A 51750-nucleotide genomic window follows, 5' to 3' on the forward strand; every position below is an offset into this window, starting at 1 on the left:
AAACGCACGTTGCCACGGTTCGAATAAAACTGTGATCGAGGTCCCAGCATCTTCGCCGCCACTACAACGCGGGCAGCAAACCGCGCGACGTGCAGGAAACGGGTTGTGCAGACCTTCCCTAAATGTTCTTTGACTTATCGCGGGCGCCGATCACATTCACGTGAACGGGCTCGACAACAAGTTCTACGAATCGAATGAATCGGTGGCGCGCTCCGCGCAGGCCTGCGTTGCCCCAGTCTTTGCCGACGGTGCCCGGCGCGGCCCGTCGTACCGGTGTTTTCGTCAAAGCAGACTGTCTGGTAGGCCCTCGATACTTACAGCGTCATGAAGTCGACGGATCTGATCTACGCCTGCGGCGGCGGCATCCTCGGCCACCCGGACGCATCGCGGCAGGAGTGGAGAGCATTAGGGCGGCGTGGACGGCGGCGATCGAAGGCGTGTCCCTGGACGAATACGCTCGTGCACGGCCATCGCTGGCACGTGCACTCGGCGCGTTCGCGGCCTGAGCGTCATGCAGGTAACCTCATCCCGGGAACGACTGGACGGCGCCCCATTCGCTTTCTACGGCGACGACTTCACCGGCGCAGCAGCCAACCTTCTCGAATTTCATCGCAAAGGGATGCTCGGGATGTTGTTCGTGCAGACGCCGAGCGCGGAACGTTGGGCGAAGGCAATCAAAAATCTCTATGTGGCGGGAGTTGCCGGCATCGCCCGTTCGCTGCCGCCGGCGATGGTGGCCGAGATCAGACTGGCTTTCGAATTGTTCAAGGCGGCGGGCGCCCGCATCGTGCAATACAAGATTTGCGCGACCTTCGATTCATCGCCGGCGCAAGGCAGTTTCGACGCCGTGCTGGAACTCGCGCAGCAATGCTTCGGGTCGCAAAACGTGCCTATCGTTGCGGCGCATCCGAATTTCGGCCGCTACACCGCTTTCGGTAATCACTCAGCAGCGTATCGCGGCGACATATACCGGCTCGACCGGCATCCGAGCATGGCCAGCCATCCTGCAACGCCAATGCCCGAGGCCGACCTGCGAACGCATGTCGCGCGGCAGACCACTTTGCCTGTCGCACTGTGTGACTTCACGGCGTTGCGCAGTAAGTCGATCGACGAACTTGCCGCGCGGCTTGCCGAGCACGGCGCGATGACGGCCACGCTATTCGATGCTCTGGAAGATGCCGACCTGCGCAAGATCGCTCACGCCATCTGGGACGCGTACGCACATCGGCCGATGTTCACGCTGGCGTCGCATGGACTGGCGGCTGGGCTTGCCGCGCATCTTGGCGAAGAGCCGGCCGCAGGCGCGGAGGGTACGCCGCCACGCCCGGTTGACAGCATCGTGGTGTTGTCCGGCAGCTGTACGCCTCATACGGCTGCGCAGATCGTTATGCCAAGGCACAAGGCTGGCGCACGGTGCGACTGTCGCTGAAAGAACTCGCCGCGCGCGCCGAAGATGAATTTGCCGACATGCTCGCGCTGGACGTATGCGAATCGCTGGCCCGCCGCTCGACTGGTCGGATGAGGTGGCGCCGCTGTTCTTCCTGTGGCTCGCCATGCTGGGCGCTGTGATCGCGTTCTGATGTCACGACTCCGGCGCTGGAACTGTCCTCGTTGTGGCGCGCGGCCGCCATGCCGGCGGGCGCCGCGTTGATGACGCTGTCGGCGCTGCTGCAACTGATGCGCGGCGAACTGGCGCACGGTGCTGTCCGCCGTGTTACTGGTGGCGGCCATCGGTACGGTCCTCGAGCTGGCGCAGCCGTTGCTCTTGCATCTCGGGAACTACAACCTTGTGGTCTTCTTTGTCGGCATTGTGACGCTGACCGTGCTGGCGGGCGTGCCGATCGCATTCGGGTTCGGCCTGGCAACGTTCAGCTATCTTGCGCTGCCGACGTCCGTACCGCTCACCGTGGTGGTGGGGCGGATGGACGAGAGCATGTCGCACTTGATGTTGCTTGCGGTCCCGCTCTTCGTGTTCGTGGGACAGTTGATGGAGATGACCGGCATCGCGCGCGCAATGGTTGCGTTCCTCGCCAACTTGCTCGGGCACGTGCGCGGTGGCTTGTCGTATGTAGTGATCGGCGCGATGCATTTGTTGTCGGGCATTTCGGGATCGAAGGCCGCGGACATGGCCGCGGTCGCGCCCGTCCTGTTTCCAGAAATGCAAAAGCGCGGCTCCGACCCAGGCGATCTCACCGCGCTGCTCGCCGCCACCGGCGCTCAGACAGAGACGGTGCCGCCAGGCATCGTGCTGATCACCATCGGCTCGGTGACGGGGGTGTCGATCACGTCGCTCTTCTTTGGCGGCCCGCTGCCGGCGGTGACGCTCGGACTGGCACTATGCGGGGTGGTTTGGCTGCGCAGTCGCAAGGAGGCGAAGGTGCACGGAGCGCGGGCAGCATGGCGGGTGATCGGCCGCAGCTTCGTCGCAGCACTGCCGGCGCTCCTGTTGCCGCTCTTGATTCGCACGGCGGTGGTGGAGGGGGTGGCAACGGCAACCGAAGTGTCGACCATCGGTGTGGTGCATGCAGCGCTGGTCGGGCTCCTGATATATCGCCAGTTCGACTGGCGCAGGTTCAAACCCATGCTCGTCGACAGGGCCGCGCTCTCAGGCTCGATTCTGCTTTTCATCGGTACTGCGACCGGCATGGCGTGGGCGCTCACGCAGTCCGGTTTCTCGCAGGACCTTGCTTACGCGATGTCGCATCTGCCGGGTGGAGCGCCGGCCTTCATGCTGGTTTCCGTGATCGCGTTCATTGTGCTGGGCAGCGTCCTGGAAGGCATTCCCGCCATTGTGCTGTTCGGGCCGCTGCTCTTTCCTGTTGCGCGAATGCTGGGTGTCAATGAGGTCCAGTACGCGATGGTGGTAGTCCTCGTGATGGGAGTGGGTTTGTTCGCGCCACCTTTCGGAGTGGGATACTACATGGCATGCGCAATCGGGCCGTGTCGCCCCATCGCTCGCGATGCGACGCATCTGGGGCTACCTTAGAGCGCTGATCGTCGGCCTTGCCGTCGTGGCAGCGGTGCCGTGGGTATCAACGGTGTTCCTGTAATGCTTGCCAACCATTAAGATGCCTAAATCCATGACCTCTGCTAATGGAGCCGTCGCCGTGATACGCGAGCGCCTGCCCGAACTGAATCCCGCGCTGCGGCGGATCGGCGCGTACATCGTGCGCTCGCCCGCGCAGGCCAAATCGATGACCACTCGCGAGATGGCGGAGAAGTGCGGCGTGTCTGAGGCTGCGGTCACGCGTTTTGTCAAAGAGTTCAGTCTCGATAGCTTCCAGCAGATGAAAATCTCGTTGGCCGAGGAGCTATAGCGCTGGCGCGAACAGCCGCCGGCGAGCGAGACGCGCGAGATCTACGACCATATCAAGCCGGGAGACTCCCTCGACATCGTCATGCGCAAGGTGCACGGCGCGTTACGCGAGACGCTCGACCAAACCATGGCAAAGCTGCGGCCGGAGGTGGTGGCGCAAGTCGTGGAGGCACTGAGCGCATGGGAATATGTCGTTTTCTTCGCGACCGGTACCTCTGCACTGGCAGCGGAAAACGGTGTGGTGCGCTTCTTCCGGGTCGGCAAAAAGTGTATCTTTTATCGCGATCAAAGCATACAGCAGTTTGCGTCGATCAATCTCGATTCGAAATGCGTGGTGTTCGGCATCACCAATTCGGGACGTACCAATACGACTGTGCGCGCGTTGCAGGTCGCGCGCGAACAGGGCGCTCATACTATCTGCATCACGTCGTTTCCATCGTCGTCCATCACGCGCTACGCCGATATTTTGCTCACCACTGCGGAGCAGGCGGACGCTATCGACCGGCCGGAAGCGCCTGAATCCACAACCGCCAAGATCGGCCAAATAGCCGTTTTGGATGTGCTGTATTCGGCATACGCCGTTCACCACCATCGCGATGCGCTACATGTGCTCGCTGAAACCGACCGTTTCGTCGAGGAAGGGAAAGTTTAGCGGTCGAAATCTCGCTCGCAAAATGCATAGAGACTTTGATTCGCGGCTGTCACGGCAACGCCGACGGGCACGACGCAGCCAGGAGCGGGACATTCCTTTCTCCGAAGAACTCCCTAACCCCGCGGATTGCGCCGAGCCAGTCTGCCGGTTTTCGCATTTGCTTCGGGGTCCAGGCCGGCGGTAAGCGTAGCGCTAAGCCACCAGATACCCACCGTCGACCGGGACGATCGCGCCTGTCATGAACGCCGCCGCCCGCGAGCACAGGAAAGCGACGACTTGCGCGACATCGTCAGGCTGGCCCCAGCGTTTCATCGGCGTGCGATCGAGGATAGCTTGCGAACGATGGTCGTCGGCCTGTAGCGCTTGCGTCAAGGGCGTCGCGATCCAGCCGGGAGCCACCGCATTCACGCGGATGCCGTCGGCCGCATAGGCGATCGCAAGCGACTTCGTCAATTGCACAATGCCGCCCTTGCTCGCGCTGTACGCCGGTACAAGTCCACCGCCGAAAAAGCTCAGCATCGATGCCGTGTTCACGATCGTCCCGCCGCTCGCCTTGAGCCGCTCGCGAGCCGCGGCGCACACGCGCATCGTGCCGCTAAGGTTCACGGCGATCACGCGCTCGAACACATCGATTTCAAGTTCGTCGCCGCGCCGGATCATTCCCGCGCAATTGATGAGCATATCGATCGACCCTGCTCTCTCGACGAGGGCCGCGACGCTCGCATCGTCGCTGACGTCGAGTTCGACGGCATCGATGCCCGGTCCGAGCGCCTCGCGCTGGGCATCGGTTGCCGCGATACCGCCCGCGACCACACGTGCACCAAGACGAGCGAAGCGCTGCGCGATGCCGGCACCGATGCCCTGAGTCCCGCCCGTCACGACGGCGGTCTTGCCCTTGAAAAGATCAGTCTGAAAAGTCATGTTGGTCAGGAAGAAAAATCCGAAACAGCGGCAGGGGAGACAGGAGTTTCACTGTCGTCTATTTTCGTTCTAACGATGAACATGTAAACCAGGGCAGCCGCAAATGCGACCGCCGCGCTGATCAGGAACGCGTTCACGAAGGAGTGCGTCCGGTCCACGACGATGCCGGTGACAAACGGTGCAAACGATCCGCCGAAATAGCCGCCGAAATTCTGGATGCTGGCAAGCGATGCCACCATGTGACGGGGTGCCGCGACCGTCGCGAGCGCCCAGCACGCGCCGCTCGCCAGATTAACGAAGTACATCGCGGCGCAGAGGTACGCCATCGCGAGCGTCAGGTTGGGCGTGAAAGCAGCCGGCACGGTAAAGAGCGCTGCGCCGACGAGGCCGACGCAGATCGGCCACTTGCGGCTTCTCATGGGCGCCATGCCACGTGCCATCAGACCGTCGGCCACGAAGCCGCTCGACAGCATGCCGAGGGTGCCGAACAGATAAGGGATGGAAACGAGCCACCCGGTGCTGGCGATGGAAAGGTGACGCTCGTGCTCGAGATACGCGGGCAACCAGGTGAGATAGAGCCACACCATGTAGATCACGCCCATGTTGCCGAAGATCATGCCCCACGTGGTCGACTTGCTGAAAAGGCCGTGCCACTCGCGCATCGTCATGCGGCGTTCGGCACGCTGTTCTGGTTCGCCGTCAGTCAGATAGGCGATCTCGTCGCGCTCGAGTGGGACCTTGCGGCGGTCGCGATAGACGAGATACCAGCCGATCGATACGGCAATGCCGAGCACACCCATGACGATGAACATCGTGCGCCAGCCGAAGACCAGCAGGAGCGCGGTGAGCACCGGCGGAGCAAGAGCGGGGCCGATGGTCGACGACGTGATGAAGATGCCCGTTGGCCGGCCACGTTCATGCACGCCGAACCACTCGCTGACGACTTTGGCGCCAGCGGGAAAATTAGGCGCTTCGCCAAGCCCGAGCGCCACGCGCGCGACGAGGAATTGCGGCAGGCTCGACACCAGGCCGCCGCAGAGCTGCGCGCTCGACCAGACGAACATGCCAAGGCCGAGCATCACGCGCGCGCCGAAGCGATCGAGCATCATACCGACGGGCAATTGCGAGAACGCATAGGCGAACGAGAATGCTGACAGCAGCAGGCCCATCTGCGCCGCCGACAGTCCCAGTTCCTGGCTCACGGAATGGTTGGCTATCGAGAGGGTGCTTCTATCGAGGTAATTGACGATGCCGGCAAGCGTCAGGAACGCGATGGCAACGACCTGAATGTGCTTCAGGCGCGGGGATTTCAGAAGCATGGTGTCTCCTCCGATGCTTTTCTTAACTTTGAGGACGTCTGGTTTATCGACGGGCAGGGCGAGGGTTATCGGATGAACTGGTCGACGAAGTCTTCACCGAGTCCGACCGATGCAAAGTGTTTGCGACACATGTCGACCTTCGTGAAAACGTCTTCGTAGCCGGTGTAATTGCCGTACGGGTCGCAATAGAACATCACGCCATTGACCTGGAAGTAGGTGATCATTTCTTCGACGTCTTCAGGCACATAAAGCGTATGGGTTTCACCAGGCGGCTCGAATACATAGCTGCCCTCGGTCGCTTCCCAATCGTGTTCGAGATAACGCCAACGGCCCTTGAGGACCATGCCATGCACGGCTTGTGGGTGCCGGTGACGGCTGAGCACGCCCGATTTGCGCACGCGCAGGAGGTTCATCCAGTATCCCGTCGATACGTTCAGACAAAGCGGACGGAACCATACGTTTTCGGCTTGCGGAACCCAGAGGCGTTCGTCGGTAGGAATCGCCGATTCAACGACGATCTCCTTCGCCGCTTCCTTGGGGAACGGCAATTGGTACGGCGTCATTGCATCCGCCGAAGGTTTGGCTACAGCCATGCGTTGCCTCCTGGTTAGTGTTACCAATAGCAAATGTCAATCGCGGCCCGTGCGGGAGGAGCCGGTTTTAACGGATCGAAGGGAAATCAAAGCGGCGCACGATATCTCACCGCGCCGACGACGCGACACGACCCCAAACGCATTGCGCCCTGAGTCGCGTCGTGGCTGTTACTTCGTTGCCCGCTTGTTGCCAATCACTGCTCGTGAATAGGGTCCGAGGACAGGACCGTCGCCTGCGACCGTAGTCCGGCGAAACACCCGGCGATACTTGCTCATATCGTAGGCTTCCGCTTTATGCAGCATCGTCCGGTTGTCCCAGACGACGAGGTCGCCCTTTTCCCACTCGTGGAAGTAGGTGAACTCCGGCTGCGAGATGTGCTCGACGAGTTTCCTGTGAAGCGCCTGACCTTCCTCGAGCGACAAGCCGCTGACTTCATTTCCCGCATTTGCCGTGAAATACAGCGAACGCTCGTTATCGCGGTCCGGGTGCACGCGCACCAGCGGCTGGCTTACCGGGGGCACGCTTTCCTTCTCATGCTTTGAAACTGGCGGCAGTTCAGGGAACAGTCGGCGGCCGAATTCGTAGGTGTGAACCATGTGCAGCGGCTCGATTTCGTCTTTGAGCGCCTCGGGCAGGGCGGCGTACGCCTTGATCATGTTCGAGAAACCGGTGCGTCCGCCCGGTGCGCCTTTGGGCATGACCTCGATTCCGTAGAGCAACGAGACGAATGCCGGGACATATCGATAGGAACTGTCGGTATGCCAGCGTGCATTGACTTTCTGGAAGATCACACGGAAATCCGTTTCGGGCAAACTCTGTCCGTCGGCTGAGACGTTCGCCACGTGATACACCGTGGCCGCAGCCACTGTCTTGTCTTCTTCCGGGAAATCTTCGAGCGGACCCCATTGTTTCGAGAACTCGATCTGCTGCTCCTCGCTCAACGCCTGTTTGCGAAAGCACAGCACGCCGTATCGCCCGATCGCTTTTTTCATTTCGTCGATGGTCTCGCCGCTCAACGGGTGCGTGAGATCCAGCCCCGTTACCTCAGCGCCGAGCGCGTCGCCCAATGGGGAAATTACATAGTCCTTGACTGCTGCCGTTTGCTCCATCGTCTTCTCCAAAAGTGCCCCGTTTAATCTGGCATGTCACTGGCATGCCACCAATGAAGGCGATAATAAAACGTCATCGCGAGTGAGGGCAACGGCGAGTTAACCCCTAGCGATGTAGCATGACGGCGGGAATCAGGGATGTATCAGGGACGATTGGCTTATCCAGGGCTGTGGTGGTGCGGCAGCGTGGCTTGCGCGAATTCGACCAGATAATCGATCAGTTGATTCGACGCAGCGCCTGCAAGCGCTGGATCGCCCGAAGCAATCGATTCGACGAGATGGCAGTGAATGGGACCGATTTCGGCCAGAGCCATATGTTCGTCGTGGTGATAGAACCAGAAACGGCGCGACACCGTATGCAGCATGGAGGCTAGCGCTGCCGCCGTACCATTTCTCGCCGCTTTCGAGAGCAACTGGTTCAGCTCGGCATCGAGGCGCAGGAACTCGCGCACGTCGCTGTCGGCGACTGCTTTTTGGGTGAGCGCTAGGTTGTCGGTGAACGACGTGCGTTCCGACACGCTCGAGCGCTTCGCGGCGGCAGCGCTCAGCAGGCGGTCGAGTTCACGCCGGGTTTCGAGCACTTCGAACTGGCGGCGGACATCGATAGTCGTCACGACGACGCCGCGCCGCGGAATGATCTCCACGAGATATTCCCGCGCAAGCCGCTGCAGAGCTTCGCGGATTGGCGTGGTGCCAATGCCCAGTTGGCGGCTGAGTATCGACTCGGAAACGAGCGAGCCGGGCGCCAGGTCCAGCGTAACGATCATTTCCTCCAGCCGCCGATACGCCTCCTGATTGAGCGTGGTGCCCAGTCGCGGCACCGGTTCGGCGACAGAGGCGGCTTCATTCGTGTCCGTGAGGTGCTGCACAGCACAACTCTCCCCATAGAAGCGGTAATCTGGTTTGGTGTTTCGCAAGATGCGTCAACCCATAGCTTACCTGAGCAGGAATTTGGACAGGCGTTGCCCTTAGTGTGCGGCGACCGCCAGCGCCGTCGCGCATGTACGCGTCAGGGCAACGCATGCGATGCACATCATCACGGCAGCGCAGGTCTCTTCTTCAACCGATGCCGAAAAGCAAACCCGGATTGAACGAACCGCTAAAACAATGACAGTGCTATCTCGCTCCGGCGTCGACTATCGCTTTCATCAGCATGCGCGCTCCAGGCGACAAAGGAGCGTCGCGCCGTGTCACCAGTTCATAGGGTTCGCTATGTGACGACAACTGCAGCGGCAGGGCGCAGGCAATGCCGTGCCCGATACAAAAGTCCGCGACGTCCGTCGATACCAGCGCGACGAGAGAGACATTTTTCTGCAGCAGAGAGACAGTTGCGAACGCCGAAGTCGTTTCTAGCAGATGGGCGGGGAATCGAAGTCCAGCGTCGTGGAATTCCCGTTCGAGCAGCAGCCGCATCGGCATGTTCGCCCGATATACCACCCACCGGTAATCCGCGAGATTTTCGAGTGCGACCCGGCGTTTGCGCGCGAGCGGATGCAACGCGTTGGCAATGACCGCAAGCGTTTCTTCACGTACGAACACACTGTCATAGAGGTACGGCGTTTGGCTCACGCTCGTGCGGCAAATGGCGAGATCGAGGCGGCCTGCGTCAATCAGGCTGAGCAAGGTAGCGCTCGTATCCTCGACGATTTCGACCGACATTTCGGGTTGCTCCGCGCTCACCGAGATGAGCGCGTCCGTGAGAAGCGGAACTGCGCCCATGATCACGCCCACCGACACGCGCCCTCCATAACCCCGCATGATGCCGACGATCTCCTCGCGCAGATGGGCCAGGTCGGTCTGGATCAGCCGCGCGTAACGGATCACGCAATGGCCGACTGCGTTGGGTTCCAATCCGCGATTGGTGCGCACGAAGAGCCGCGCGCCGAAGGTGGTTTCGATCTCGTGCAGGGATTTGCTGGCGCCCGCCTGCGTCAACGCCAGCTGTTTCGCCGCGCCAAGCAGAGACCCGTGTTCCCCGAGCGCGATCAAAAGACGCAACTGCTTTACGTGCAGACGGGAAATAATCGAGTTGAGCGAGGGGGTCATCGGACTTGAGTAAAAGTTATAGTGGTATCAAATGTTGTCAATATCGCGACGGCGCGTTGGTCCATATACTGCGAAATTCCGGGTTTTTATTGGGTCCGGCAAGCGAATACCGAGCAACAGCATAGCTCCCCATAACTCTTCCTCAACTGTCATGTCCCTCATCAACTATATAACCCAGATCCAGTTTGAATATGGCGCGGTTCGGCTGCTGGCCGGTGAATGCGAGCGCATCGGCATACGCCAGCCCTTGATCGTGACGGATGCAGGCATCCGGGAAGCGGGCATTGTGGACACCGTGCTGGCGGCGCTCGCCAACACAATAGATTTGCCGGTGTTCGATCGCACCCCGCCGAACCCCAACGAGGGCGTCGTGCGGGACGCCGTTGCGATGTACCGGACGCATGGATGCGACGGTGTGATCGCAGTGGGCGGCGGCTCGGCGATCGATTTGGCTAAGGGTGTGGCTGTTTGCGCCACGCATAACGGTCCGCTGCAAAGCTTCGCGGTGATAGAAGGAGGCGCTGCGCGCATCACGGAGGCGACGGCGCCTGTTATTGCGATTCCGACCACTGCGGGAACTGGCAGCGAAGTCGGTCGCGGCGCGATCCTGATTCTCGACGACGGCCGCAAGGTCGGGGTGATTTCGCCTTACGTCGTGCCAAGGGTCGCGATCTGCGATCCAGAGCTCACGCTCGGCCTGCCGCCGATGCTCACGGCCGCCACCGGCATGGACGCCATCGCGCATTGTCTCGAAACATTCATGGCGCCCGCGTTTAATCCGCCCGCCGACGGCATCGCGCTAGACGGCCTGTGGCGTGCCTGGCGCCACATCGAACGCGCGACTCGCGATCCCGCCGACCGCACCGCACGTCTGAACATGATGAGCGCGTCGATGCAGGGCGCGCTCGCCTTCCAGAAAGGTCTCGGATGCGTACACAGCCTCAGCCATTCTCTCGGGGGCATCAACCCGCGCCTTCACCACGGCACGCTCAACGCGATCTTCTTGCCAGCCGTCATCGCCTTCAATCGCGCGGCGCCTTCGATGCAGGACGAAACCAAGCTCGAACGCATTGCACAGGCGATGGGCCTTGCATCGGCTGACGAGGTCGGCCCGGCGATCCGTGCGATGACGGCAGCGCTCGGCCTTCCGCTCGGTCTCGCGGAACTCGGCGTGACGCGCGAGATGTTCGCGCGCATTGTCGCGGGTGCCCTGAAGGACCACAGCCATAAGACCAATCCACGCGAAGCGTCGAGCGATGACTACCTCACGATGCTCGAAGCATCGATGTAATGCCGCTCTTGCAGGCTTCGTCCACGCGCATGCGACCCAAAACGGTTGGGGACGCGTCGGGCGACAATAAAAACTTGGAGACGACAATGCAAAAGAGCCCACGGCTGCGGCGCACCCAGCGCGTCGCCATTTTCATGCTCACACTTGCAGGCTGTATCAACTACCTCCACCGCAGCGCGTTATCGGTCGCCAACAACATGATCCGCGGCGAGATGGGACTGAGCGCATCGGAGATGGGCGTGCTGCTCTCCGCGTTTTCGATGGCCTATGGGGGTATGAACAAGGTGCGCGTTTATGCACTGCAGTGCATTTCATCTACACGAAAACCGACTTGTCGCAGTTGCGTACCTTTGTGGGCCAGACGTTCAGCGACTGTTGATCGAGATGGAATGGCCACAGGCTCGGGTACCTGTGATGGCTTTATCTTCCATGATTTGAAGTTCAAACAGTACCTCGCGTGCGCGCGTAATCGCACTGATCCTGGCACCGATTTCCTGAGCGTCGGTTTTAGGACACTGGGTCTGCAAGACTTCCAATGCCTGCTGCGCGCGATCAAAGTCCATCCGGAGCACTCCTTTTGCGTTAGCTGACGAGAGCAGTTCCCAAGGCTGCAGGATCATCGCGGCAGGAATATTTAGTCTGTTCGGTGAGCCGCACTCGGCGCCAGATGGCTCTCATTTCCGTCCCTACAGAGGGACCTATCTTGCAAGGCGTGACTTCCTTTTAGGGGTCCCTTGTATCGAGCAGGAATCGGAAATCCGTTTCCGAATCGTACGCCGCTTGTACCTCGCGCCGGGCATCCGTGAACCATGCGCGCAGCTCGTCACGAGCCTGCGCACTCGTGTGAGAAGTGCCTTTGAGGACTGGCATCACATCACGCCTGACGCCCACGCAGGTATCGCTCGCACTGAACTGTTCGCTCGCGTTGCTCGTTGACAGCCTCGTGCGCCCCTCACAATAGACATGAACTACCGCGCGCCACTGCATGCGTCGTAGCGATAATATGAAGAACTGGGCCAGCCCAATGACATTAATGCGGCACCGATCGCATCGCCAGGTCACGCTACGATTGTAGCCATGGTAAAGGTCAACCACGAGACTGTCTCAGGTGCGCTTGCCTTTCTCCAACTTGCGGTCTCATCGCCAAAGATGGTCGGCGCGTTCGCGTTCCGGGCGGCAACGTATTGAGGATTCCTGGCAACAGGTAGATTTGGCGCACGCATTCCGCAGCCGGACTTAATGCAAGTCACAATCAATCCGTGGCGCGCAGAAAGGGCGTCGACTCGCAGAGTCGACGCTTAAAAGATTCTGGAAAGCTCCGAGGCCAACTCCAGAATTGAGAGAGGATCATTCTAATATGCTTTGATGCGAGATTTCTGTGATCTGGATCACGAAATTTCTCGCCTCGTTTCTCGAGATCGCTTTGTAAGGAGAGGGTCGAATACGCCTTGGACAGCTTGCTGTTTGAGTGCGCACTCGCACTTCCTTCGACGCGCCTTGTACAAACGCACTGTTCGCCGTCAAATCAAATGAAGTTCTTCCAAATGCGCGAGAGCAGAGCCGGTGTTCTCGTGGACAATTCTGGGCTTCAAACTTCACCAAGCGCCGCCTGTTGTTGCGCGCGTGCAGTGACTATCTTAGCCGTCCGCGTCAGCGCTGCAGTCGCGCCCATAGTGATCGTCGAAACGGACGATGTCGTCTTCGCCCAGATAGCTGCCACTCTGAACCTCTATCATCTCAAGCGGCACACGTCCGACGTTTTCGAGTCGATGCTTGACGCCGAACGGCACATAGGTCGACTCGTTCTCCGCAAGCAGAAACGTCTCTCCGCCACGGGTGACGCGCGCGGTACCGTTGACGATGATCCAGTGCTCAGAACGGTGATAGTGAAGCTGCAGCGACAGCGCTGCACCCGGCATGACGACAATCCGCTTGACCTGGAAGCGTGGGCCCTGTTCAATCGATTCATAATAGCCCCATGGCCGGTGAACCTTGCGGTGATGCTTCGCCTCGCTGTAGCCACGGTCTTTAAGCTGGGTTACAACTGCCTTGACGTCTTGAGCATGGCGCTTGTCAGCGACTAGTACTGCGTCGGCTGTTTCGACAACAATCAGATCGTTCACGCCAACGCAAGCGACGAGACGGCCTTCCGAATGGACTTAAGTTCCGGAAGCGTTCTCAAGCAGCACGTCACCACGCGTGACGTTGCCAGACTCGTCCTTGGGCAATGCGCTCCATACCGCGTCCCACGAGCCAACATCAGACCAGCCCGCGTTCAGCGGTACCACTGCAGCGGACAGGCCGATCTGGTCAAGGCGCTCCATGATGGCGTAGTCGATGGAGTCCGACGGACATTTGGCAAATGCATTCATCTCGACACGCAATACCTTGCCATCGACACTTCCTTGCTCGAACGCGGCCTTGCATCCTTGCGCAATATCGGCCCGCAATGCGTCGACTGCGCATAACCATACCGATGCCCGCATCACGAATATGCCGCTGTTCCACCAATGCCGCTTACCTTCGACGAATGCAGCTGCAACGTCTCGCTCGGGCTTTTCGACGAACCGCTGCAGGGCGCAAGCTCCGCTCGCAGATTCGGTTGCGATCGGCTCACCGATCTCAATATAGCCGTAGCCGCATTCGGCACGGTCTGGCACAACGCCCAATGTCACGATCCGGCCTGCTTGGGCAAGCCGCGCGGCGACAGCTACCGCCCGTTCGAACGCTGGTACGTCTGCAATCGCATGATCAGCAGGGGGCTAACCGTTTCCTGGGCCTCATGCCCGGGCCCTCGATGGGCGGACTGCCATTGAGTCGATGAGGAACGTGGAAAACACATTCAGCGACCGGGCGAGCGCAGGGACCGCGCTCGCAATGCGTTGATTTCATCGAGCAGGTCGAGTACGAGCGCAATGCCTGGCGGGTTGATCTCGAGATCCTGCGCGAGCCGGCGGGCGGTTCGCACGCGCTTCAGCGCGGCACCACTGAAACGCCATTCGCGCGGCGTGGCGCCTTGCGGCTCGACTGCACCTTCTGCGATCCATAACGTCAGCTGTTCTTCCGACGCGCCGCTTGCCCGGCACAATTCAACGAGCGTGAACTCGACGTCTTCCTCGACAATCTGACCTTGCACAAAGACCGTCACCGATTCTTTCATGGTCGACCACCCGTAAAATGCGCGCGCGGATCGAAATGGAACGCCTGCCGCATCGCGTTGTAGGCCGCCCGTGCGCTGTCGCTGTCGACCGGCGGCAGCACGATCGTCAATATCACGTACAGGTCGCCCGGCGTCTTGCCTGGAATCCCTTTGCCCTTGAGCCGTAGTCGCCGGCCGCTGGCCGATCCCGCTGGCACGGTCAGCTCGACCGAGCCGTCAGGAGTAGGAACGGTTACCTGGGCACCGAGTGCAGCTTCCCACGGCGCCATCGGTACATCGAGCGAAACATCGCGTCCGTCGACACGAAAACGCGGATGCTCCCGGAACGCGATTTCCAGATACAGGTCACCGGCCGGTCCGTGCGCCATGCCGGCGCCGCCCTGACCGGCAAGACGCAGGTGCTGCCCACCCCGCACGCCCTTCGGAATAGTAACGTTCAGCGTGCGCGGTTCCAGGATGACATGGCCGTGTGAATCGAGGACCGGCATTTGCAGCGAAATGGAACGCTGCGCACCGTGATACGCGTCCTCCAGATCGATCACGACTCTGGCGTGATGATCCTGTCCGGGGATCGGGCGTTGCGTGCCACGATAGGCATCCTCCAGATCGTCCGCGGTTGCGGCGCTGCGATCGGGTGCCGCGCCATGCCTTTCCGTTTGCCGCGAACGCCCGCCTGTGTGCGAACCGCTGAACATTGCTTCAAAGAATTCACTGAAATCGGCATTCGCGCTTCGCTCGTTGCCAGCGCCGCTGAATTCGAAGCCCTCGTCCCAGTCGGGCGGCGGCTGGAAATCCTGGCCGTTCTGCCACTGGCGGCCCAAACGGTCGTAGGCCGCACGTTTTTCCGTGTCCTTGAGAACCTGATAGGCCTCGCCCAGTTCCTTGAAACGGTCCTCCCCGTCGGCCTGCTGGCCGACGTCCGGATGATATTTGCGCGCGAGCTTGCGATACGCGCGCCGGACCTCGTCCTGCGTCGCGGTGCGTGGCAATCCGAGAACCTCGTAGTAGTCCCGGTATTTCATACCAGCGCCCGCCTGATTCCGGATCGTGTACCCATCGCGTGTTGCCTCCGCCTTTTGCGTGTATCTGTTGTGTTTTCTTCAGTTTCCCGTACCCGCGTGCCGCCAGTCTGTCGCGGCGATCGTCCTCTCAAACTCGACTTCCGCGCGCAGTCCCTCCAGATCCCGACGCATGATGGCCACGGCCAGCTTCCTGCCAACGCGGCGATAGGTGATCGTGCAGTCCTGAGTCCCGGCATCGAGCAGTCCGTCGAGCCGGGCCTCATCCCAGTGCTCCGCGTGTCCGATATAACCGAGACCGAAATCGTACTGCACGGTCCAGAAGAACGGCACGGCGTCGAACGGCTTACGCTGGCCGAGCATGTTGCGTGCCGTGGTCTGCCCCTGGCGTTCGGCCACCACCCAGTGTTCGATGCGGATGCGCTCGCCGGTGAGCCGGTCCGGCCAGCGCGCGATGTTGCCGGCTGCGAAGATGCCCGGGATGCTCGTCTCGAGGTACGAGTTGACGACAATGCCGCGATCGATGAGGAGCCCGGCCTTCTCAGCGAACGAGATCACCGGCCGTACGCCGATGCCGATAACGACAAGATCGGCAGGAAGAGTTTCGCCACTCTTCAGCTGGACGCCTTGCGGGTCGATGGAAATCGCTGTGGTGCCGAGGTGGAACGTCACGCCGTGACGCTCATGCAGGTCGCGGATGAAGTTTCCGACGTCAGGTCCGAGGATTTTCTCCATGGGAACGGCATCCGGCGCAACCACGTGCACCTCGACATTGCGCGCGCGCAGCGATGCCGCCACTTCGAGGCCGATGAAGCTCGCGCCGATCACCACCGCCCGCTTCGCGGTGAGTGCGCCGGCGACAATTGCGCGACTGTCGGCGAGTGAGCGCAGATAGTGTACATGCGGGAGATCCGCACCCGGCACCTCGAGCCGCACCGGCACAGCGCCGGTCGCGAGCAGCAATGCGTCATAGCCAACCCGATTGCCGCCGGCGAGTTGCACGTGTCGGCTCTTTGTGTCAAGCCGCGCGACGGACGTATCGAGCTTCAGGTCGATGCGATGCGCCTGGTAGAACGCAAGCGGGCGCAGCGGATTCGACTCTTCGGACGCGGTGCCGGCGAGGAAGCCCTTCGACAGGTTGGGCCGGTCACACGGCCTTGATGGATCGGCGCTCAGCAGGGTGATGCTGCCTGAATATCCCACGAGACGGAGTGTCTCCGCAGCGGCGTGGCCTGCGGCGCCACCGCCAACGATAACGATCGATTGCGGCATGCCGGCCACCGCGGGCAACGGCTCCGGTTCGAGCGGCGTGAGCTTTTCGCGAACATACACGCTGCCGTCGTGCTGCTCGACACGCCAGCAGGTGAGCGCGTCCAGTGCTGGCGCGCGCCGCGCCGCGCCGGTACGCAGGCTGAAACTGGCATGATGCCACTGGCAGCGGACTGTGTCGTCGACCAGCAGGCCGCCGAGCAGTGGCGCGCCGTAATGCGTGCAGACGGCGCCGATCGCGAACAGTTCGTCCGCGCGCCGCACGAGCAATACCGGCTCGCCGTGGGCGTGCCCCTGCAGCATCGCACCGTCGGTAATTTCAGAAAGCGCGACGCCGGCGGCGAGGTCCGGTCCGCTGAGTTTCTTCGCAGGTTCGTTCATTCGACTCTCCTGACGTCGGCGATGCGCGGCAGGGTGTGACCCGCCACTTCCAGGGACAGCCTCGGGAGTGCCGCTATTCCCGTCCCTCGACACCGACTCCGTAAACATGCACCGTCTGGCCGCCAAGCCAGCCGGAGACAAAGAGCAGCGCGACACCGGCAATCGAACGCAGAACTGGCGTACTCAGGCCCGGACTCACACTCGCGGGGCTTCGCATGCGCATCCAGATATTGATCGCATAGAGCACGACGACCGTGAGGTTGATCGCCATGTGGGTCAGTGCAATCTTCCCGACTGGTGGGGCACCGCCCTTGTAGAAGAGCAGGTCGATAAACCCAGGTATTGCCGCGCCGAGCGCGCCGACGAGGCCGCCGACCATGCTGTAAAGCGCGACGATAGCCCACGCCTCTCCCGGCGCGCCAGCCACACGGATGACGTCGCAGACGAGGGAAAAACCCAGAGACCGATCGGAAAGACACCCAGCATCGGATGGATGGGATGCTTGCAGATACTCGCGGGAGTACGCATGGGTATCCTCCGTCAATCGCCGGAAAAAATTCGCGATGGGCGAAGCGCATTGCGGCATCTGCTGTCCTGTCGCAACCCGCGTCGATTCTGTTGCGCCCGTTCCCTGTACGCACGCGCATGCACCAGGAAAGCGAGCCGGGAGCAAACCCGGAGTGATCATGCTCGGGCAGTGCAACGCCATTTTTTCAAAGTCGTTGCCGCTTCGTCTGTACGGTAGCGGTCACGCCGTTCAGGAATGCATCTTTTTCAGCGCGCCACCTTTATGCATCGCGACATGGTCGGTCCTGTCACTCCTGATTTCGTACTGTGGATCGTCCACGCTGGCGTGATGGGTGTACCCCTTGTAATCGGTGTCTTTCGTATGCACCGTGATGATCGTGCCGCTGACATGGCCGCCCTCCGAATTCCATGTCACATGATCGCCAACCTTGAATCTCGTTGTCATGATGGATGCCCTCCGTTCGGTGCTGCGTACCGTGCACTGATGTCAGGGCGCGCGGGCACTGCCGTGCATTCAACAGCACACGTTCATGGTGCTTCGGTGTATTTCACTATAGATCATGTTGTGACATAGTTTAAATTCAATTGAATTGCCGAAGTCCATGATGCAGAAGGGAAGGGGGCGTCGTACGCTTCTGGCGACGCCGGATGGGTTCATCGCGGGGTGACAGTACGATGCAGCACGTTGTGCACGTGCATCGGCTGTCGCGGCTCATAGCGAGTGACTCGCACCGCGCCAGAACGATCGGCGCTCATGCGGGTCCCTGCGGTCGATCCAGCGTCTTCTTCACCAACTGGAGCGTGGATTCGATGAGTACAGCGATCCCGATTCCCCATGAACACCCCACACACGCACGGCCGCACGGCTGGCGTCGCTGGCTGCTCGCCACCAACCACAAGGACATCGGCACGCTGTACATGCTGTTCGCGTTCACCATGTTCCTGTCGGGTGGCGTGATGGCGCTGATGCTGCGGGCGGAACTGTTCAAACCGGGCCTGCAGATCATGCGGCCCGAATTCTTCAACCAGCTGTCTTCGCTGCACGGCCTGGTGATGATCTTCGGCGCGATCATGCCGGCGTTCGTCGGTTTTGCGAACTGGATGATCCCGTTGCAGATCGGCGCGGCCGACATGGCCTTCGCGCGGATGAACAATTTCAGCTTCTGGCTCCTGCCTCCCGCGGCGATCCTGCTGGTGGGTTCCTTCTTTGCGCCAGGTGGCGCGGAAGCGGCCGGCTGGACGATGTACGCGCCCCTGTCGATCCAGATGGGCCCAGGCATGGACATGACGATTTTCGCGGTTCACCTGATGGGGGCGTCGTCGATCATGGGCGGCATCAACATAGTCGTGACGATCCTGACCTGCGCGCCCGGCATGACGATGATGAAGCTGCCGATGTTCGTCTGGACCTGGCTTATCACCGCCTATCTGCTGATCGCGGTCATGCCGGTGCTGGCAGGCGCGATCACGATGCTGCTGTTCGACCGCCATTTCGGCACGTCATTCTTCAATGCGGGCGGCGGTGGCGACCCGGTGATGTACCAGCATATTCTCTGGTTCTTCGGACATCCCGAGGTGTACATCATGATCCTGCCGGCGTTCGGGATCATCTCGCAGGTCATCCCGGCGTTTTCGCGCAAGCCGCTGTTTGGCTATAGCTCGATGGTTTATGCCGTGGCGTCGATTGCGATCCTGTCGTTCATGGTGTGGGCGCACCATATGTTCGCCACCGGTATGCCTGTCACCAGCCAGCTGTTTTTCATGTATGCCTCGATGCTCATTTCCGTGCCGACCGGCGTGAAGGTGTTCAACTGGGTCGCAACGATGTGGCGCGGTTCGCTGACGTTCGAAACGCCGATGCTGTACGCGGTGGGATTCATCTTCGTGTTCACGATCGGAGGTTTCAGTGGCCTGATTCTTGCGACGGCACCACTTGACATCGCACTGCATGGGACGTATTACGTCGTCGCCCATTTCCACTATGTGCTGGTGGCCGGGTCGCTGTTTGCGATGTTTGCGGGCTGGTATTACTGGTCCCCGAAATGGACTGGGTACATGTACAACGAATTGCGCGGCAAGATCCATTTCTGGGGCACGACGATCACATTTAACGTCGCGTTCCTGCCAATGCATTTTCTGGGCCTGGCAGGGATGCCGCGCCGCTATGCCGACTACCCGGCGCAGTTCATCGACTGGAACCAGGTGGTCACGATCGGCGCATTCGGTTTCGGCCTGATGCAGGTCTATTTCCCGTTTTTCGTGGCATTACCGGCCTATCACGGCATTGGCCTCGCAACGGCCGCCGACAAGCCTTGGGACGGCGCCGAAGGGCTCGAATGGACGGTGCCGAGTCCGGCGCCGTTCCATACGTTCGAGACGCCGCCACTGGTTGAATAACCGCCGGTAGACCAATAACCTGAAGCCAGGGAGCAGCGCATGGAATTCGAACATTTGGAATTCGAGGTGGAGAAGATGACCGGCGATGGCGACGCACAGACGCTTGCCCGGGCCATCGGCGCGGTGGATCCCGACGCGAAGGTCGATGTCGACGTTAATGCCAGAACCGTAAAGGTTGACTCCTGGATGCTTGCCGAGGAATTCCTCGTTGCGTTCGAGGACGCTGGCTACCAGGCGAAGATCTGCAAAGGCTGATCCGGAGTCCCGAAGGGCAGTGTCGGGTGGTCGTTGGCGCGTCATCCTGCGACGGTCGGCCGCCTGCCTGCGTCGCCTGCATTTGGACACGGGGTGCGTTCGACGTCCACGGTGGGGGCGCCGTCATTGAACCAGCATTGGGAGAGAGCCATGGACAAAGCAATGTATCCACCGTCGGACCCCGGAATCGCTGCAAGGCGCAAGCAACTGGCACCCGCACCGCTCGCGGCGTTCAAGGTATTCAGCGACAGCGTTTTCGCCGATGGCGCGCTGCCCACAAAGACGAAGCAGCTGATCGCCGTGGCCGTCGCCCATGTCACCCAGTGCCCGTATTGCATACGCGGCCACACGGCGGCCGCCCTGAAAAGCGGCGCGACCGGACAGGAGATCATGGAGGCCATCTGGGTCGCGGCTGAGATGCGCGCTGGCGCGGCGTATGCGCATTCGGCGCTGGCACTCGACACAATGGCGGCGAATACGGGTATGAATCCGAACCCGAATCCGAACCCAGACGAGGCGCCCCATGCCGACGGTCATTGAGCGCCTGCAGGCCGAACATGGCAGGCTGGGACGACTCGTCCAACTGCTAAACGATGAGCGGTCGTTGCGCACCGATCCGGGCGCACCGAACATCGCGCTGCTGGTCGATGCGCTTTACTACCTGACACGCTTTCCCGATGTGGCCCATCATGCGATCGAGGATCGCATCGCGGAGAAACTGCGGGGCAAGAACGCGTTGTCCGGCGGGATTGCGCGGGAAATCGAGGCGCAACACGTCACACTGATTTCGCAGGGTCACGCACTTCTCCAGGATCTGGAAGCGGCGGCCCGTGAAGAAAACATGTCACAGGAACTGGTCGAGATCCACGTCCGTCTCTACGCCGAGCGGTTGCGGCATAACATGACTGTCGAAGAGCTGACGCTGTTTCCCGCCGCGGTACGCTACCTCGACGATGACGACTGGCATGCCATCGAACTCGTTGATGCGGGCGGACAACCGGATCCCCTGTTCGAGGGCCCGGTAGATGAGCGGTTTGCCCAGCTCCATCGGGTTATTACAGCGGAGCAGGCGGCTCCCGGGGACATTGACGATGGAAGTGAAAAGCAACCAGCTCGCCGGCTGCCTTATTGATCCGTGACAGCGGCATGCTGTCCCCCAGGAGCAGCACCACCGGCTCAGAACCCGGAACACACAGTGGAGATGCACGATGAGTGACAGCCGCGTGATCGAGATCTTCCGGTATGACCCGGACACGGATACCAGGCCGCATATGCAGGCGTTCGAGGTTGACATCGATCCGCGCGACCGGATGCTGCTGGACGTCCTCGTCAGGCTGAAGTCGGTCGACGAATCGATTTCGCTACGGCGTTCGTGCCGCGAAGGCATCTGCGGGTCCGACGCCATCAACATCAACGGCAGGAACGGTCTTGCATGCCAGATCAACATGAACGATCTGCCGTCGCGGATTGTCCTGCGGCCATTGCCCGGCTTGCCCGTGATCCGTGACCTGATCGTCGATATGACGTCGTTCTTCAACCAGTATCACTCGGTTATGCCGTATCTGATCAACGATACGCCGCCGCCGGAACGGGAGCGCCTGCAAAGTCCCGAAGAACGCGACCAGCTCGACGGCCTCTACGAGTGCATCCTGTGCGCGTGCTGTTCGACGGCCTGCCCGTCGTACTGGTGGAATCCGGACAAGTATGTCGGACCCGCCGGCTTGCTGCAGGCCTACCGGTTCATCGTCGATTCACGTGACATGGCCACGCAGGCGAGACTGGACAATCTCGAGGATCCTTACCGACTCTTTCGTTGTCGCACGATTCTGAACTGCACCGACATCTGCCCGAAGAACCTGAATCCCGCTTATGCCATCGGCCAGATCAGATCGATGCTCGCGCGCCGCGCGGTGTAATGCCGGGTCACATGTCCGTTATCGTGTGTTTTCTATCAATCGAACCCGCGGGCGACACGCGACCAGTCCTCCAGGTCTTGCTGGCCCAAACGTCATTGCCCGGGCGCGCAAGCGTCGGGCACCGGACAGACGCCAGTCAGGAGTCGGCGGCACACATGACCTTTGCGATCGAACCCGCCTGCGACGGCGCCAATCCGTCCGCGAGTCCATCGAAAACATTGGAGACCGACCATGAGACTCGTTACCCATCCATACGACCCGCGACTGACACCCGGGCCGGTCGCTGTTGTACGCCCGACTCGCACCCATCGATCGACCGGTCAGCAGCAGGACAGCCTGGAGCAGTGGGAGCCGTCTTTCCCTGCGCTGAATCCGGTCGATATGGCATCCGACCAGTCTTTTCCGGCTAGCGATCCGCCAGCGTGGATATGGCGATAGTGCGATAGGTCTTGGCGCGCCAACCGTTCCCGGCGGGCATCCCGGATCCTGTCGTCGTGGGGAGTATGCTATGGCAACATGCGTGGCAGGCAGCCTGGCGATCCCCGCCGACGTGCATAACCTGACCGGGCTGTACGTCAAGGAGAGACGAGGTGGCCATATCACATCTTTCGTCTGGTGAGGTTGCGAGCCTGTTACCGCTCGGCGACGTGCTTGAGCAGACTCCGACCACGGCGTTGTTCAAGGAGGAGCGCCTCGAAGTCATGCGCATCGTTCTTCCGGCTGGTAAAGGGATGCCTGTGCATGCGGTTGATGGGCCGGTAACGGTGCAATGCATCGAAGGTGAAGTCGATCTGGAAATGAATGAAGGCCATCAGATCCTGCATACTGGTGACCTTATCTATCTGGCAGCCGGCGTCCCGCATGCACTGACAGCCTTCCAGAACGCATCGATACTCGTAACTGTCGTACTCGTCAGTCCGGATGAGTTGCAGGGGCTCGCCGGTGAGCGCCGCAAAAATCATGACGACGATCTGGAAATGAAGTGGCCGGAAAATGAATAAATACTCGTGTTCTTCCCTCGATTCGTTACTGACTGACGTGCGTGCCTGTCGTGCATGTGTGCCGCATCTGCCACTGGGTCCTCGCCCGATCGTGCGCGCGGGAGCCGACGCGCGCATCCTGATTGTCGGACAGGCGCCGGGTGCGCGCGTGCACGCATCGGGCATTCCGTGGGATGACGCGAGCGGCGACCGTCTTCGGAACTGGCTCGGAATCGACGCGACCACATTTCACGACGAGTCGCAGTTCGCGATTATTCCGATGGGATTCTGTTATCCCGGACGCGGCAACGGCGGTGACAAACCACCGCGTCGCGAGTGCGCTCAACTGTGGCTGGACAGCCTGCTGGAAAAGCTACCGAAGATTCAATTGACCTTGCTGATCGGCCAGTATGCACAGCAGCATTTTCTCGGCAGCCGACGCAAGCCGTCGCTCACTGAAACAGTCAGGGCGTGGAGGGAATACGCGCCGGCCTTCGTTCCGTTGCCGCACCCGTCTCCGCGCAACCAGCCGTGGTTCCAACGGCACCCGTGGTTCGAAAGCGAAGTCCTTCCCATGCTGCGCGAGAGAATTGAACCGCTCGTCGCGCAAGACCTGTCACGAGCCGGGTAACGCGTATCGGGACACCCGTCTGAACGGAGCAGGAAATGCCGCACGCGAACACGAAGAAGTCGAAGATTTTTGTCAAGCGGGCATACGAGGATGCGACACCGGAAGACGGTTATCGCGTCCTTGTTGATCGCCTCTGGCCTCGCGGACGAAGCAAGGAGGTACTGGCGCTCGGTCAGTGGGCGCGCGACGTCGCGCCAAGCGCTGCCTTGCGCAAATGGTTCGGACACAAGCCGATTCGATGGGAAGCTTTCCAGCAACGTTACCGGCACGAACTCGATGCTGAAGAACAGCAGCAGCGCATGCGGAGTCTCCTCGCTGATGCGAAGGGGCAGCCAATCACGCTGGTCTATGGAGCAAAGGACGAGGAGCATAACCAGGCCATCGTATTGCGCGATGTCCTTTCGCATCTGCCGGAGGAATCAAACCGCTGACTTTCTCCATATTCTGGCGCATGTCCTCGAGCGGGAACAGGGTTGCGTCCGCGGGCGACTTCGGCTCGCGCCTGGCGCGACCCAGATGAGCGCCTCGGCGCCGATGGGAGACCGGACCCCCGGCCGTCCGGTCCGAAAGGACTCTTTCCGGCTCGCGTGAGACGCGCTGCCTGGTAATGCGGCGCTGCGCAGCTTCGCGGGCGTCGAGCGGCCTGTCGAAATCCGGCTGTCGAAGTGAGACCGGCATCATGCTGCGTCAGCGCAGACCGTTGACCAGCGAAAGCATTGAAGACACGAAAGCACGATGGTCGCCTCACGGCGCAGTTCCGGTCCTCACGAGCTGGGCCTTCAGCGCGCGCATTTCGTCATGGCGCTTCGTCACGTCCCGCATGATGGCCGCCATGCCGTCGACACGCCCCTCATGATTCTTCAACGGCACGATCGAAAACTCCACCGAAATGCGCGTGCCGTCCTTACGTATCGCGGGTACCGACAACAGATCCCCGCGGCTGTAGTGGCTCTCGCATGTTTGCATCACCCGCCGATAGCGCACTATCTGCGTCACGTTCGTCTCATGTGCTCGACGCGTCGCATGTTTATCCGCTCGAGAGCTCCGCAGCGCGGCTTTGCCAGCCGTGTCGCCGTTTGCGATGTCGTGCGCCGCGCGCTGCAACGCGCCGGTTGAACCCCGAGTTCAAAGGGGCGCATTTGCTGCGGTATTCGCTGGCCACCGAACTGCTGCGTCGTGGCGCCTCCCTCGATGATTGGTCAATTGCTCCGGCATCAGCAACCGACGACGACGCAGATTTACGCCAAGGTGGATATCGCTGCGCTACGGCGCATCGCCCCGCCGCGGCCGGGGAGTGCATCATGAGGAAATCACCCGTCACCCCTTCGTCACAGATTTCCCTCGATCAGTATCTGGCGCTCCGTCGTGCCCTCGGCGTCAAGTTGCGGTTGCCCGGACGCTTGCTGCAAAGCTTCGTCGACTTCGTCGATGCCGCGGGCGCCACGTACATCCCCACCGATCTCGCTCTGGCGTGGGCGACCCAACCTGCCAATGTGCAGCCGGCGCAATGGGCGAACCGCTTAGGCATGGCGCGTCGGCTTGCGCAATATTGCAGCGCGAGCGATCCACGCACTCTCATACCATCACCGGACTTGCTGCCGTATCTACAACGTCCGGAACCCTACATTTATCGCGACGAAGACATCGACCACTTGCTTGAGCTGGCACGGCAGCTACCATCGGCGACCGGTCTGCGACCGCATACATATGCCACGCTGTTCGGCTTATATGTTGCCACCGGTCTGCGGATCAATGAAGCCTTGCATCTGGATTGCGATGATGTCGATCTCGTCAATGGCGTGTTGACGATTCGCGAGAGCAAATTCGGTAAGTCAGAATGATTTTCCGTGAGGCGGAGGCTGGCCTGCCGCAGGAAATCAAACGCGGGTTAGCATGACTGCCAGAGCCGCACGGGCGTGGACTGGGCCACGCCCCGGCGATCTTGCCCAACGGAGGCCAGCATGAGCAACGATAGCACGATCTACATCGGACTCGACGTTCACAAGGACTCGATCACGGCCGCCTACGCGATCGATGCAGGCGAGGTCGAACTGTTCGGCAAAACAGGGGCCACAGGGGCTGATATCGATCGCCTGTGTCGCCGCCTGCAGTCCAAGGCGAAGCATGTACGCGTCGTTTACGAAGCAGGCCCGTGTGGCTACGGTCTCTACCGGCAGCTCATCCAGAAGGGTTTCGACTGCATGGTCTGCGCGCCATCACTGATCCCCCGCAAACCCGGCGAACGTGTGAAGACCGACCGGCGCGATGCCGTCAAGCTGGTCCGGTCCCTGCGCGCGGGCGACCTGTCCGCCGTCCACGTGCCCAGCATCGAGGACGAGGCATTCCGCGATCTTGCCCGCGGGTGGGCCGCTGTCCGCGAGGATCTGCGTCAAGCCCGTCAGCGGCTCAAATCCTTCCTGCTCGCGCATGGCGTTCGCTATACCGGCTCCGCCAACTGGGGCGAGGCGCATCGGCGCTGGCTCGGCCGCTGCTCTTTTCCCAGCACCTGGCAGCAGCTTGCCTTCGAGGAGCATCGGCGCACCATCGAAGACCGGCTTGCACAGTGCGAACGTCTCGAAACCGCCCTGCGCGACGCGGTCACCGCCTGGCGATTCTATCCCGTGGTACTGGCGCTGCAGGCCATGCGCGGCATTCAGTTCGTTACGGCCATCGGGATGGTCTCGGAGCTCGGTGACCTGTCGCGATTCGGACACCCGCGCCAGCTGATGGCATGGCTTGGTGTGACGCCATCAGAGCATTCATCGGGAGGCAAACGCCGACAGGGTAGCATCACCAAGACCGGCAATGCTTACGCGAGAAAGCTGCTGGTGGAGGCCGCGTGGAGCTACCGCCATTCCGCTCGGCTGAGCAGGGAAATCCAGACCCGTCTTGAAGGATTGCCCAAGCCCATCGTCGACCGCGCCTGGGACGCCCAGGTGCGCCTGTGCCAACGCTATCGGAAGCTCGTCGCGCGAGGCAAGCAGAAGAACATTGCGGTCGTCGCCATCGCCCGCGAACTTGCGGGCTTCATCTGGGACATCGGCCATCTTGCGATGTCGCTGGCCCTTCCACGCACAACACACACGAAGGCATGACGACCATCGCCACCCCCCCAACTTCACCGAAAAAGTTTCCTGAAGACGGCGCAGCCCGGCATTCGAGCAACCCGCGTTCGGACTTCGCAACGGCCATCGGCTGACTTGCGCGGTAAGGTAGCGGCAGGCTCATGAGGCGGTCCACTGTAATGCGGTACCCAACCCGCGCATATCAGCCTGATCCACCGTCGACATTACTGCTGCGCCGTCCTCAGGAAACTGAATTTGCCTATGCAAAAGCCGAAAACCACTACCGATTGACACGGAAAATCATATCAGTCCAATTGTCCGCCCACGTCAGAGGTTTGGCCATGGCAGGTGAGCCGCGAGGCAAGCTGTTGGGCAAGTGGATATGAGAACGCGGAGAAAGCGAATGACGGGCGGTAATAGCCCGTATAGGGGTTCAAGATTTGCCCTGACCTGAAAGGGTGCAGACTTCCGTGTGGTGCAGTTGTCGCAGATCCACTTTTGAGATTCATTGGAGGGAAGCTTGTGAGAGACCGGTAGGACTACGGTTCAGCGCCCTTCATCTCAGCGATGAGACGGATCAACGATGTGATGCTTGCGAAGGCCTTGCGCAGCGTGGCAAGACCGGCGTCCGTACGACGTTTAACACTGTGCTCGAGCCGTATGCGGGGAAAGCTCGCACGTACGGTTCTTCGGGGGCCGCGTTTCCGGAAGGGGGCGCGGCTACCCTCTAAGCGACCCCGTATATGCCGACCAGTTGCGGCTCGAACGTCGCCTGCCTGTCACGCGGAATATCCAGGTTCAACTCGCCATTGGGCGTTATGACCGTCTTCGGGCTCGTGCCGTTGCAGTGGTTGCCGGCCTTGCCCTGCCCGGCCTCAGCAGTCAGGTGATGCGTCAGTTCGGCCGCCAGCATGCGCTCGGCCAGTTGCTTCTTGAGCAGGCCGGCCAGGCCCGATTCACCGAGAATCGGCTCGGCATCCTTGTTCTGTACCTAGGCCAGCAGTTGATCAATCAGTTCATCCGGAAACAGCTTCGGCGTGCTCGGTTTGTTGCTCTTCTTTGTCGCTTGTTGTTTCGGTCATCAGGGCGTTCCTTTCGGTCTTCAACGAGCTGAAGAACCGCGGTTTGCACGACATCCTGATTGCAGTGGTCGATGGCTTGCGCGGCTTCCCCGAAGCGATCGAGGCAGTTTATCCGGCCGCCCAGATCCAGACCTGCATCGTGCATTTGAACCGCAATTCGCTGAATCTGGCGAGCTGGAAAGACCGCAAGCCGTCGGCCGCCGCGCTCAAGCCGATCTATCAGGCCGCCACGGCCGAAGCGGCGGCAGCCGCGCTCGAAGCCTTCTCCCAAAGCGACTGGGGCCGTAAATTCCCCACCGTGGCGGCGATGTGGCTGCGTCAATGGGAGCAGGTGATCCCGTTCTTCGCCTATCCGCCCGAAGTGCGTCGGATTATATATACGACCAACGCCATCGAGAGCATGCACATGCAACTGCGCAAGATCGTCAAAAACCGCGGCCACTTCCCCAGCGACGAAGCCGCCAGCAAGCTGCTGTATCTGGCCTTGCGCAACATCGAAAAGGATTGGAAGATGCCGCCTATCACCTGGCGGCAAGCGGTCAATCAGTTCGCCATTCTGTTCGGCGAGCGGTTCACCAATGGCATCAGCTGAGACTTTTTACAGCGACCTCAGCACACGAAATTCCTGACACGTCCCAGATGGCGCACTTTGCTGCGGCAGACTGAGCGACACCGGTCCCGCTGCCGGACCGGGCGAAGTCGATAGCCGCCTGATCAAGGAGAGGGACGCTTTCGCTACAGCGCGCGTTGCAGCCGCGCTGCCACGTTCCTTAGAACAGGCAGGAATTTCTGCTCCAGCGTTTCCACGCTAACCCGTCCGGAAAACACACTCACGCTGAGCGCGGCCTCGATCTCCCCGCTGCGATTTCTCACCGGCACCGCCATCGCGGACATACCAATCTCCAACTCCTCGTTGCTGATCGCATAGCCTTCTTCCGCCGCGCGCCTGACGGCCTGCAAGACCGCGGCCGGCGTCGCGAGCGTCCGCGCGGTCAGCCGTTTCATCGGCGTGGGGTCCAGATGCCGGTTGATTTCTTCTTCCGTCAAATCTGATAGCAGGACGCGGCCGGTTGCGGAGCAATACGCGGGCAATCTGCCGCCGAGCTTCACACCCGTCGAGACGATTCTGATCGCTTCCGCGCGCGCGATGAACACCGAGTAACCCTCGTCCATGACCGCCAGCGACACCGACTCCTGCAACTCGTCGCGGGCATTCGCGAGAAGCGGCTGCGCGATTTGCGTCAACGAAGACGTGCTGAGGTAAGCGCTGCCCAGTCTCAGCATGCGCGGCAGCGGCGTAAAGAACTTGCCGTCGTGCGCGAGATAGCCGAGATCGACCAGCGTCAGCAGACAGCGGCGCGCGGCGGGCCGGCTCAGATCCGCAAGATGCGCGGCGTCCGATACGGTCATGCGCGTGGTCGATGCGCCGAACGCCTCGATGATCGCAAGCCCCTTGGCGAGGCCCGCCATCCCTTCCTTTGCGCGCACCTTGCCGCCCCCTTCGATGCCTTCTTCGGCCGACGACGCGCCTTCCTGATCATTGACAGGTTCTTTGACTGATGTCATATTTAATCTACATATCGAACGACGTACGGTATTCGAACACATTCAACCGGGCCTGTCAACTTCGCCGGTGCCCGAAGAACTGTCTTCCCAGACCGGTAACGTTTAACGGTCCGTGCAATACATGGAGCAAGCAACTTGAACATCATCCCCATCAAGCCGGCGCGGCGCGCCAGCATTGTCTGGCCGTCCGAAGGCCTCACGCGCGTGCCCTATACGCTGTTTCAGGATGCAGACGTCTACGCCGACGAGCAGGACGCGATTTTCCGCGGCCCGAACTGGAGCTATCTGTGCCTCGAAGCGGAGCTGGCGAACCCGGGCGATTTCCGCAGCAGCTTTATCGGCGATACGCCGGTGGTGGTCACGCGCGACACCGACGGCGAACTCTATGCGTTCGAGAATCGCTGCGCGCATCGCGGCGCGATGGTGTGCCTGGAAGACCTGGGCAATGCGAAGGATTTCAGCTGCGTCTATCACGCGTGGACGTACAACCTGCAGGGTGATCTGCTCGGCGTCGCGTTCAAGGACGGCATTGGCGGCAAGGGCGGCATGAAGCCGGACTTCTGCGAGGGCGATCATGGTCTGCGCAAGCTTCGGGTCGCGACGCTGCATGGCCTCGTGTTCGGCAGCTTTTCCGACGACGTCGCGCCGCTCGATGAATATCTCGGCGAGGAAATCGTCGAGCGTATTGCGCGCGTGCTCGAAGGACGCACGCCGGTCGTGCTCGGCCGCTTCACGCAGATGCTGCCGAACAACTGGAAACTCTACTTCGAGAACGTCAAGGACTCGTATCACGCGAGCATCCTGCATCTGTTCTTCACCACGTTCCAGTTGAACCGCCTGTCGCTGCGCGGCGGCATCATTGTCGATCCGAGCGGCGGGCATCACGTCAGCTACTCCGCTGTCGACCATGCCGCGGAGGCCGCCGCACAAGCAAAAGCCGCCAGCGATTACGTGGATCAGAAGATCCGCTCCGAAAGCGAGCACCGGCTGGAAGACACCTCGGTGCTGGCTGGCACGGACGAATTCGGCGACGGCGTCACGCTGCAGATTCTTTCGGTGTTTCCCGGCTTTGTGCTGCAGCAGATCCAGAATGCGATTGCGGTTCGGCAGATCTTGCCGCGCGGCACGCAGCAGACCGAACTGAACTGGACCTACCTCGGCTTCGAAGACGACACCCCTGAATTGCGCGAAATGCGTCTGCGGCAAGCGAACCTCGTGGGACCGGCCGGTTATGTGTCAATGGAAGACGGCTGTGTCGGCGGCTTCGTGCAGCGAGGCATCGACGGCGCGAGCGACAGCAGCTCGGTGATCGAGATGGGCGGCGACAGCGCTGAAAGCAGCGAAAGCCGCGTGACGGAAGCGTCCATTCGCGGCTTCTGGAAGGCCTACCGCAACGCAATGGGATACTAGAAATGGCGCAAGACATCCATCAACTGATTGCCCGCGCGCAAGCCGAATACGTGCGCTGCATCGACGACGGCGATCTCTCGCAGTGGCCGGCGTTCTTTACCGAAGCATGCGTCTACAAGGTCACGACCGCCGAGAACTACAAGCGCGGGCTCGCGGGCAGCATGATCTACGCGGCCTCGCGCGGCATGCTGATCGACCGCGTCGCTTCGCTGCGCGATGCGAACATCTACGAGCGCCACGCTTACCGGCATCTGCTCGGCCAACCTTATGTCGTGAGCGAGAGCGAACAGGAAGTGCGCAGCGAAACCTCGTTCATGGTGGCGCGCATCATGCGCGACGGCACGACGACGCTGTTTGCCACGGGTCGCTACTGCGACGTGTGTGTGGTCGAAGAGGGCGGCGTGAAGCTGCGCGAACGTATCGTCGTGTGCGACAGCTCGCGTATCGACACGCTGTTGGCACTGCCGCTATGAAACAGCCGACGAGCCACTCCCTAACCATCGCGCTGGCGATCGGCGACCCGAACGGCATCGGTCCCGAGATTGCGGTGAAGGCCGCCGCGCAGAGCGCGCGCGACATGGCCGATGCCGGTCCGACGCGGCGTCTGGTTCTGTTCGGCGATGCGTTCGTCATTCGCTGGTATGTGCAGCGCTGCTGTCCCGGGATGACGCTTCGGCAAGTGCGGGCCGACGATTTGCCCGCGGCCGAACCCGGCGCGATCGACGTGGTCGACGTCGCGTCGCTGGGTGCCGAAGCATTCGTGCCGGGTGAAGTCGCGGCCGCGGCCGGAACCGCGACGCTCGCCTATGTCAGCGTCGCGCTCGCTGCCGCGCGGGCGGGCAACGTCGACGTCGTGATCGCGTGTCCGCATTCGGAGACGGCGATCAATGCGAGCGGCGTGCGCTTCGCCGGCTATCCGGGCTTCGTCGCGCAGCAGATGGGCGTGCCGGCTGACGACGTGTATCTGCTGCTGATCGGCGGCGGCCTGCGCATCGTTCATGCGACCTTGCACGAAGGCATTGCATCGGCGCTTGCGCGGCTCGATCAGCGTCATATCGTACGCGCCGCGCGAGCCGCCGCGCAAACGCTGCAATTGATGGGCATCGAGCGCCCGGTGGTCGGCCTGATGGGCATCAATCCGCACGCGGGCGAAGGCGGGCTGTTTGGCCGCGAGGACATCGACATCACCGAACCCGCCGCGCGGCAGTTGCGCGACGAGGGCATCGCCGTGATCGGACCGGAAGGCGCGGACCTGTTGCTGACGAATCCCGATGTCGACGTGTTCGTCGCGATGTATCACGACCAGGGGCACATTCCCGTCAAGCTGCGCGCGGGCCGCCATAGCGCGGCGCTGTCGATCGGCGCGGGCGTGATGTTCTCGAGCGTCGGCCACGGCAGCGGCTTCGACATCGCGGGCACGCTGCGCGCCGATGCCGCGCCGCTGCTCGGCGCGCTGCGCCTCGTGACAACGGGGACCGTGCTCCCCGCACAGGCCGGCTGAAACGTCTTAACCGCTCATCGAGGTCACATTTTGGATTACCAGATTTCCATCGCGGGAAGCGATGTCGCATTCCGCTGCGCGCCGGGCGAAACCCTGCTCGACGCCGCCGAGCGTTCGGGTTACAGCGTGCCGTACTCGTGCCGAAAAGGCGTGTGTTCGACCTGCGAGGGCGGCCTGGTGGCCGGCGCAGGCCGCTCGTCCGTGCAGGGCGAGGTGGCGGGACCGGCCGAGCGCGTGCTGATGTGCTGCCTGCGGCCGTCGTCGGACATGACGATCGCGCCGCGCAAGATCGAAAAGCGTGAGCCGGGTGTGCGCAAGACGCTCGACATGTCGGTGTATCGCGTCACGCAACCCGCCGCCGACGTCAGCGTCGTGCAGTTGCGCCTGCCTACCGGCTCGCGCGCGAAGTTCCGCGCCGGTCAGTATCTGCAGATCGAACTCGAGGACGGCAGCCGCCGTAATTATTCGATGGCGAATCCGCCCCATGAAAGCGACAGCGTGCAGCTTCACGTGCGCCACGTGCCGGGCGGCAAGTTTTCCGGCAGCGTGCTGGGCGGGCTCGAGAAAGGACAGAAGCTGCGCATCGAATTGCCTTTCGGCGAATTCACGCTACAGGACGAATCGACGAGTCCCGCGATTCTGCTGGCAACCGGCACGGGCTTCGCGCCGGTCAAGTCGATCGTCGAGGACGCGATCAAACGCAAGCTCGAACGTCCGCTCCATTTGTACTGGGGCGCGCGCCGTCAGGAAGACCTGTATCTGTTCGAGCTGGCGCAGAAGTGGCACGCGAGCGGCAAGCTGACGTTCGTGCCCGTGTTGTCCGAGCCGCACGATGATTGGACCGGTCGTCGCGGCTTCGTGCACGAGACGGTGCTCGAAGACTTCGGCTCGCTCGCCGGCTATCAGGTCTATGCGTGCGGCAACCCGGTCATGACGAGTGCCGCGCAGCGCAGCTTCGTCGAAGCAGGCTTGCCCGACGAGGATTTCTTTAGCGACGCCTTCGTGCACACCGATATCCGTCCTTAGAAGACGCGACGCTTTCCCACACAATAACCAGGAGACAAATCCGTGGCATCCCCCTTTATCGACGTAGTCGAGGTCATTGAACGCCAGAAGGTCGGAGCAGGGCAGTGTCTGGTCGTACTGCTCTGTGCGCTGCTGATGTTCCTCGACGGCTTCGACACGCAGGCGATCAGCTACATCGTGCCGGTGCTGTCAAAAGACTGGCATTTGCCGCGTGAGATTCTCGGCTCGATCTTTTCCGCCGCGCTGGTCGGCCTGATGATCGGCTATCTCGCCATCGCGCCGCTGTCGGCACGCTTCGGCCATAAACGCATGATGCTGACGAGCACGCTGCTGTTCGCGGTGTTCACGATGCTGACCGTGTTCGCAACGAACGTGACTGAACTGATCGGCCTGCGGTTTCTGACGGGCATCGGCCTGGGCGCGGCCGCGCCGAGCGCCGTTGCGCTGACCTGCGAATTCGCGCCGAAGCGGCTGCGCGCCACCTTCGTGTTGCTGGTGTATTGCGGCTTCTCGCTGGGCTTCGTCGTGGCCGGACTCACGGCCGGCACGCTCGTCCCCGCGTACGGCTGGCAATCGTTGATGCTGGCCGGCGCAATCGCGCCGCTTGCGCTGACGCTGCCGCTCTCGTGGCTGTTGCCGGAGTCGCTGGCCTTTCTGCAACGGCGCCCGCAAGGCAATGAGCGCATGCGCGCCGTGTTGCAGCGGCTCTTCCCTCGTGTCGACGTGCCGCTCGGCAGTACCTTCTGGCTCGAAGACCAGAACGAAACGCGTGCGAGTGTCGCGGCGCTTGTCAGAGGGCCCACGTCGATCGGCACCGTGCTGCTCTGGCTGATTTTCTTCCTCAACCTGGCCGAGTTCTACTTCATGCAGAGCTGGCTGCCCACGATGATGACCGGCCTGAAGTATTCGCCGTCGGCGATTGTCTGGGTGACCGCGCTGCCGACCATAGCGGGCGTGCTGTCGGCCGTGCCGCTCGGCCTAGCGATGGATCGCGTCGGCCCGTACGTGACGCTGACGGTGATGTACCTCGCGGGCTGGGTGTTCATGTGGCTTGTTGGCGGCGCGTTCTCCGGCAGCATTGCGTGGTTGATGGTGATGGTCTTTTGCGCCGGCTTCTGCATCAGCGGTGGGCAGAAAAGCGTGATCGCACTCGCGGCTGTCTACTATCCGCCGAACCTGCGCTCGACCGGAGTGGGCTGGGCGCTCGGCATCGGTCGGCTCGGCGGTATCGCGGGGCCGCTGATTGCAGGCATGTTGTATTCGGCGCACTGGACGCCCGCGGAAATCTTCCGCGTCTCGGCGTGGCCCGTGCTCGTCGCCGGTCTTGGCGTGTTCGTGATGGGGCGCATCTACGGTTCCCGTACCGTGGAGGCCGCGACGAGCACCGCAAGATAGACCGGAGATTCAGTTTTCAGCCGGCGGCCTGTCGCTTCCGGCTGATTCATCGAAGTACCTCCGCAAAACAATCATTTAAAAAATCCAGCGAGGTCTGCCGTTTTCTCGCGCTCCCGCGAGAAGGCGCGGACTCGTCACGCCTGAGACATTATGAAAAAGACCTCAATCGCATTGTTGACTCTGCCGCTCCTCGCAGGCGCGGCTCATGCGCAAAGCTCAGTCACGCTGTACGGCTTCCTCGACACCGGACTCGTGTACGTGAACAACCAGTCCGGGCACGCTAACGTGCAAATGATCAACGGACAAACGAACGGCAGCCGCTGGGGTTTGCGCGGCAGCGAGAATCTCAGCGGCGGCCTGAAGGCCATCTTCACGCTTGAAAACGGTTTCGACACGTCGAACGGCAAGCTTCTGCAAGGCGGCCGCGAATTCGGTCGCCAGGCGTTTGTCGGGCTTGGCAGCGATACGTGGGGCACCGTGACGCTCGGCCGCCAGTATGACCCGATGACGGAACTCATCGGCGCGATTGCCGCGACTTCGATGTGGGCATGGCTGGGCACGCATCCCGGCGACTTCGACAATCTGAACTCGACGTTTCGCGTGAACAACGCGGTGAAGTATCAATCGCCGAAGTTCCACGGTCTGCAGGCGAGCGGCATGTTTGCGCCCGGCGGTGTGCCGGGCAACTTCGCGTCGGGGCGTGTCTACGCATTGGGGCTGAAGTACGCGAATGGCCCGTTGAGCGCCGCGCTCGCGTACGACAACATCAACAACCCGTCGGTGTTGGTGCTCGATAGCGCGCTTTCGCCGGGCCAGGCAGGCTACGTGAGTCCGAGCAGAACCCCGGTGTTCAGCGGCTTCGCTTCGGCGAATGTGTGGCAGATCTTCGGGGCGGGAGCTTCTTACAAGATCGGGCAGGGCAGCATTGGGCTCGTCTATACGAACGCGCGGTTTCAGGACATCCGGCGCACTGCGTCCACGCCGAACACCGGCAACGCGAGTTTCAACAGCTACGAGATCAATGGCCGCTACAACGTTACGCCCGCATTGCTGATCGGCGCGTCGTTCGACTACACAAAAGCGCCCCGCGCCAAATACGAGCAATTCGATTTCGGTCCGAACTACTCGCTTTCCAAGCGTACCGACATCAATCTGGTCGGTGTGTGGCAGCACGCGTCGGGTATCGATTCGACAGGCCATGCCGCGGTCGCGGCAATCAGCACGTTGGGCCAGTCGTCGACGCCGACTCAGGTCGCTGTCAAGCTTTCATTACGGCATCGCTTTTGAACACCGCCTCCGCCCGACTTTGCTAGCCCACGATAATCAATAATGCACTGGCATGCCGTAGAAAACCGGCATGCCAGTCACGTGGCGCGCGTGCATACCTCGCGATGCCTTCGATTCAGGTCGCGGATTGCCACGTCGCCGGAATGCGATAACCTGACATGACCGGCTGGCAATTTTACTTTTCTGGCAAAAGCAGAGGCGCACGTCATCAATACCGACGCAGGGATTTTTGCTGTGAAGGGCACCTCAGGCGCACCGCTGCAGTCGACCGCTGTTGAGGTCGGCTATGGCTCCGCCGTCCAACCCGACCGTCAGGTTAAGGAGAAAATTATCGCTGGGAGTTCGCATTCCCTCCCGACAGTCGACTGGCCGGTAGTTACCGACTGCACGCGCCCAGTCCCTTCGCCGTAAGCCGCCGCTCGAAAACATCCGCCCTGCGTCGGCGGCAGCTTGTTGGCGTCATATCTCAGCGGGAGCAACCGGCCATGAGCGGTCCCTTGTGATCCGTTCGCGAATGTATGCCCAGGGGCGCCCGCCTTTTGGTGACGGGGTGACGGCGACTCGTCGACTGAGTCGCCCTGTACAAAGCGTATACCGTCAAACGCGAGCAAGCGTTAGCTTTTGAGGGATCGAACGGTCACTCGTGACCTAAACTGGACCATCAAAAGCCGCAAAGTCGGAAGTTCGCGGACTTACTCGACGGCGGGAAGGCTACTGATGATGGCATAACGGTGCTCTTCCGCGACGTCACGCGCGAACACGAGCACGCGGCGCAGTTGGAATTTGAAGCTAGTACCAAGACACATAAATAACGAAACATACTTACACTCTATGTATCGCCATTTGGCTTACGTGAGGTGTGCTGATGCGTCAGACCGAACTGCAGTTGAGCGATGCGGACCGAAGGGTCCTCGATGAAATTCGACACAGGGGAGTTCATCATTCACGAGAAGTGAACCGGGCGCACGCGTTGTCGTGTCTGGATCGTGGGATTCCGGAGGCGCAGATCATGGAAGTGCTGGGGATCGGACGCACAGCCCTGTGGCGCACGAGGTCAGCCTACCTGCAAGGCGGCGTCGATCTGGCCGTATTCGACGTTGCGCGCTCCGGTAGGCCGCGACAGTACGACACGGATGCCGAGGCACGCCTGACGGCGCTGGCATGCTCGGCGCCACCCGAGGGGCGGCAGCGCTGGACGATCATTGATCTCGAACGTGCTGCGCGCCAGGAATTGGGCCTTGGCAACGTCAGTCGGGAAACCGTACGACGCATGCTAAAAAAAACGACCTCAAACCCTGGCGGCGGCTGATGTGGTGCATCGGCACGCTCACCGAAGAGTACCGGTGCCGCATGTACAACCTGCTCAAGTTGTACGCCAAGCCGCTGCGCTGTGACGAGCCGGTGATTTGCATCGACGAGAAGAGTCTGCAACTCATTGCGCATAGTCGCGCGCCGCTGCCCATGGCGCCGAGCGCACCGACCAGGCAGGACTATGAATATGTTCGCCGGGGCACAACGAATCTGTTCGTGGCCGTCGAGCCCAAGGCGGGACAGCGCGTCGTCTCGGTGACCGATCACCGTGGCAAGACGGACTTCGTCGGCTTCGTCCAAGGGCTTCTCACCAACACGTATGCGGCTGCCCGCCGCGTTCACCTCGTACTGGACAACCTCAATATCCATTTCAGAAAATGCTTCGACGATGTACTGGGAAAGCGCGCAGCCGGTAAGCTGCTGCGCCGGGTACGCTTCCACTACACGCCCAAGCATGCAAGTTGGCTCAACATGGCAGAGATCGAGATCGGCATCCTTACGCGCCAATGCTTGAAGCGGCGTCTCGCAAGCCGGCAACTTCTGAAGCAAGAAGTTGCTACTTCGCAAACCGATCGAAACGCGCTACGACGAACTATCGAGTGGAAGTTCACCCGACAGGATGCAGACCAGAAACTCGGGCGCCATTATGTTTCGAAACTTACATGGTGATGTACTAGATTCGTCTTGAAGACCTGCGTGGTCTGACGAAAAAGCCGGCGGTTTTCTGGAACCGAGACACACGCCGGCAACGATGTGAGGACCGGCTAGGTGCCGCCCGGTAGCCCCGTGCAAAGCCGGTGACATCAGGCGCGGGGGGGCAAACTGACGAGCGAGCCCGGACTCGCACCGCCAGCTCCTGCAAGTCAGACCAGAACGGCCCGAATCCGGACCTGGTCTGAGGCGGGAAGTCTGAGCGCGACGACACGGGCGGACAAACGCCTGGCCTCTAACCCGAAGTTTGACTCGGCGCCCGAGCCAACCTGTTGAAGCGCTTAGAGATTTACGAACCAAATGGGGTGGCTACTGGGAACAGGCGGGGTCGATACCGAGCAGCGCGAAGGCTTTGCTCTGCAATGGTGTGGGACGGGTCGTGATGACGATCTTGGCCTGTGGATTGACCGGGGTGGAAGTGATGTTATAGGTCAACGTGGCGAGGTCTTGCAGCAGCGTATGCAGGCTATGCACCGGTAGTTCATCATCGGTACGATGGCGCGCGGCTTTGGCTTTGGCCCCCTCGGAGCGCGGCGTTGGCATCACCGGATTGGCGCGCTGATCACGCAGCACCGCCAGTTCCTCATCGTCATGCAAGAGCGGCTTGAGTGCCTCGCGAAGATGCCACTCGACGTAGTACGCCAGCATGCATAAAAACACGTGCGCGCGCACGCGTGCCTCGCTGAAGTGATAGATCGGACGCACGTGCAGGTCGACAGTCTTCATCGAGCGGAAGGCCCGCTCGACCTGCGCCCGGCTCTTGTAGGCCAGGACCGTCTGGGCGTCGGAGAGCCGTTCACTCGGCACATTGGTGCGCAGTACATAGAGTCCATCAAGCGCGGCTTCGGCATCGATCTGTTGCTGCTTGCGGGCGAACGTAAAGCTCGTCTCGGTGATGTCCAGCTCGAAGTGCTTGGCCATCCGGTAGCGTTCGATCACGCGACCCACGCGCAAGCCGATCTTGTCCTGGCCATGCAGGCGATTGCGGGGGCGCGCGGTGGCCTGCGCAATCGCGGCCAGTTCCGCTTCGGTGGCCGCCAGCAGCTCGGCGCGCTTTCTGGCACGCTCCTCGGCCAACGCCGGATTGCGGCAGACCACCAGCCGCTCGCCCGGATAGCGCGCGCTGTCGAGTGCGATCAGGCCGCGCTCGTCGAACAGCGAGGGCTGCCAGGGGCCGCGCTCCTCGATCAGCTCGGCAATCTGTGGCGAGCGCAGCGCGGTGATCCAGCTCATGCCCGCCGGGCGCAGTACCTGTTCGATGCGCGCACTGGTGATCATGTTGCGGTCCCCCACCCACACCACCCGCGACAGGCCAAAGCGCTGCCTGAGCTTATCGACCTGTGCCGCGAGCGTGGCGGGATCGGCGGTGTTGCCGGCAAACACCTCGACTGCCACCGGACAGCCGTCGGCGGCGCACAGCAAGCCGAACACGATCTGCGGGTCATCGCGTTTGCCGTCGCGCGAGTAGCCGTAGTGCGCGAGCGCGCAGTGCCGACCGGTGCGTTTGACGACCTTGCCGCCCTCACGATAGCCCTCACGCAGAAGGATCGCGGGCGGAGAATTCCGGTTCGGGACGGTCTCGATATACATGGGTTAGGGATAGACAATGTGACCCATAAATCAAGGCAAAAACCATCAAGTTATCTGTAAGTTACATGGGAACATTTAACGCACAAAAAATGGCGCAGATGCGCGCCACTTCTTGCTCAGCAGTGTTTCAGGGGTGCAAACGTTGGTCTAACGTACCTGCTGCAGCACAGCTGCGTACTCTCTACTGCGCAGCGACATCAGCGATGCCGCGAAGCAGAGGCAACCTAACCGTTCTCGCGGACGCCGATAAAACGACGATGTTAGGCCGCAACAAACATCGTCGTAATAGAGGTGGGCTATTTGTATTCGATGAGGACTTCGCGGTACGGGGCGGGCCCGGCATTGAGAGCCTTGTGCGTTGCAGGCACGCGCGCGCCCTTGCCAATCTCGGAGAGCACCTCCAGGTAGCCGTCCTCCAGCTTTAGCGAGAAGATTCCCCCCGTGGGCACGTCGAACACCCCCAGGTCCTTACCTTCTTCATCGTAGATTTGTAGCGGCGCGCCTGCAATCGCATACCACATGTAGTTGTGCTCGTGCGTGTGAAGGGGCGTGCATTCTCCGGGTTCGAGGGTGAAATTCCACACGATTACCTTGTCGTTCTCGAAAACTTTTTCACTGCCTACTCCGGCCATGATTGTCTCCTTATGTAATGGACTCTTTATCGGTCATCCCGAAGGTCGCCGCGGAAGAAGTACTTCCAGGTCGTCGCCCGGTTCTTTTTGTTATAGGTGCCAATCTGCCGTTTGAACTGTCGACTTATCTTTCCGGATGGTCCTTTTCGCATTACCTGGAAGTCGGAGAGACCAGCTCAACTTTCCGACGGTACTGACTAGGTGTAACCCCCTGTTGAGCTACAAAGAAGCGCGTGAAGTTGCCGGGCGACTCAAAGCCCATCTGCAAGCCGACGTCCATCAAGGGGGCATCGGACGAAGAGACTCGGGCAATCGAGGCTTCCATGCGCAGCATGGTCGCAAATGTTGCCGGCGTCACGCCAGTCTGTTTGCGGAAGAGGTGAAAAAAGTGAGGTCGAGACAGGTTCGCTGAGCGCGCAATCTCATCGAAATCAACCGTAATCCCACCCGTGTACTGCATCAGCTCGATACAGTGCCGGATGCGTGCGTCGAACGCGAACCCTCCCATTAACTCGCATGCCGAAAGGTACGCCGAGGGTTGAGCTTTCGCAGTTATTTCCGCAATCAGCGCGACTATCGTCTCCTCCACGATTTTTGCCGACGGTGACTCCATCACAGCAAGCATGTCTAGCAGCTCGTCACGAATTCGTGCAATCCTGCCTTCCACCGCGCAGCCAGGCCTGCCGAAAAACCGTGGATGAGCGCTCAGCGAGAAACGCCGGTCAACTTTACGAAGCCAGTCTGGCTCCAGGTAGAGCGCCAGAAGAGTTGCCGGTGGGGAAAGGGGCTTCTGCTCATAGAAGTGCGGCTCACAGGCATTAACGAGAAGCACGGTTCTGGCGTCGAGGCGATGCTGCCGCTCCCTGATGCCAAATTCGATTGCTCCCCCGCCTACCTTGAATATGATGTGACACACGCGATGCGCATGGGCCGCCATTGGCTTGTCGACGAGCACCAGTGCGACTCGACCGAACTCTCCATGAAGAATTCTCAGGGCGTCTGACATTTCATCGTCTCCTATTCTCGTCTGCCGTTTCGCCCGGTTCAGCGGGGGAACGACATTTCGCGTACGGCAGTGCACACAAAAAAACTGATGCATCGGCTCGTGTAACCTCAGCCTCGACCTTGTCCCCGCCGTTGGCAAGTGAGCCGATGAAGGTGCCCGGCGGGCCATACCCAACGACTTTAGGGTTTGCGCAAGGTGGCGGGCGTCCCCGGCCCACATCATCTGCCACCTCGTTCCGGACGACCGAATCCTGCTCAAACGCGCGCTCCGTGTGGCGTCGAATACGATACCGACCTGCAATGCAAAGGCGTCCCCTACGGCCCGAGCTGGTTGAACGCGCCTCTGCGGCCAAGGTATATACGACTGCACATAGGCTAAAACACCGCACACACTGCTGTCGACACATTTATTGACGGGTTTCTGTTGCCTCGCAACCTTTGCCCACAGTTTTGGTCAGAACGAAGCGTGTCCCGCTGGTAATCCAACTGACCAACATTGGAGTTTGTTATGGAAATCCTTATGGTTTTGACGTCCCACGACCAGCTTGGTAGCACAGGAAAAAAGACCGGATTCTGGCTCGAGGAATTTGCCTCGCCCTTCTATGTGTTCAAGGACGCAGGAGCAAAAATTACGCTAGCTTCTGTCAAGGGAGGTCACCCACCTCTTGACCCAAAGAGTGACGAACCCGATGCGCAAACCGAGTCAACAAAACGCTTCCGTGCTGACAAGGACGCGCAGGAGTTGCTCAGTAATACTCATCCGCTGTCGGAGGTCGATGAAGCGGCATACGACGCAGTCTTCTATCCCGGCGGCCACGGCCCGCTGTGGGACCTTGCCGAGGACTCGAAATCGATATCGCTGATTGAAGCATTTCAAACAGCGGGGAAACCGGTTGCGTTTGTCTGCCATGCGCCTGGCGTCCTTCGACACGTTAAGGGCGCCGACGGAAAGCCTTTCGTGAACGAGAAAAAGGTCACCGGCTTTTCTAATTCGGAGGAGGCTGCAGTCGGGCTTGTCGACGTGGTTCCGTTCCTTGTCGAGTCGGAGCTGCAAAAGCTCGGCGGACATTACAGTAAAGGGCCAGATTGGGCGAGCCACGTAGTGGTCGACGGACAGTTGGTGACGGGGCAGAACCCCGGCTCATCGGAGGCGAGCGCAAAGGCAGTCGTGAAGTTGCTTGCCTGAAATGCGACGAAGCAGTCGACACCCGAGCGGTCGCGGTGTCGACTCTGTGGCGTCCCAGGAGCACCTTGTAACGTTGCTGGTCGATATTCCCGGTTCAAATGACGATGCGCTGTGCTCGTGGACAGACTGAGAGGCCGCACCGCGGCTCCTGCTGTGGTTAGCCGACTCCCATCAGAAAGTGCCGCTAACGCGATTGCAAACGGGCCGGGAAGTGGAGCTCGGCCTGCCATTGAGGGTGGCGGCAGGCCGTACAACGCCATCACTGAATTGGCGGCACAATGCGAAGCTTTTCGGCCAACACCTGGGGTGTCGCGCTCCGACATGGCGAGCGCCGGATACACGTCGCTGCGTACTCCATCGCGCTCGACGTCAGCCATGTCGTAGAGTGCTGCGCTATGCAGCTCATCAGCCGAGGTTGGACCGTTAGCCGACGTCCATCCCATTTCCAGGTAACGCTTCGCAACGCGCACGCACCAGAGGATATGCTCCTCAGGCGGCATGAACTGAATGGCGCTTAGCGACGGCTGGTCGTTCCACGAGAAGTGCGTGTGTGCCTCTGTCATGCCGGGCATGAGAAACTTGCCGTTCCCGTTTATAACTCGCACTCCATCTCTGGAAGCGGCTTCGTCCCCCTTCGAGACGCTGGTAATTCGGTTGTCTTCAACGAGGACTTCGCCCCTGAACGGGTCGGTACCACTGCCGTCGAAGATGCTTACATTGGTAATAAGAACCTTGTTCATGTCTCCTCCATTATCTCGGCAGATTTACTTGGCCGCTTGATAGAAGCTCTTTAGTTCAGATACACATCCGACCGGCTTTTCAAAGGTCGTCCAGTGTCCGCATCCAGAGAGAATAGTTACCTTACTTCCTGCAATGCGCTCGCCCATCGCCTTGACTGCAGCGGGCTGACCGACACCGTCTTCATCACCAGTAACAAGAAGTGTCGGGACCTTAATCGCCTCGACGTCTGCTCCCTGCGCACCAGCGAGCGCCTCACAGCTTTGTGCGTAGCCTTCCGGCGTCTGGCGCATCACGCTTTCACGAACCAGCGTCACTGTTACAGGCCGCTGCGCCTTCGTTTCTGCGCTCGTCGCGCCTTTGACGATGGCGTCGGCGACTTCCTGGACGCCGGCGATACCCTTCTCGCGGCAAAGTGCAGCGCGCGCTTTCATACCTGCACGACCTGCTTCGGGCGGTTCAATCAGCGTACCGAAGAGCGCCAGGCTCTTGACGAGGTCCGGATGCTTGACAGCAAGATGCTGGGCAACAATCGTACCCATCGAGTGCGCGACGACGTGCGCGGCCGACACCTTCAGTTCACCGAGAACGTCGGCAATCGTCTTGACGTACAAGTCGATGGACAGCGGCTCGGATGAGAGCTCCGAGCGCGAACTGCCCGGCAGGTCCAGACGCACAACCTTCATGCCCTCGAACGCCGGCAAAACTGGCGTCCAGTTGTTCGAGGAGCCCGCCAGACCGTGGATGCACACCACCGGTTGACCGTCGCCTTCAAGTTCCACTACTACGTTTTTAACAAGAGTCGTCGTCATTCATCCACCTCGTTTTCAAGAACACCTACGTTTTCAATTTCGATGCGAACTACATCGCCCTTTTGAAGGAACTTGGGCGGTGTGAACCCAATCCCCACTCCTGCCGGCGTGCCCGTCGCGATGACGTCACCCGGTTGCAACTCGATGCCGGCCGAAAGAGTCTCGATGAGCGTCGGGATGTCGAATATCAATTGCGAGGTATTCGAGTTCTGGCGCAAATCGCCATTGACCCAGCACCTGACATCGATGTTTTGCCCGTCAACTTCGTCTGCCGTGACCAGATACGGGCCCATCGGACAGAAGCCGTCCAGCGATTTGCCGAGGAACCACTGTCGGTGCAGCTTCTGGAGGTCCCGCGCAGTGAAGTCGTTAATCACGGTGTAGCCGAACACGTGATCCATCGCGCTGGCCTTCGAGATGTTGCGACCGGCCTTGCCGATAACGACGCCAAGTTCCGCTTCGTAATCGAGTTGGCTCGTCACGCTCGTGTGGCGAGGAATCTTGTCGCCAGGACCGATGATGGTCGACGCCGGCTTGGTAAAAAGCACTGGCGCCTCCGGCGCATGCTCGCCGTTCTTTGCGCTGCTATCGAAGCCGGAGTTCTGGAACTCCGCGGCGTGTTCGCGGTAGTTCTTGCCCACGCAAAAGATGTTGCGTCTAGGCTGGTCAATCGGCGCAAGAACCTTGACGTCGGCCAGTGGGCTCCCGGCGCTCTTCGGCTTCAAATCTCCCTTCAAATTCGCAAATTTGTGTACCAATTGGGCCATATCGCCAGAAAAGTCCGGGACCAGCGATTGGATAGGCCAATATACGTCCTCGTCCGAATTGACGAGCGCCACGACGTGTTGACCCTCTATCTGTAAGTTTGCAAACTTCACATTCACACACCCCTTGTTAGGCCATTTGGTTTCGATGTTGGTAAACTGTAGAACCATATTGGGCGGAAAGCAACTAGAGGTTAACCAAAATATTTACCAATTGGTACTGCATCGTCTATAATGAGGTCAATGGAAAGTGGGGGAGCAAAAGAATGGGCGACGTTGAAAGTCGTGGCAGCAGCGTTCGGGCGGCAGGCGCGAAATCCTTGGCCGCGTACCTGGACGAAGAAATAGCCTCAGGCCGATTGGGCGATGGGTCGAAATTGCCTGCGGAACGTCTCTTGAGCGAGCAGTTCGGGGCATCGAGGGGTGCCGTACGGAGGGTCCTCGTAGACTTGAAGGAGCGCGGGCTGATTACGCAGTCTGTGGGGAGCGGCACGTTCGTGCGGCCCGGAGCCGCGAGAACGTTTCCAGCAAGAAGTAGGGAACAAGCCGAACCGCCTTCCGCGAACCAGACCAGTCCCGCCGAGCTTATGGAAGCGCGACTTCTCATTGAACCACTGATGCCGCGGCTGATAACACGCAATGCGACAGGAGCCGACTTCACAAAGATGGTTGAGTGCATTGACCGCTCCGAAGCTGCCCAAACCAACGAAGAATTTGAACACTGGGACGGTGAGTTGCACCGCGTCTTCGCGCTCGCAACGCATAACTCGTTTTTCCTCAAGGTTCTCGAGCTGTCTAATCGTGTGCGCGAGCAAGGCGAGTGGGGACGGCTCAAGGCCCGCTCGCTGACTCCGGAACGCCGCAAGGAATATGAGGCCCAACATCGTGCAATTGTCGAAGCCCTGCGAGACCGCGATACGGATGCGGCGGTGAAGGCCCTGACCGGGCACCTTGTTCAGATTCAGCACAATCTTTTTGGCTAGTGGTATTGGAGACCTACCGCGACCGATGTGACTGATCGCCTGCGGGAAGAGGCACGCCACCTGACGGCGCGCACGAAGCATGTCGATCTGGCGAAGGGGCATAGCGCAGAGCATCCGCGAGTTAGACGCATATCAAGCCCGACGGAACTTGATGCGATCTTCCGCGAGATCGCCTTCGATTCGATCCTTGGCGACATCGCAGCCGAACTGGTCGGCGGCGCAGTGAAGTTCTATCACTCGAAGCTCAATTTCAAGTTGCCGGAGGGCGGCGCCGAGATCGGCTGGCATCAGGACTGGCCGGTGTTTCCGCACACGAACACGAATCTTGTTGCGCTGAGCGTGCCGCTAAATGCATCGCGAGCCGGCAACGGGTGCCTGCGCACCATTGCGGGAAGTCACAAGGGCGGTGCTCGCAGTCATTGGTCCGACGGACAGTACACGTTGAACTGCAATCCCAGCATGAAGGACGCTGAACTGGCGCACGCGCTCGACAGCGAACTGGATCCCGGCGATATCGTCGCGCATCACGGGCTGACGGTGCACGGCTCGGGCGTCAATCTCTCCGTCTCGATGCGCAGCACCTACATCATTCAATACGTCGCAGCGGATGCGTTCGCTTACTTCGCACCTGTGATTGACAGCGTGCATCGCGGGAAGATGGTGCGCGGCGAACCGCCGAGGTTTGCTCGCGTGGAGGAGGGCTTGATCGAGTTGCCGCCCGACTTCGACAACGGTTATTCAGGCATCTTTACGTTGCAGAATGCGCAGGGTTGATTGCAGGCCAAGGACCACGCGGGCGTTCGCGCGTTTCCCCTATCGATCCAGCGATCTACGATCACGCGGCGCGTGGACCTTGCTCGAAACTGAACCCGGCGACGCCCTTCACTGCGCCGGTGACCATCCAAACCACATAACATTACAACCTGTCCCGCCCGTTCGGTGCGCTGGCCGATTACTCCGCACAGCACGGCGAAACGTCGAGATTCGCGCGCGTCGAGGCGGGCGTGATCGAGTTGCCGCCCGACTTCGGCGCTGGCTATTCGGGCATCCGTACGTTGCAGAGCAGGCGGAGTGACCGCCCGCTAGCGTACTCAACGAAGCGGTGTCACGCCATCGGGGACGCCTGCCGGCATGCAGATGTGCTTGATCTCCGTGAAGTCGGCGAGCGCATCGTAGCCGTGCAGGCGGCCGAGTCCGCTTTGCCGGTAGCCGCCCGTCTCGGCTTCGGCGAAGAGCTTGTTGTGATCGTTGATCCACACCGTGCCGTTGCGCAACGCGCGCGCGATGCGAAAAGCGCGCGCGCCGTTGTCGGTCCACACGCTTGCGGAGAGGCCAAACACGGTGTCGTTGGCCTTTTCGATCGCCTCGGCTTCGGTTTCGAAAGTCTCCAGTGTGACGAACGGCCCGAAGATTTCCTCCTGGCAGAAGAACGTCTGCGGGTCGCTGTGTTCGACGAGCGTCGGCGACAGAAACGCGTTACCGGAGCGCTCACCGCGCAGCAGCACGCGATCCGCCGAGTCGCATGCGCGGGCGATCGTTTGATCAATTGCATCGCATGTCGAGCCTTCGATCAGCGCGCCGATATCCGTGCTTGCGTCAATGCCGGGGCCCACCTTGAGCGATGCGAGCGCACGCGTCAGGTGCTCGCGCATCTCGGCCACGCGCGATGCTTGCACGAGCACGCGCCGCGCGGCCGTGCATTGCTGGCCCGAGATGATCGTCGCGGCGCGCGCGAGACGCGGCGCGATCGCGGCGATGTCGCTGTCCTCGAAGACAACGCAGCACGACTTGCCGCCCAGTTCGAGGGAGAGCTTCTTCATGCTGTCGGCGGCGGCTGCCGCGATCTTCTTGCCGGTGACAGTCGAGCCCGTGAAGCTCACGACATCCACGTCATGTGACTCCACGAGCCGCTCGGCCGTTGCATGACCGGTCTCGTTGACGAGGTTCACCGCGCCCTTCGGCAGCGCGGTCTGCTCGAAGCAACGCAACATGGCAGCCGTGAGCAGCGTGGTCTGCGCGGCGGGCTTGACGATCGCGGTGCAACCTGCGGCGAGCGCAGGCGCGAGCGATCGCACGAGCAGCACCGCCGGCGCGTTCCACGGCACGATGATCGCGGTGACGCCCGCGGCTTCGCGCAGCATCGTCGAGATGGTGCCGGGTTCCGGCTCCAGCACATGGCCGGCGATGTGCCGCGCAAGTCCCGCGTAATAGCGCACTTCCGAAATCGCGCCCGCTATCTCGCCGCGCGATTGCGCGATCGCCTTGCCGTTCTCGCGCGTAAGCAGGTTCGCGAGCGGCTCGCGTTGCGTGTCAAGCGCGGCGGCCCATGCGAGCAATACATCCTGGCGCAGGCGCGCGTCCTGCGCCCAGGTCGTGCGGTCGAACACATGCCGGGCGGCGGCAATGGCGGCATCGGCCTCCGCTGTGCCGCCTTCGGCGAACTGGCCGATGGATTCGCCGGTCGCGGGATCGATGCTGTCGACAGAGGGCGTGCCGACCCATGCGCCGGCAATCCAGTGTGGTGCGTTCATGCTGATGTTTCCTTGCGAAGAAGAGGGCTGTTCATGTCCGATGCGTTCGAAACCTGATGCAGTTCGTCCGCGATGATTGCGATCAGCGCCTCGGCCGCCGCGCTCAACGGACGTCGCGGGTGACTCACCCGCATGATCTGGCGCACGATGCGCGGCGCGACGATCGGATACGCGCGCAGCCTGCCTCGCCGCACCGCTCGCTCGACGGCGATGCGCGGCAGGATGGTCGCAAAGCGCGAGGTTTCCACGAGCTTCACGATCGTGCTCAGCACGTCGATTTCAAAGCGCGGCGCGAGCAGCACATCCTCGTGCTGGGCGGCGGTATCGAGCACGCCGCGCAAGCCGTGGCGCTTCGTCGGCAGCACGAGTTCGAGTTCGGGCAACTGCGCAAGCTCGATCGCGCGCGGAAGATCCGGGCCGTGCACGGTGCTGGTGGCGAGCACCATTTCCTCGTCGAGGAGCGGCTGCGAATCGAGCGAGAGACGCGCGCGCGGCTTGTTGATCAGCGCCGCATCGAGCTGGCCGCCCGCGACCCAGTCGATGAGGGTCGCGCTATAGCCGTCCGCCACCGTCACTTCGACATGCGGATAGCGCGCGTGGAAGCGCGACAGCGAATCCGCGAGCACGCTCTCTGTCACCGATGCGATCAGGCCGATGCTGACGTGTCCCGTGACGACCTCGTCGCGCTGCACGAGTTGTTGCCGCGCATGCGCGAGGTCGCGCATGATCGGCAGAAAGAGCCGGTACATCAGCCGTCCTGCCGCGGTCGGCGCCATGCCGTGCGCGTTGCGCTCGAAGAGCTGCTGGTGCAGTTCGTCCTCGATCTTCGCGATCTGCATGCTGAGCGCGGGCTGCACGATGCTCAGGCGCTTCGCTGCCCGTGTGACCGAGCCGTCCTCGAAGAGCGCGATGAAATAGTGGATTTGCTTGAGGTCCATATTGGTGTGAAGTAAAGCATCAGCAAATCTAATAAAGGGCAGCATGCGGTATCAGACGACTGTCGAATCACGCGCCGACAGAAAACTTTTCCCGCTCGCGGCTCCTTGCGAGCCCTTATTAATATGGTGTTGCGAAACCGATGTCATCGGGGCTAACTCGTATATCAGTATGAGTGATCGATAACATCAATAAACAGTATTAGAAGTTATACCGCGATGTCGTTACTCTCCATCCACCAACTTGCTGCGCCGGTTCGGGCAGGCAGCCAAGCATTGATGGAGACGCAGATGAACACACGCGACGCCGCAACGAACGGCACCTCTTCCTTTTCGTGGGCACCGGCTTCCGGCGCCCTCACACTGCGCGACTGGCTTGCGCATCTCGCGAAGACCGGCCGCGTTGCGACGATCGACCGGAGCGTCGCGCTGGCACACGAACTCGCCGCGATCGCGAAACGCCTCGACGGCACGCAGGCGGCTTTCTTCACGAAGCCGGGCCGGCACGACGTGCCGGTGGTAAGCGGCTTCATGTCAAAGCGGTCATGGATCGCCGAGGCGATGGGCGTCGAAGAATCGGGCTTGCTCGCGCGGTTTCGCGACGCCGCCGAGCAGCCGATTCTGTCGAAGGTACTCGAGCGCGCCGACGCCGCCTGCCAGCAGGTCGTCCATACCAGCGGTATCGATCTGCAAGCGTTGCTCCCGATCCCCACGCACAGCGAACACGACAACGGTCCGTATATCACGGGGGGTCTCGTGATCGCCCGCAATCCGCGCACCGGTGTGCAGAACGTGTCGATCAACCGCATTCAGGTGCATGGCCCGGACCGCATGGCGATCCTGCTGCTGCCGCGTCACCTCTACGCGTTTCAGAGGGCGGCGGAAGAAGCGGGCGACGCGCTCGACGTGGCAGTTGCCATCGGCGTCGACCCGCTTACGATGCTCGCCTCGCAAGCCATTACCCCGATCGATCACGACGAACTGGAAATCGCCGGTGCGCTGCACGGCACACCGCTGCCGGTCGTGAAGTGCGTGACGAACGACGTGCATGTGCCGGCGTTCGCCGAGATCGTGATCGAGGGACGCATCCTGCCGAACGTGCGCGAACCCGAAGGTCCGTTCGGTGAGTTCCCGAAGTACTACAGCGCACGGGAAGCGCGCGAGGTGATCGAAGTCACGGCGGTGACGCATCGCAGTGATCCTATCTTTCATACGATTGTTCCGGCTGAAATGGAGCATCTTCTGCTCGGCGCGATTCCGCGCGAAGCGACGCTACTCTCGCATCTGCAACGCAGTCATCCCGGCGTGAAGGATGTGCATCTTTCCGTTGGCGGCGTGTGCCGCTATCACCTCTGGGTCCAGTTCGAGAAGAAGCGCGAAGGCGAAGCGAAGAACGTGATTCTTTGCGCATTCGGCGCGCACTACGACATCAAGCAGGTGGTCGTCGTCGATACCGATGTGGATGTGCATGATCCGGCCGAAATCGAATGGGCCATCGCGACGCGCTTCCAGGCGGATCGCGATCTGGTCGTGATCGAAGGCGCGCAGGGCTCGCCGCTCGATCCCTCGACCACCGTCGGCCAGCCCGGGGACGCCCCGCCGCATCTTCAGGGCGTGAGCGCGAAGATGGGTCTCGACGCGACGCGGCCGGTGGTGTATCCGGCGCACGTGTTCACGCGCGTGCATATCCCCGGCCAGGACACGGTCGATCTCGACTCGCTCGTCGCGGCAGACAACACCGCGTTCGACGCATACCTGAGCCGCAGCCATGAATGAGCGAGCCAACGAGCGTATCGTCGTCGGCATCTCGGGTGCGAGCGGTGCGGTGATCGGCGTTCGTTTGCTTGCCGCGCTGCGCCGGCTCGGTACGCACGAGACGCATCTGATCGTGTCCGCGTCCGGCGCGGTGACGGCCGCGCAGGAGCTCGGCCTCGCGCGCGGCGACCTCGACCATTTGGCGGACGTCGTCCACAACGTGCGCGACATCGGCGCGGCGGTGGCGAGCGGTTCGTTCCTCACGGCGGGAATGGTGATTGCGCCGTGTTCGATGAAAACGCTAGCGAGCGTCGCGAACGGCTTCGCCGACAACCTGCTGACGCGCTCCGCCGACGTCGTGTTGAAAGAGCGCCGCCGCCTCGTGCTGGTCGCGCGCGAAACCCCCCTGAACCTTGCGCATCTGCGCAACATGACGCTCGCCACCGAAATGGGCGCGATCGTGATGCCGCCGGTGCCCGCGTTCTACGCGCATCCGAAGACGATCGACGATGTGGTCGATCACACGGTCGGGCGCATTCTGGATTTGTTAGGCATCGAGCATCGCGAAATCGCGCGTCGCTGGAGCGGTCTTGCCGACGAATTCGCGAGCCGCAATGAAGGAGCAGAGCAATGAACCAGCGTGAGACGGCCTTCGCCGATATCAATGCACGCGCTGCGGAT

At 61.2% G+C, this 51750-nt stretch carries 47 protein-coding genes and 6 pseudogenes; 30 read left to right on the plus strand and 23 right to left on the minus strand.

What is annotated here, in order from left to right:
* Positions 1–511: 511 nt before the first annotated feature.
* The 4 genes and pseudogenes from ACAX43_RS31925 (at position 512) to ACAX43_RS31940 (ending at position 3968) form a co-directional block, all read left to right on the plus strand.
* The gene (locus tag ACAX43_RS31925) at positions 512–1429 is read left to right on the plus strand and encodes a four-carbon acid sugar kinase family protein (RefSeq protein WP_353558006.1); all 918 of its coding nucleotides are present in this window, start codon (positions 512–514) and stop codon (positions 1427–1429) included.
* Between the two features lie 55 nt (positions 1430–1484).
* Positions 1485–3050: pseudogene (locus tag ACAX43_RS31930) on the plus strand (TRAP transporter large permease).
* Positions 3051–3080: 30 nt separating this feature from the next.
* The gene (locus ACAX43_RS31935) at positions 3081–3317 is read left to right on the plus strand and encodes a MurR/RpiR family transcriptional regulator (RefSeq protein ID WP_370712325.1); all 237 of its coding nucleotides are present in this window, start codon (positions 3081–3083) and stop codon (positions 3315–3317) included.
* 81 nt (positions 3318–3398) lie between these two features.
* Positions 3399–3968: a MurR/RpiR family transcriptional regulator gene (locus tag ACAX43_RS31940; RefSeq protein WP_353558008.1), complete on the plus strand. Its 570-nt coding sequence runs from the start codon at positions 3399–3401 to the stop codon at positions 3966–3968.
* 192 nt (positions 3969–4160) lie between these two features.
* On the opposite strand, the gene ACAX43_RS31945 is transcribed toward ACAX43_RS31940, so the two are convergent.
* From ACAX43_RS31945 to ACAX43_RS31970, 6 genes are all read right to left on the minus strand, one after another.
* A complete protein-coding gene (locus ACAX43_RS31945; protein WP_353558009.1) occupies positions 4161–4889 on the minus strand; it encodes an SDR family oxidoreductase in 729 nt (242 codons plus the stop codon).
* Between the two features lie 5 nt (positions 4890–4894).
* Entirely contained in the window at positions 4895–6208 is a 1314-nt protein-coding gene (locus ACAX43_RS31950; protein WP_370712326.1) for an MFS transporter, read from the minus strand.
* 65 nt (positions 6209–6273) lie between these two features.
* Positions 6274–6801 (minus strand): 2,4'-dihydroxyacetophenone dioxygenase family protein, encoded by a 528-nt coding sequence (locus ACAX43_RS31955; protein WP_299711222.1) that lies wholly within the window; start codon positions 6799–6801, stop codon positions 6274–6276.
* 168 nt (positions 6802–6969) lie between these two features.
* Positions 6970–7911: a TauD/TfdA family dioxygenase gene (locus ACAX43_RS31960; RefSeq protein ID WP_353558011.1), complete on the minus strand. Its 942-nt coding sequence runs from the start codon at positions 7909–7911 to the stop codon at positions 6970–6972.
* A gap of 158 nt (positions 7912–8069) precedes the next feature.
* Entirely contained in the window at positions 8070–8780 is a 711-nt protein-coding gene (locus ACAX43_RS31965) for a GntR family transcriptional regulator (RefSeq protein ID WP_353558012.1), read from the minus strand.
* 247 nt (positions 8781–9027) lie between these two features.
* The gene (locus ACAX43_RS31970) at positions 9028–9957 is read right to left on the minus strand and encodes a LysR family transcriptional regulator (RefSeq protein ID WP_370712327.1); all 930 of its coding nucleotides are present in this window, start codon (positions 9955–9957) and stop codon (positions 9028–9030) included.
* A gap of 151 nt (positions 9958–10108) precedes the next feature.
* Between ACAX43_RS31970 and ACAX43_RS31975 the strand changes: the two genes are divergently transcribed.
* Entirely contained in the window at positions 10109–11248 is a 1140-nt protein-coding gene (locus tag ACAX43_RS31975) for an iron-containing alcohol dehydrogenase (protein ID WP_353558014.1), read from the plus strand.
* A gap of 86 nt (positions 11249–11334) precedes the next feature.
* Positions 11335–11517: pseudogene (locus ACAX43_RS31980) on the plus strand (MFS transporter); the annotation flags it as partial.
* Between the two features lie 1368 nt (positions 11518–12885).
* Here ACAX43_RS31980 and ACAX43_RS31985 read toward each other — a convergent pair.
* The 6 genes and pseudogenes from ACAX43_RS31985 to ACAX43_RS32010 all read right to left on the minus strand — a co-directional run.
* Positions 12886–14007 (minus strand): annotated as a pseudogene (locus ACAX43_RS31985) (mannose-1-phosphate guanylyltransferase/mannose-6-phosphate isomerase); the annotation flags it as partial.
* 83 nt (positions 14008–14090) lie between these two features.
* Positions 14091–14408: a chaperone modulator CbpM gene (locus tag ACAX43_RS31990; RefSeq protein WP_370712328.1), complete on the minus strand. Its 318-nt coding sequence runs from the start codon at positions 14406–14408 to the stop codon at positions 14091–14093.
* Entirely contained in the window at positions 14405–15430 is a 1026-nt protein-coding gene (locus tag ACAX43_RS31995) for a DnaJ C-terminal domain-containing protein (protein ID WP_370712329.1), read from the minus strand. Before ACAX43_RS31995 ends, ACAX43_RS31990 begins: the two co-directional genes overlap by 4 nt.
* A gap of 78 nt (positions 15431–15508) precedes the next feature.
* A complete protein-coding gene (locus ACAX43_RS32000) occupies positions 15509–17077 on the minus strand; it encodes an FAD-dependent oxidoreductase (protein ID WP_370712330.1) in 1569 nt (522 codons plus the stop codon).
* A 73-nt stretch (positions 17078–17150) separates the two neighbouring features.
* Complete coding sequence (locus ACAX43_RS32005) at positions 17151–17663, minus strand: DUF2231 domain-containing protein (protein ID WP_370712331.1); 513 nt, start codon at positions 17661–17663, stop codon at positions 17151–17153.
* A 171-nt stretch (positions 17664–17834) separates the two neighbouring features.
* Entirely contained in the window at positions 17835–18050 is a 216-nt protein-coding gene (locus tag ACAX43_RS32010; protein ID WP_370712332.1) for a DUF2945 domain-containing protein, read from the minus strand.
* A gap of 365 nt (positions 18051–18415) precedes the next feature.
* Between ACAX43_RS32010 and ACAX43_RS32015 the strand changes: the two genes are divergently transcribed.
* From ACAX43_RS32015 to ACAX43_RS32050, 8 genes are all read left to right on the plus strand, one after another.
* A complete protein-coding gene (locus ACAX43_RS32015) occupies positions 18416–20002 on the plus strand; it encodes a cytochrome c oxidase subunit 1 (RefSeq protein ID WP_370712333.1) in 1587 nt (528 codons plus the stop codon).
* A 39-nt stretch (positions 20003–20041) separates the two neighbouring features.
* The gene (locus ACAX43_RS32020) at positions 20042–20257 is read left to right on the plus strand and encodes a heavy-metal-associated domain-containing protein (protein ID WP_370712334.1); all 216 of its coding nucleotides are present in this window, start codon (positions 20042–20044) and stop codon (positions 20255–20257) included.
* A 150-nt stretch (positions 20258–20407) separates the two neighbouring features.
* Positions 20408–20797, plus strand: coding sequence for a carboxymuconolactone decarboxylase family protein (locus ACAX43_RS32025; RefSeq protein ID WP_370712335.1), 390 nt, complete (start codon positions 20408–20410; stop codon positions 20795–20797).
* Positions 20781–21389, plus strand: coding sequence for a hemerythrin domain-containing protein (locus ACAX43_RS32030; protein WP_370712336.1), 609 nt, complete (start codon positions 20781–20783; stop codon positions 21387–21389). Before ACAX43_RS32025 ends, ACAX43_RS32030 begins: the two co-directional genes overlap by 17 nt.
* 76 nt (positions 21390–21465) lie before the next feature.
* Complete coding sequence (locus ACAX43_RS32035) at positions 21466–22173, plus strand: succinate dehydrogenase/fumarate reductase iron-sulfur subunit (RefSeq protein ID WP_370712337.1); 708 nt, start codon at positions 21466–21468, stop codon at positions 22171–22173.
* Positions 22174–22763: 590 nt separating this feature from the next.
* The gene (locus tag ACAX43_RS32040; protein WP_370712338.1) at positions 22764–23174 is read left to right on the plus strand and encodes a cupin domain-containing protein; all 411 of its coding nucleotides are present in this window, start codon (positions 22764–22766) and stop codon (positions 23172–23174) included.
* Positions 23167–23784 carry a uracil-DNA glycosylase family protein gene (locus tag ACAX43_RS32045; protein ID WP_370712339.1) on the plus strand — a complete coding sequence of 206 codons (618 nt, stop codon included), beginning with the start codon at positions 23167–23169 and terminating at the stop codon, positions 23782–23784. Before ACAX43_RS32040 ends, ACAX43_RS32045 begins: the two co-directional genes overlap by 8 nt.
* 35 nt (positions 23785–23819) lie before the next feature.
* Positions 23820–24215 (plus strand): DUF488 domain-containing protein, encoded by a 396-nt coding sequence (locus tag ACAX43_RS32050; protein ID WP_370712340.1) that lies wholly within the window; start codon positions 23820–23822, stop codon positions 24213–24215.
* Between the two features lie 313 nt (positions 24216–24528).
* Here ACAX43_RS32050 and ACAX43_RS32055 read toward each other — a convergent pair whose 3' ends face one another.
* Positions 24529–24780 (minus strand): PAS domain-containing protein, encoded by a 252-nt coding sequence (locus ACAX43_RS32055; RefSeq protein ID WP_370712341.1) that lies wholly within the window; start codon positions 24778–24780, stop codon positions 24529–24531.
* Positions 24781–24896: 116 nt separating this feature from the next.
* Between ACAX43_RS32055 and ACAX43_RS32060 the strand changes: the two genes are divergently transcribed.
* Both ACAX43_RS32060 and ACAX43_RS32065 read left to right on the plus strand, forming a co-directional pair.
* The gene (locus ACAX43_RS32060) at positions 24897–25625 is read left to right on the plus strand and encodes a tyrosine-type recombinase/integrase (protein WP_370712342.1); all 729 of its coding nucleotides are present in this window, start codon (positions 24897–24899) and stop codon (positions 25623–25625) included.
* A 120-nt stretch (positions 25626–25745) separates the two neighbouring features.
* Positions 25746–26879: an IS110 family transposase gene (locus tag ACAX43_RS32065; RefSeq protein ID WP_370712343.1), complete on the plus strand. Its 1134-nt coding sequence runs from the start codon at positions 25746–25748 to the stop codon at positions 26877–26879.
* Between the two features lie 709 nt (positions 26880–27588).
* Here the strand turns inward: ACAX43_RS32065 and ACAX43_RS32070 are convergent.
* A pseudogene (locus ACAX43_RS32070) lies at positions 27589–27931 on the minus strand (transposase); the annotation flags it as partial.
* A 7-nt stretch (positions 27932–27938) separates the two neighbouring features.
* Between ACAX43_RS32070 and ACAX43_RS32075 the strand changes: the two are divergent.
* Positions 27939–28523 (plus strand): annotated as a pseudogene (locus tag ACAX43_RS32075) (IS256 family transposase); the annotation flags it as partial.
* A 143-nt stretch (positions 28524–28666) separates the two neighbouring features.
* Here ACAX43_RS32075 and ACAX43_RS32080 read toward each other — a convergent pair.
* A complete protein-coding gene (locus tag ACAX43_RS32080) occupies positions 28667–29497 on the minus strand; it encodes an IclR family transcriptional regulator C-terminal domain-containing protein (RefSeq protein ID WP_370712344.1) in 831 nt (276 codons plus the stop codon).
* 135 nt (positions 29498–29632) lie between these two features.
* Between ACAX43_RS32080 and ACAX43_RS32085 the strand changes: the two genes are divergently transcribed.
* From ACAX43_RS32085 to ACAX43_RS32120, 8 genes are all read left to right on the plus strand, one after another.
* Positions 29633–30907, plus strand: a complete 1275-nt coding sequence (locus ACAX43_RS32085) for an aromatic ring-hydroxylating dioxygenase subunit alpha (protein WP_370712345.1) — start codon at positions 29633–29635, stop codon at positions 30905–30907.
* A gap of 2 nt (positions 30908–30909) precedes the next feature.
* Positions 30910–31380, plus strand: a complete 471-nt coding sequence (locus ACAX43_RS32090) for an aromatic-ring-hydroxylating dioxygenase subunit beta (protein WP_370712346.1) — start codon at positions 30910–30912, stop codon at positions 31378–31380.
* Positions 31377–32408: a PdxA family protein gene (locus ACAX43_RS32095; protein ID WP_370712347.1), complete on the plus strand. Its 1032-nt coding sequence runs from the start codon at positions 31377–31379 to the stop codon at positions 32406–32408. Before ACAX43_RS32090 ends, ACAX43_RS32095 begins: the two co-directional genes overlap by 4 nt.
* A 30-nt stretch (positions 32409–32438) precedes the next feature.
* Complete coding sequence (locus tag ACAX43_RS32100; RefSeq protein ID WP_370712348.1) at positions 32439–33434, plus strand: 2Fe-2S iron-sulfur cluster-binding protein; 996 nt, start codon at positions 32439–32441, stop codon at positions 33432–33434.
* A gap of 42 nt (positions 33435–33476) precedes the next feature.
* Positions 33477–34829, plus strand: a complete 1353-nt coding sequence (locus ACAX43_RS32105; RefSeq protein ID WP_370712349.1) for an MFS transporter — start codon at positions 33477–33479, stop codon at positions 34827–34829.
* Positions 34830–34979: 150 nt separating this feature from the next.
* Positions 34980–36116, plus strand: a complete 1137-nt coding sequence (locus ACAX43_RS32110) for a porin (RefSeq protein ID WP_370712350.1) — start codon at positions 34980–34982, stop codon at positions 36114–36116.
* Between the two features lie 865 nt (positions 36117–36981).
* Positions 36982–37425, plus strand: coding sequence for a helix-turn-helix domain-containing protein (locus tag ACAX43_RS32115; RefSeq protein ID WP_370712351.1), 444 nt, complete (start codon positions 36982–36984; stop codon positions 37423–37425).
* Positions 37425–38096 (plus strand): IS630 family transposase, encoded by a 672-nt coding sequence (locus tag ACAX43_RS32120; RefSeq protein WP_370712352.1) that lies wholly within the window; start codon positions 37425–37427, stop codon positions 38094–38096. The genes ACAX43_RS32115 and ACAX43_RS32120 overlap by 1 nt, the downstream gene beginning before the upstream one ends.
* A gap of 351 nt (positions 38097–38447) precedes the next feature.
* On the opposite strand, the gene ACAX43_RS32125 is transcribed toward ACAX43_RS32120, so the two are convergent.
* The 3 genes from ACAX43_RS32125 to ACAX43_RS32135 all read right to left on the minus strand — a co-directional run bounded on the left by ACAX43_RS32125 (position 38448) and on the right by ACAX43_RS32135 (position 41366).
* On the minus strand, positions 38448–39728 hold the full coding sequence (locus ACAX43_RS32125) for an IS1634 family transposase (RefSeq protein ID WP_370712353.1): 1281 nt from the start codon (positions 39726–39728) through the stop codon (positions 38448–38450).
* A 296-nt stretch (positions 39729–40024) separates the two neighbouring features.
* Positions 40025–40360 carry a hypothetical protein gene (locus tag ACAX43_RS32130; protein WP_370712354.1) on the minus strand — a complete coding sequence of 112 codons (336 nt, stop codon included), beginning with the start codon at positions 40358–40360 and terminating at the stop codon, positions 40025–40027.
* A gap of 151 nt (positions 40361–40511) precedes the next feature.
* Positions 40512–41366 carry a helix-turn-helix domain-containing protein gene (locus ACAX43_RS32135; RefSeq protein WP_370712355.1) on the minus strand — a complete coding sequence of 285 codons (855 nt, stop codon included), beginning with the start codon at positions 41364–41366 and terminating at the stop codon, positions 40512–40514.
* Positions 41367–41873: 507 nt separating this feature from the next.
* Here ACAX43_RS32135 and ACAX43_RS32140 point away from each other — a divergent pair.
* On the plus strand, positions 41874–42551 hold the full coding sequence (locus ACAX43_RS32140; RefSeq protein WP_370712356.1) for a type 1 glutamine amidotransferase domain-containing protein: 678 nt from the start codon (positions 41874–41876) through the stop codon (positions 42549–42551).
* A 407-nt stretch (positions 42552–42958) separates the two neighbouring features.
* Here the strand turns inward: ACAX43_RS32140 and ACAX43_RS32145 are convergent.
* The 3 genes and pseudogenes from ACAX43_RS32145 to ACAX43_RS32155 form a co-directional block, all read right to left on the minus strand.
* Positions 42959–43291: pseudogene (locus tag ACAX43_RS32145) on the minus strand (amidohydrolase family protein); the annotation flags it as partial.
* 24 nt (positions 43292–43315) lie between these two features.
* Positions 43316–44101, minus strand: a complete 786-nt coding sequence (locus ACAX43_RS32150; protein WP_370712357.1) for an alpha/beta fold hydrolase — start codon at positions 44099–44101, stop codon at positions 43316–43318.
* Positions 44098–44979: a fumarylacetoacetate hydrolase family protein gene (locus ACAX43_RS32155; RefSeq protein WP_370712364.1), complete on the minus strand. Its 882-nt coding sequence runs from the start codon at positions 44977–44979 to the stop codon at positions 44098–44100. Before ACAX43_RS32155 ends, ACAX43_RS32150 begins: the two co-directional genes overlap by 4 nt.
* A 152-nt stretch (positions 44980–45131) precedes the next feature.
* On the opposite strand from ACAX43_RS32155, the gene ACAX43_RS32160 reads away from it, so the two are divergent.
* Both ACAX43_RS32160 and ACAX43_RS32165 read left to right on the plus strand, forming a co-directional pair.
* Complete coding sequence (locus tag ACAX43_RS32160; protein ID WP_370712358.1) at positions 45132–45848, plus strand: FadR/GntR family transcriptional regulator; 717 nt, start codon at positions 45132–45134, stop codon at positions 45846–45848.
* Positions 45849–45875: 27 nt separating this feature from the next.
* Positions 45876–46622, plus strand: a complete 747-nt coding sequence (locus ACAX43_RS32165) for a phytanoyl-CoA dioxygenase family protein (protein WP_370712359.1) — start codon at positions 45876–45878, stop codon at positions 46620–46622.
* Between the two features lie 317 nt (positions 46623–46939).
* On the opposite strand, the gene ACAX43_RS32170 is transcribed toward ACAX43_RS32165, so the two are convergent.
* Complete coding sequence (locus ACAX43_RS32170; RefSeq protein ID WP_370712360.1) at positions 46940–48379, minus strand: aldehyde dehydrogenase family protein; 1440 nt, start codon at positions 48377–48379, stop codon at positions 46940–46942.
* On the minus strand, positions 48376–49317 hold the full coding sequence (locus ACAX43_RS32175) for a LysR family transcriptional regulator (protein WP_370712361.1): 942 nt from the start codon (positions 49315–49317) through the stop codon (positions 48376–48378). Before ACAX43_RS32175 ends, ACAX43_RS32170 begins: the two co-directional genes overlap by 4 nt.
* A gap of 288 nt (positions 49318–49605) precedes the next feature.
* Between ACAX43_RS32175 and ACAX43_RS32180 the strand changes: the two genes are divergently transcribed.
* Together ACAX43_RS32180 and ACAX43_RS32185 are read left to right on the plus strand one after the other, a co-directional pair.
* Complete coding sequence (locus ACAX43_RS32180) at positions 49606–51090, plus strand: UbiD family decarboxylase (RefSeq protein ID WP_370712362.1); 1485 nt, start codon at positions 49606–49608, stop codon at positions 51088–51090.
* Complete coding sequence (locus tag ACAX43_RS32185) at positions 51083–51703, plus strand: UbiX family flavin prenyltransferase (RefSeq protein WP_370712363.1); 621 nt, start codon at positions 51083–51085, stop codon at positions 51701–51703. The genes ACAX43_RS32180 and ACAX43_RS32185 overlap by 8 nt, the downstream gene beginning before the upstream one ends.
* Positions 51704–51750 lie beyond the last annotated feature (47 nt).

Origin of the sequence: Paraburkholderia sp. IW21 (assembly GCF_041321145.1) — a bacterium.
Classification (GTDB): Bacteria; Pseudomonadota; Gammaproteobacteria; order Burkholderiales; family Burkholderiaceae; genus Paraburkholderia.

Bases quoted from the DNA above. Each gene is read 5' to 3' on its own strand.
- ACAX43_RS31925 (WP_353558006.1), top strand. From the start codon at position 512: ATGCAGGTAACCTCATCCCGGGAACGACTGGACGGCGCCCCATTCGCT.
- ACAX43_RS31935 (WP_370712325.1), top strand. From the start codon at position 3,081: ATGACCTCTGCTAATGGAGCCGTCGCCGTGATACGCGAGCGCCTGCCC.
- ACAX43_RS31940 (WP_353558008.1), top strand. From the start codon at position 3,399: ATGCGCAAGGTGCACGGCGCGTTACGCGAGACGCTCGACCAAACCATG.
- ACAX43_RS31945 (WP_353558009.1), bottom strand. From the start codon at position 4,889: ATGACTTTTCAGACTGATCTTTTCAAGGGCAAGACCGCCGTCGTGACG.
- ACAX43_RS31950 (WP_370712326.1), bottom strand. From the start codon at position 6,208: ATGCTTCTGAAATCCCCGCGCCTGAAGCACATTCAGGTCGTTGCCATC.
- ACAX43_RS31955 (WP_299711222.1), bottom strand. From the start codon at position 6,801: ATGGCTGTAGCCAAACCTTCGGCGGATGCAATGACGCCGTACCAATTG.
- ACAX43_RS31960 (WP_353558011.1), bottom strand. From the start codon at position 7,911: ATGGAGCAAACGGCAGCAGTCAAGGACTATGTAATTTCCCCATTGGGC.
- ACAX43_RS31970 (WP_370712327.1), bottom strand. From the start codon at position 9,957: ATGACCCCCTCGCTCAACTCGATTATTTCCCGTCTGCACGTAAAGCAG.
- ACAX43_RS31975 (WP_353558014.1), top strand. From the start codon at position 10,109: ATGTCCCTCATCAACTATATAACCCAGATCCAGTTTGAATATGGCGCG.
- ACAX43_RS31990 (WP_370712328.1), bottom strand. From the start codon at position 14,408: ATGAAAGAATCGGTGACGGTCTTTGTGCAAGGTCAGATTGTCGAGGAA.
- ACAX43_RS31995 (WP_370712329.1), bottom strand. From the start codon at position 15,430: ATGAAATACCGGGACTACTACGAGGTTCTCGGATTGCCACGCACCGCG.
- ACAX43_RS32000 (WP_370712330.1), bottom strand. From the start codon at position 17,077: ATGAACGAACCTGCGAAGAAACTCAGCGGACCGGACCTCGCCGCCGGC.
- ACAX43_RS32005 (WP_370712331.1), bottom strand. From the start codon at position 17,663: ATGCCGCAATGCGCTTCGCCCATCGCGAATTTTTTCCGGCGATTGACG.
- ACAX43_RS32010 (WP_370712332.1), bottom strand. From the start codon at position 18,050: ATGACAACGAGATTCAAGGTTGGCGATCATGTGACATGGAATTCGGAG.
- ACAX43_RS32015 (WP_370712333.1), top strand. From the start codon at position 18,416: ATGAGTACAGCGATCCCGATTCCCCATGAACACCCCACACACGCACGG.
- ACAX43_RS32020 (WP_370712334.1), top strand. From the start codon at position 20,042: ATGGAATTCGAACATTTGGAATTCGAGGTGGAGAAGATGACCGGCGAT.
- ACAX43_RS32025 (WP_370712335.1), top strand. From the start codon at position 20,408: ATGGACAAAGCAATGTATCCACCGTCGGACCCCGGAATCGCTGCAAGG.
- ACAX43_RS32030 (WP_370712336.1), top strand. From the start codon at position 20,781: ATGCCGACGGTCATTGAGCGCCTGCAGGCCGAACATGGCAGGCTGGGA.
- ACAX43_RS32035 (WP_370712337.1), top strand. From the start codon at position 21,466: ATGAGTGACAGCCGCGTGATCGAGATCTTCCGGTATGACCCGGACACG.
- ACAX43_RS32045 (WP_370712339.1), top strand. From the start codon at position 23,167: ATGAATAAATACTCGTGTTCTTCCCTCGATTCGTTACTGACTGACGTG.
- ACAX43_RS32050 (WP_370712340.1), top strand. From the start codon at position 23,820: ATGCCGCACGCGAACACGAAGAAGTCGAAGATTTTTGTCAAGCGGGCA.
- ACAX43_RS32065 (WP_370712343.1), top strand. From the start codon at position 25,746: ATGAGCAACGATAGCACGATCTACATCGGACTCGACGTTCACAAGGAC.
- ACAX43_RS32080 (WP_370712344.1), bottom strand. From the start codon at position 29,497: ATGACATCAGTCAAAGAACCTGTCAATGATCAGGAAGGCGCGTCGTCG.
- ACAX43_RS32090 (WP_370712346.1), top strand. From the start codon at position 30,910: ATGGCGCAAGACATCCATCAACTGATTGCCCGCGCGCAAGCCGAATAC.
- ACAX43_RS32095 (WP_370712347.1), top strand. From the start codon at position 31,377: ATGAAACAGCCGACGAGCCACTCCCTAACCATCGCGCTGGCGATCGGC.
- ACAX43_RS32110 (WP_370712350.1), top strand. From the start codon at position 34,980: ATGAAAAAGACCTCAATCGCATTGTTGACTCTGCCGCTCCTCGCAGGC.
- ACAX43_RS32115 (WP_370712351.1), top strand. From the start codon at position 36,982: ATGCGTCAGACCGAACTGCAGTTGAGCGATGCGGACCGAAGGGTCCTC.
- ACAX43_RS32120 (WP_370712352.1), top strand. From the start codon at position 37,425: ATGTGGTGCATCGGCACGCTCACCGAAGAGTACCGGTGCCGCATGTAC.
- ACAX43_RS32125 (WP_370712353.1), bottom strand. From the start codon at position 39,728: ATGTATATCGAGACCGTCCCGAACCGGAATTCTCCGCCCGCGATCCTT.
- ACAX43_RS32130 (WP_370712354.1), bottom strand. From the start codon at position 40,360: ATGGCCGGAGTAGGCAGTGAAAAAGTTTTCGAGAACGACAAGGTAATC.
- ACAX43_RS32135 (WP_370712355.1), bottom strand. From the start codon at position 41,366: ATGTCAGACGCCCTGAGAATTCTTCATGGAGAGTTCGGTCGAGTCGCA.
- ACAX43_RS32140 (WP_370712356.1), top strand. From the start codon at position 41,874: ATGGAAATCCTTATGGTTTTGACGTCCCACGACCAGCTTGGTAGCACA.
- ACAX43_RS32150 (WP_370712357.1), bottom strand. From the start codon at position 44,101: ATGACGACGACTCTTGTTAAAAACGTAGTAGTGGAACTTGAAGGCGAC.
- ACAX43_RS32160 (WP_370712358.1), top strand. From the start codon at position 45,132: ATGGGCGACGTTGAAAGTCGTGGCAGCAGCGTTCGGGCGGCAGGCGCG.
- ACAX43_RS32170 (WP_370712360.1), bottom strand. From the start codon at position 48,379: ATGAACGCACCACACTGGATTGCCGGCGCATGGGTCGGCACGCCCTCT.
- ACAX43_RS32175 (WP_370712361.1), bottom strand. From the start codon at position 49,317: ATGGACCTCAAGCAAATCCACTATTTCATCGCGCTCTTCGAGGACGGC.
- ACAX43_RS32180 (WP_370712362.1), top strand. From the start codon at position 49,606: ATGAACACACGCGACGCCGCAACGAACGGCACCTCTTCCTTTTCGTGG.
- ACAX43_RS32185 (WP_370712363.1), top strand. From the start codon at position 51,083: ATGAATGAGCGAGCCAACGAGCGTATCGTCGTCGGCATCTCGGGTGCG.